Origin of the sequence: Catenuloplanes sp. NPDC051500 (assembly GCF_044454585.1) — a bacterium.
Taxonomy (GTDB): Bacteria; Actinomycetota; Actinomycetes; order Mycobacteriales; family Micromonosporaceae; genus Catenuloplanes.
In genome coordinates, this window is sequence record NZ_JBITDX010000019.1 from 112,742 (window position 1) to 170,412 (window position 57,671).

Here is a 57,671-nt window from a genome sequence, read left to right on the forward strand (position 1 = left end):
CGGTAAGCCTGATACGCCGGGTGGTGCGGGTGGAGAACCTCGTCCACCGCGACCTCGTCGATCCGCAGGCCGGGCTCTACCGCACCCGTCTCAACAGCGTGGAGATCACGGTCCGGGCGGAGGTGAACGCGCAAGGCGATCCGGTACGCGTCCTGAAGCCGCTGCCGCTCGACACGTACCTGCACGACGAAGGCCTCGACTGGCTCGCGACGGACCTGATGAGCACGGGCTGGCGGGTGACGCACGATACCTCCGATGAGATCCGGGCCGGCACCCGGCAGATCCGGACGGACACGCTGAGGCCGGCCAGGCGCACCGAGCGCACGTTCCGAGAGGCGTACGCGGCGCAGCTCGGCCTGGAACGTCGCGACGACCATCTCATCTACCAGGTCGCCCGCCCGCATCTGCACGAACAGGCGCGGCAGCTTGTGGCGCGGCACGACCGGGACCTGCGCGGCCCGGACCCGGCGCGCCGCCGGCGGGCGTGGAGCGTGGTGGCCGACACGCTTGCCGACGAGGCGGGCATCCCGCGTTTCACCCGGGTCGTCCTGGACGACTCGGGCGCCCCGGCGGCCGGCTTCGACCTCCGCACCTGGTCCCTGACGCTTGACGGACGTCACAGCGTCGACCAGCTGATGACCGCCCTGCTCCGCGGGCTCCTGCACAACGAGCGGTCCTCGGTGGCGATCCGGGACATGCTTGTGGCGAACGCTCTGACCGGTCAGGCGCAGAACGTCCCGGCCGCCGTGCTGGACCTGCTGTCGCGGTACCCGCACGTGCCGGACACGGCCAGGGTGGCGGCCCATGAGTGGACGGCCGGATCCGACGGCGCGCGGCAGGGCAGGCGGAGCCTCGACGAGCTTGGCCGGCACCTGATGTCGCCGCGGTGGGCCGCCCCGGGCAGCCGGCTGCACCGACGCCTCCTCCGGGAGAGTTCCACCTGGCGGCGACTGACCTCAGAACTCGGCCTGCGATACGCGCGTATGCCGCGCCTGGTCTCGGATCTGGCGGTGGAGCGCGGCTTCCAGACGGCCGGCTCCGTCCTCGACTGGAGCGGTGTCGCGCCGCCCGTGCCGGACGGTTTCGCCGCGCACCCGCTTGCGGAGGCCGGGTTCCTGCTCCACGACGTCGACTACGCGCCGGTCGCGATCACGCGGCGGCCCCCGGCGACCGGGCCGCTTGTGGTCATCCAGCACCACGCGCTCGCGGACATCGGCCACACGCTGCGTGCGCTGCGGTCGACGCTGCCCGTGGGCGCGGTGGTGGAGCTGCTTCCCAGCGCCCGGCTGCAACCGGAGACCCTGATCGGCCTGGCCGCCGACCTCGGCCCGGACCACATGCTCACCATCGGAAAGGATCTGGTCGAACTTCCCTGGGGGTACGACGAGATCCGTCACTTCGCGTCGTACGGCGTCAACCATCGGCCCGCGCTCGGCCCGTTCGCCTCGTACTACCGGGTCGGCGCCGCCCCCTTCGACCCTAACGTCGTACCCACCGCACCTGCCGACGTCAAGACCGGGCAGTACACGCTCGGCGACGGCGTCCGAGCTGCCATGATCAACGGACGCCTGTGGCTCGGTGAGGCCGGTACGGTCCCGGTCATCCAGCCCGGCGACCCGCAGGTGGTGGTCGGCACGCCGGTGGCAGGCACGCCATGGCACGTCTGGCAGATCGCGGTCGACCGGGTCGCCCTCTGGTCGGCCGCTGCCGGTAAGCCGTTCGAGCTGGAGAAGGTGCGGGTCCACCGGCCGCAGCCGCAGCCGGCCACGCTTCCGGACGTCTCGGAGGGCGTGGTCCTCGGGGCGTCCGAGCAGGACCAGCAGCTGTTCCGGTGGATGTTCGGCGGTCCCGAGTCCGTCGACCCGGCGCGCCTGCGGATCGTCGGCCGCACCGGTGTGATCACCGCGTACCACCTGGTCGACAGGTTGGCCGACATCGCCGGTGTGCCCCCGGGGGAGACGGATCAGCGACGGATCACGTGGCCCATCTCCCAGACGACGCAGCTGATCACCGGCGGCGACGACATGGACTCGCTGCGCCGCGTGCTTGCGCTGTCGTACGTCGCGGCCAGGACCGGCGGCGTCGGCGCGATCGACTTCGACCGGCTCGCGACGCTTCACCTCGAGCTGTCCGCGCGGCGGTGGGACGAGCTGATAGGCAACGCCCCGGCGCCGGCCGTCACATCGGAACCCCGCGACACCCTCAGCCCGGCCCACGTGGACAGCCTCACCCAGCTCGGCCTCGGCTGGCTTGCGGACGATCTGCGCAGCGCCGGCTGGCGGCCACCGCCCGGGACCGTCGACGAGCGCGCGGTCCTCGCCGTCCGGGACGGCATGCTCGGCCTGGACCGCCGGCACGACAGTCAGCAGTACCGGGTGGGCGACCCCGGCCTGCACCAACGCGCGCGGGACCGGGCGGCCGCAGACAATCACCGGCTGTCCGGCGTGGACCCCGGGGCGGCCCAGGAGGCCTGGACCGCGCTTGCCGGCGAGCTGGCCCATGCGGCAGGCCTTCCGCTGCTGGAGCCGGTGCTGCTTGGCGCGAACGGCGGGTTCGACAGCGGGTCCTGGACTGTCACCCTGGACCCGAACGACGGTGTCGACGGCATGCTCGACACGCTGCTGCGCGGACTGTTGCAGGCCGAGCAGCACATCGTCCGCGGCTGGGACCGCCTGCGGCACGGCGAGATAGAGGCTGCGGACGTCGCCGAGCAGAACATCCCGCGGGTACAGGCCGTCATCCTGCGCCACCCGGACGTCGACGACGCCCGGACGCAGCTGCTCCGCCAGGCGTGGAGTCCGGAGAGCCGCAATCGGGCCCGGGAACTCCGGCAGGCCGGCCGGAGCCTCGACGGGCTGCGGCCGGCGCCCGTGCCGTCCGGGGCCGGTGAGCGGGTCCGTCACCGGCTGGCGGCCGCGCACGACGCCTGGCGGTCGGAACGGGCCCGGCTCGACGTCCTCGCGCAGCTCGGCCCGCGCACCGCGGCAGAGCTGTGGGTGACACGCTCGCTGCGCACCGCCGGCTCCGCCCGGGACTGGAGCGGCGCCAGCCTGGTGGCGCCGCTCGGCTTCCGGGTCACCGGGCTGGGGAACGCCGGCCTCCACGTCCATCGCGACGGCGCCCGCTCCTCGATCGAGCGGCGTCCGGCGGAGAGCGGGCCGCTCGTGGTCATCGACGTCCGGCCCGGCATGGACCTGCGCCCGCTCTCCCGGTCGCTTGACGGACTCCCCCCGGGGACGCTCGTCGAACTCAACCCGGACACCCGGCTGACGGCGGGCCAGGCGGTCGAGCTGGCCCGCGAGCTCGGCACCGCACACGTGGTCACGATCCGCAAGGAGCGGGTGGCGCCCCCGGACGCGGACCTGGCCGGTCACTTCGCCTCCTACGGCCGCAACCACAGGCCCGCGCTCGGCCCGTTCGCCGCCTACCACCGGGTCGGCGCGGCGCCGTTCGATCCGGCGGACGAGCTGACCACGCCGCGGGACGGCGCCTACCGGCTCGGTGCCGGGACGATCGCGTACCAGGTCGGGAAGCACCTGTGGATCGGCGAGCAGGGAGCCGAGCCGGTGATCGCGCCGGGCGACCCGGAGGTGGTGGTCGGCTCGCCGGGCCGGACCACCCCGTGGATCGTCTGGCAGACCGCGCTGAGCCGGATCGCCGAGTTCTCGGCCGCGGCGGGCCTCGCGCTGCGTACCCGCCGGATCCGGGTGCACGAGCCGGAGCTGGCACCGGACCCGGTGCCGGAGGTGGCGGACGGCGTGATCCACCGGATCAGCGGCGCGGACCGGTGGCTGTTCGAGACGCTGTTCGGCACGGACACCGACCCGGGACAGCTCGCGATGCCGGGACCGGGCGGGCAGGTGACCGCGTACCTCCTGGCCGACACGCTGCTCGACCTGGCCGGTGTGCCGCTGTCGGTCGTGGACGGGGCGACGATCACCGCGGCCGTGGACGCGCTTGCGCTCCGGGTCACCGGCGGGGAGGGGGTCGGCGCACGGCTCACGCTGCTGACGCTTGCCGCCGACGCCGCACGGGACGGCGGCCTCGAGGGGCTCACGACGATGTGGGCCCCGGCCGCCCTGCAGACCCCGGTGGTCACAGGGCCCACGGACGTTCCGGGCCCGGATGTCCAGGAGCGGCTGTTCGCGTGGATGTCCGGCACTCCGGACCTCGACACGGTCGAGGAGACGGCACCGGGGCGGGAGTTCACCGCGAGCCACCTGATGGATGCGCTTGCCGTCGCCGCGGGCGTGCCGTCGGGCACCACGGACGAAGCCACAGTCCAGGCGGCGCTGAGCGCGCTTACCGAACGGGTGGCCGGCAGCCGCGGACCCCGGGCGCACGCGCGGGTACTGGCCGTGGCCTACCTCGCCGCGCTCGCGGACGGCCCCACCGCGGTCACCGAGGACCGGCTGCGCGCGCTGTACACACCACTGGCGGCGGCCCGTCCGGAGGACCTCTTCCTCATCGGCGGTCGCGAATGGGCGGCCGCGCAGCTCGACCAGCGCTCGGCCGGGGACACGCTCGTCCCCCCGGACCAGGCGGAGCTCGGGCAGTGGCTGCTGCAGTCGTACGGCATCGTCCCGCCCGGCCAGCTGACGGCCGGCCTCGCCGATCTGCGGATCTACCGGGCGGAGGTGGACGTACCGATCACACCGGCGGAGGCGCTCGCCCGCCCCGGCCTGCCGTCCGTCCTGGACGACGCGCGTTTCGCGATGCGGATGGCCCAGCCCGGCGTGGACGAGCTCACCCGGGCGGACGAACCGGTACGCCAGGCCTGGGCATCTGTGGCGGCGGCGCTTGATGAGCTGGGCACACTCCCCGAGCAGGACGGGTGGGCGCGGCTCGGCGGCCTGGGCGCCGGCGACGTGATCCGCCAGGTCGCCCGGCTGGTGCCGGACGGCGGGCACCCGGTGGCCCGGCCGCTGCTGGCGCTTGACGCGGTGCTGCGTACCGGGGTGTTCCCGGACAACGAATGGCCCGCGCCGATGCCGGTGCTGAAGCTCGGCACGTGGACCGCGCAGCCGCCGGCGATCCTCCGGTCCGTCGACGCGTACGCCACGCACGCCGGCCGCCCGGTGATCGCCGTCGACCTGTCAGGTGCGCCGGAGGTGGTGACGCCCGTGATCGCAGCTCTGCGGGACGCGATCGGCTGGTACCGGCGGATCGGGCCGGCGCCGTTGGTGATCGGGTCCCGGGCCACCGCGTTCGGGGCGGCGCGCTTCGAGGAGGTACGCACGGAGCAGCGACCGGTCGCGCTGACGATCGAGACGGCCGGGTTCGAGGACGTCTGGCGGCTGCGCGACACGGACGGCCGCACCGTGGGTGACCTGGAGAAGTCGCTCACCCCGGCCGTGCTGCGTGCGGCCGCGGCGCTGTCCCCAGCGCCGGGCACGATGCCTGTGGCGCTGGCCGAGTGGCTGCGGGCCCGGGATCCGCAACCTGCCGAGGCGTACCACCGCAGGAACCGGGAACGGTTGCACGACCCACGGGTGGCCGAGGCGCTGACCCGGCTGGCCGCGTCCGCACCTGACGACGCCCGGCTGGCCGCGTTCCGGACCGCGCTCGAGGTGGCGATGCGCGCCGGCCTCGTCGGCGACGCGCGGCCGCGGCCTGTGGTGTCCGGCCCGCTCGGCGTGGAGCCCGCCTGGACCGCCGAACGCGGTCCGGTGCCTGTCACGTTCGTCTACGACTACGTGAGCGTGGGCGGGAGCCGGGCGGAGCGGTACAAGTGGGACGGCCTGCTGGTCCAGCTGCTGCTCGCCGGGGAACTCACCGGCGAGCAGGCGCTGTCGCTGGCCCGGGCCACGGCCGTGACCAGCTCGGATCTGGCGAACGTGGCGGTGCTCGAGGCGCTTGCCGAACTCCGTGACCTCCCGGCGGACCGGCTGGACGGCGACCCGTACACGACCCCGCACCTGCTGGCGATCGTGAACAAGGTCGGCAAGGTCTCCCGCGGCGACCACGGCTCCTATGCGGACTGCCTCGACCCGATCGACCGGACCGCCTGGGTCGGGCGGCTCGACGGCTACCGCGCGGGCCTGCTCGCGGCCGGCGACGAGGCCTCGGCCCTGCGCGCCCGGCTGATCGAGGTCGTCACCTACGTGCTGTCCAACTGCTGAGCGGGCCGGGTGCGGCGATCTGCCGCGCCCGGCCGGCGACGCTACTGCCAGGCGCGGAGCGTGTGCAGCGCCCGCAGCGTGATGCCGGGGCGGGCCTCCATCGCGGTGTTCGGCGCCCACTGCACGTAGGTGATCGGCCAGCCGCCGTCGTCGGCCTGCTGTGCGGCGAGGAAGTCCAGGCTGCGGGCCAGTTCGCCGTCAGTGAACCAGCGCGCGGCGAGGCTGTCCGGCGTGCGCGCGTAGTCGTGGGCGTAGTGCCACTCGCCAGGTGCGTACCCGTCCTGGATCGTCGCGTCCGCTTCCGGCCGGGCCGGGTCGGTGGCGACCAGGCCCTGCTCGCGGACCAGCCGGCCGAGCCGCTCCGCCTCCTTGGCAGCGCGGTCCCGGTCCGGCGCGTGGTCGAGGAAGTCGAGCGCCGCGTGCACCTCGTAGGGGTGGGTCCGTTCGACAGCCTCGATCGCCCGCCAGCAGAACGCGACGGCGCCGTCCCGCCACGGGTGGGTGATGCCGTGCGCGAGCAGCGGCCCGGTGATCTGGCCGGTGGCGAGCAGATCGGACGGGACGTCCGCACCGGCCGCCGGGACGGGCAGGAACGGCGGGTGCGGGTGGCCGGCGAGCGTGGGAAGCACGGACGGCACGCCACCGTCCGGTCCGGACACCCGCGCCAGCCAGTCGCAGAGCGCGCCGCCGGTCTCCTGGTCCAGTCGCCCGATCCCGGCGAGGATGTGAAGCGCGGACGGCACCGCGAGCGGCTGGCTTGCGGGCCCGCGCACGTCCGGTTCCAGGCCGAACGCGAAACCGCCGTCCGGGGCGCGATAGGCCGCGAGCGCCGCCCGTACACCGTCCGCGTCCCCGCCTTCGAAGTGGTGGGCGAAGAGACGCTGCTCCAGCACCCGTCCGGTGAGCCGGACGAACCGGCCGGCCCGGGCGATCATCTCCGCGTCGAGTCGTGGTGTCATGCCCTCGACGGTAGAGCCCGCGTCCGCGTGTCGCGCTCACCCCAGCGGGACGGCCGGCTCCGCGGTGGCGGGCGCAGCGCGCGGATCATCCGCCCACCGGCAGCCGTCCGCTGGGTACTGTTCCTCTCCATGCGAGTGGATGACGTTTTTCTGGACGCCTTCGGGCGCCTGCCGGAGCTGGTCGAGGGCGCGATCGACGGCCTGACCGCAGAGCAGCTGCGCTGGGCCCCCGCCGACGGCGCGAACACGATCGGGTGGCTGACCTGGCACCTGACCCGGATCTACGACTACCTGGCCGACTCGATGGACGCGCAGCCCCTCTGGGTCACCGGCGACTTCGCCGGCGCGTTCGGCCTCACCCCCGACCCGGACAATCTGGGCTACGGCCACACCGCCGCCGACATCGGCACGGTCCGCCCCCGGGACACGAAGGCCGTGCTCGACTACTTCACCGCCGTCCACGAGCGGAACCTCGGCTGGATCCGCGGCCTCACCGACTCCGACCTGGACCGCATCGTCGACACCGGCTGGGACCCGCCGGTCACGCTCGGCGTCCGCCTGGTCAGCATCCTCAACGACTGCACCCAGCACGTCGGCCAGGCCGCCTACCTCCACGGCCTGATCACCCGCGCCTCCTGACGCCCGCCGCGTGCGGGCCACGACCATGACATTCGATTTACCCACTCTGTGGGTGGTCGCGGCCCGCACGCTCCCGCGGGCTCCCGTCTCGCCGTGGCCGGGCAGAAACCCACCCGCCCCTTAACCTGTAAGCACAGCGGAACCGGCTCCGGAGCGACGTGCGGAGCCCGGCGCTCCGGTTTTGCCCGCGGGAGCGACTCTGTTGCCCATTCGCGTGCAGCGTTCTGGGGCTGACGATCGAAAGGGCTGACATCGAGGCCAGGAGCCTGACGGGCCGTTCCGGCTGGTCGGCGGTCTCGCGGCCCGCGGGGGCCGCAGGGTCATCGTCTAAGCGGCTGCGGTCTAAGCGGCTGCGGTCTGGGCGGTCGCAAGGGCTGGCACCGAGAGAGCGGGCGTGACCTGGGAGAGCCGGTTGAGCTTGCCCTGGGTGGTCGCAAGGGCTAGCACCGAAGCCGCAGGGGTGACGGAAAGGCCAGTCGACCTCGGCCTGGGCGGTCGCAAGGGCCAGCACCGAAGCCGCAGGGGTGACGGAAAGGCCAGTCGACCTCGGCCTGGGCGGTCGCAAGGGCCAGCACCGAAGCCGCGGGGCTGGCGGAAAGGCCAGTCGACCTCGGCCTGGGCGGTCGCAAGGGCTAGCACCGAAGCCGTGAGCTGCCGAAGGGCCAGTCGATCTTGGCTCTCGCGTCTCGTCGCGCCAGGTCCACGGCAGGTCTGGCGCTCCGCGCCGAGATGGGTTCGTTGTGTGGGATCTCGCGTCCATCTGACGGGATGCAAGATCCTTGCGGCTCTGGTGGCCCTTATCGCGCTCGAATAAGGGCCACCAGAGCCGCAAGGATCTTGACGTGGGCCATCCTGACCCTTCGGCGTCAGGATGAACGCACAAGGCGGCGCTCATATACCGAAATGTCGGGCGCGTAGCGCTCGCACCTGGACACTGACCGCCGATCTCCGCATGACGCGGGTCGTGAGCGCGGGCGGTGTCCTGATATATGCGGACCCGGGGTGACTCCGCGTTCATGCCCGGCCCTGAAACCTGCCGAGGTGCCACGACCGGCCCGCACACCTGCGGAACCCACGGCCTCGATGCCGGCCTTGCGCCCACCCAAGCCGCAACCGCCTCAACTCAAAGCCGCTGAGACGACGGCCGTGCTGCTCTCGCGCTCCGCACGCACGACGACACGCGGAAACGACTCACCGCGCCCCAGCCCTCTTCGATCGCGGGTCCCCAGACCGCCGCACGCGAATGGACATCAGAGTCGGAGCATGCGGGCCGGACCACCGCGGAGGTTGGAACGGCGGTTTGTCGTTGATCTGCCAGGTCTTCCGGGGGATCCGTGAGCCGGGACGATGCGGGCCGGACGCCCTAGAATCCTCGGTATGCGGGAGGCGGACGCGCTGCGGGCTGCGTATGACGGGGTGAGCGCGGCGATCGCGCCGCTGAGCCCGATGGAGTTGCTGGCGCCGACACGGTGTCACGGCTGGACCGTCGCGGACCTGGTGCACCACCTGACCGAGGATGCGCGGCGCGCGCTCGTCGCGCTGGCGACTCCGGCCGAGGCGCCCGCCACAAGCACGTTCGTGACCTACTGGTCATCGCGCCCGGAGCCGGCGCCGGACTGGGAGGGCGCCGAGCGGGCCGCCGCCGCCTCCGCCTGGGCGGGCCGACGCGCCGCCTCCGTGGCCCGCGAGCCCGGGCTGCTTGTGGAGTTGTGGCTCTCCACCTCCGTTGCCGCCGTGCACGCCGCGCTCGCCGCATCACCATCCGCGCTGGCCGGGACGCAGGGCCAGGTGCTGACCGTGCCCGATCTGCTGACCACGCTCGCCACCGAGGCCGTGATCCACCACCTGGACCTGCTGCTCGGCCTGCCGCCCGCCCCCGAGCCCGCCGTGTCCACCCTGGACGGCCTGCTCACGCTGCACGGCCTCGCCGCCCGCCCCGCCGACTGGGACATCGAGGACTACCTGCTCAAGGGCACCGGCCGTCTCGCCCTCTCCACCGCGGACCGCACCGCCCTGGGTCCGGCCGCCGGCTTCTTCCCACTCCTCGGCTAGCCGGGCCGGCTTCCGCAACCGGCAGCGGCGTGGAGTACGCGGCCTGCCGCAGATCGCCTCCCCGGGGGCACCGAGCCACCCCCGGGGTAGTGATCACCACCTACGCGCGGCCGTCGCCGAGGGAATCGGCTTTCAGCCCACCGACGAAGGCGGACCAGCCGGCGCTGGTGAATGCCAGCACAGGCCCTCGCGATTCCTGCGCGGAATCGCGAACCCCGACCCCGGACAATCCCAGGGCCCGCACTTCCACACATTGTTCCATTTGGCAGCGGGAAGCCTTGATCCAACGAGAATCGGTCAAAGTCATCACAGATCAGCTTTCTCTTGTCACATGACTCACCTAACGCGCCTCCCCAGGCTTGCATAGCACCGAATTGAGCGATCCGTGGATATTCGCTCGATTCACGGCCAGATTATCCGATTCCGGAGTATCCTAAGGGAAAGACTTCCCGGCACTGCCACCGGCGCCACACTTTCCGCCGAAAGCGTCAAATCATGGACGACAATTAATCGCGCCTTCCAATACGTTGAGTAATACATTGCCGCATTTGGGCGCTGATCCAAGCCACGGCATATTCGACCAACGCGACCAGGACATCTCCGACGCCCATTCCCGCCTGCTCACCCCTCTTCTCACGGATCCGCAGACCTTCGGCCCGGCCCTCAGCGACAAGGTGCAGCGGATGAGCCCGACCGAATACAAACGGGTGTTTTTGTCACGCTCGTGCTGCGCCTTGCGTTGTCCGGCTACGAAACAGGGCACACCAACGAGTATTCCTTACGCAACGAGACGTTCCACGGTCTCTTTCTGCGATCCGTGGGCCGCGATCACTGGCGTGAGTCGCGCACATTCTGGCTTTCCGCGTCACTCCCCCGGCATCGCCGCTTCGCCGAGATCGCGGACGAAAAGTATCGAGCCGCCATCAGCCGCGGCCCGGCGCTGCCCATGCCCCGGAGAAGCCGACCCCCGCGCGTCAGCCTGCGGCTTCCCGCCGGGCACCAGCGACCCTTGGCGCAACGGTGCGTCGCGACAAGGGTCGTTCAGGCGGAAACGCTGGAAAGGGAACCCCGCCCGGAGGCGCGGCAGGAAACTGCACGGGGCTCACGGGGCCGCGGGCAGCACCACCTGCTGGATCGGGGAGGTGTTGCCGGCGCGGTCGGTGGCGGTGAACTCAAGGAGTTGGGGGGTCGAGTGCAGCGCGCGGGTGAAGGGCTCCTGGTAGATGCCCCAGAAGGTCTCCGTGGTGCGCCACTGGATGCGGTCCACGCCTGATACGTCGTCGTCCGCGTGGAGCGTCACCTCGACGGTGTGGGCGCCGAGGTGGCGGACCGCCGCCCGCACCGACGGCGCTGCGGTGTCGACAGCGACCTCGCGGGCGGCGTGCACGACGCGGCCGCTGGGATCGGTGGCGGTGGCCCGGAGCGCGTGCCGCCCGTCGCCGAGCGACGCACCCGGGGTCACCCCGTCGAGCGAGACCGAGGCGACAGCGCCGTGTGTGACGGCGGAGACGGTCGGCGCGGTGGTGTACCAACCGGACGCGGCACGCTCGCCCACGACCTCGATCCGCACGACGGGTATCGGCTCGCCGGCGCCGACCGACTCGGACAGCGGCCAGGTCACGTCCTCGTCAGTGATCGTGACGGAACCGGTCGCCACGACCGTGCTGCGGCGCGGCGGCGCGCCGTCGATTGTGCTCGCGGCCGCGGCGGTCAGTACGGTCAGCACCTCGTGGCGGCTGAGCAGGCCGGCGAACGCGGCGCGTTTGGCGTTGCGGTGGGCGGCGCCGAGGAAGGCCTCGTGGGACGGGAAGCCGCCGGAGGCCCACAGGCCGGTCAGGAAGGACCAGTCGTTCGCGTCGTGGCGGTCGGGCACGCCGGTGGGGGCGCCGGGGAACGCGATGAGCGGGTCCGCGACGCGCAGGTACATGTGGTAGCGCCGGTCGCCGCCGGACCAGGCCGGCTCGAATTCGAGGCCGAGCGCGGAGACGACGTCGCCTGCGGCGGGCACCCCGAGGATCGTGCCATCGAGCCGCCGGTGGGCGGCGGGGGCCACCTCGAGCGTGGTGGTCGCGTCCGCGCGGGCCAGCAGCACTGTCGGGCCGTGTTCCAGGGAGACCAGCGCGGGGTCGTCCGGGGTGGGGACCAGGCGCAGCGGAAGCGGGAATTTGAGCGTGAGCGTGTCGCCGGGGCGCACCTCGCGCCGTACCCGCAGGAAGCCGTCGATCGCGTCGTGTGGTGCGCCGTCGAGGAGCACGCGGCGGCCGGGCACCCAGGACGGCACGCGAAGGCGCAGATCGACCGGGCCGGAGAGATCGAAATCAACTGCGACAAGGCCGTTTCGGGGGTACGCCGTGCGCAGCGTGACGGTCCCGCCGAGCGCCTCCCAGCGCAGCCGGGACGGCAGGTACTGCAGCACCCACAGCTCGCCCGGCTCCGGCGAGAACCATACCGACTCCTGGTGCTTGAGGTGGCTCTCCAGCCCGGTCCCGCCGCAGCAGGTGCCGACGTTGTCGTACTCGCGGACCGCGCCCGCGTCGACCGGGAACATGTAGAGCACCTCGGGGCTGACGTCCGAGGTCACGTCCGCCCGGGAGCCGACGATGTGGTTGAGCGAGGCCCGCTCGATGTAGTCCGCGTAGCGCGCGTCGTGGGTCTGCCCGAACAACCCCCGCGCGATCTTGAGCAGGTTGTAGGTCGCGCACGTCTCCGCGTTGCGCCGCCCGATGCCGCGGGCCACGTGCCCGGCCGGGCCCCACAGCTCGCCCTCGCCGGTTCCGCCGTGTGCGAACGTGCGCCCCGGCACGACCTGGCCGAACAGTGCGGTGACCGCGTCCAGGTAGCGCCGGTCGCCGGTGGCGTCGTACTGGCCGAGGTGCCCGGCCAGCATGGGAAGGTGCTGGTTCGCGTGCATGCCGTCAAGCACGTCGTGCCCGGCGGCGGCCGCGTCGAGCAGCTCGTCCATCTCGAACGCGGCGGCGGCCGCCAGGAAGCGCGGCTCGCCGGTGATCAGGTGCAGCGTGGTCAGGCTGTCGTTCATGCCGCCGAACTCGCCGGCGATGTAGAGCGACCACATCCGCTGCCGCTGTGCCGGCTCGACGGCGAGGATCCGGTTCGCGACCCAGTGTCCCATCGCGGTGACCACGTCGCAGGCGAGCGCGGAGCCGGTGAGCAGGTGCGCGTCGAGCAACCCCGCCATGATCTTGTGGCAGGTGTAGTAGGGCGCCCAGATCTCCCCGTACGGTGCCAGCTCCTCAAGCCGGGAGAACTGCCACTCGCCGTACGCGGCGAGGAATCCGGGGTGGCTGTACCGCCCGGTCGCGGCGAGCGCGGCCTGCACCTCGGCGAGTCCGGCCACCATCTCGTGCGCCTTGTCCCGGAAGACGTCGTCGCCTGTGGACGCGTACGCCAGCGACAGCATCGACAGGAAGTGACCGGCGTAGTGCCCGCGCAGCAGGCTCGCGGTCGGCGCCAGCCCGGCGCCCGGGTAGTCGGCCGCCGACCAGGGCCGTTCGTCCGGGTGACCGAAGTCCTCCCAGGTGCCGGGCGGCAGCGCGCCCCTGGTGTCGAGCCCGGCGTTCGCCCGGAAGACGGCGAGCGCCCGGTCGGCCGGGAAGACCCGGGCGAGGTGTAGCAGCTGGTCCCGGGTACGGGCGTGGACGCCGTCGTGCAGGTCCACATCAGACAGGGGGAAGAACACCGAACTCCTCTGTAAGGCGCGACAACGCTTCTCAGGACGCTTGGGCGGCAGACCAGCGCTCCAGGCCGGCCGCGTCGATGGGCAGCGCGCCGGAGAGCACGTCGTGGCCGGTGTCCGTGACGAGCAGGTCGTCCTCGATCCGGACGCCGATGCCGCGCAGCTCGGGCGGGAGGGTCTCGTCGTGGGCGTGGAAGTACAGGCCGGGCTCGACGGTGAGCACCATGCCGGGTGCCAGCGCCGCGCCGAGGTACTGCTCGTAGGGGGAGGCGGCGCAGTCGTGCACGTCGAGCCCGAGGTGGTGCCCGATGCCGCAGACGATGTAGCGGCGGTGCTGCTGCCCGGCCGGGGCGAGCGCCTCGTCGACCGAGACCGGCAGCAGTCCCCAGTCGTGCAGCCCGCGGGCAAGCACCTCGAGGCTGGCGAAGTGGAAGTCGGAGTAGAGCGCGCCGGGCTGCACGGCCGCGAGTCCCGCCCGGTGGGACGCCTCGACCAGGTCGTGGACCTGCCGCTGGGCGGGCGTGAATCCGCCGCCGACCGGGATCGTCCTGGTCACGTCCGCGGTGTAGAGCGAGCGCGCCTCCACGCCCATGTCGAGCAGCAGCGTCTCGCCCGGCTGGACCGGCCCGTCGCAGCGCACCCAGTGCAGGATCGGCGCGTGTTCGCCGGACCCGACGATGGTGCTGTACCCGGGCCCGTTGCCGAACGTGCGCGCGTGCCTGTCGAAGGTGCCCTGCAGCCAGCGTTCGCCGAGGCCCTCCCGGACCGCGCGCGGCACCTCGGCCGCGACCGCGGCGAAGCCGGTGACCGTGTGGTCGATCGCCTCGCGGAGCTGCGCGATCTCCCACTCGTCCTTGATCATGCGCAGCGCGGAGAGCGCCCGGTTCAGTTCCTCGGACGCGCCCGCGACGTGCGCGGTGGCAGGCGTGCCGAAGCCTGCGGCGTTCAGCACGGGCAGGCCGAGCGCGGCCGACCAGGCGTCCAGGCCCGCGGACGGGCCGATCCACAGTTCGCCGTGCGCGGCGCTTGCGAAGAAGTCACGCTCGCCGGGCCGGGCGGGCGGCGGCAGGTACAGCACCGCGTCGTGGCCGCCGGGGCGCGGCGTCATCACCAGGTAGCCCCCCTCGGCCTGGCAGGACGTGGCCCAGACGAAGTCGCTGCCGGCCCGGAAGCCGTAGTCCGCGTCGCCGTTGCGCCGGGCCGCCTGCCCGGCGCCGATGACAAGGGTCTTTCCGGGGAGCGCCGCGCTGAGCCGGTCCCGGTGCGCGGCGGCGGCGTGGGCGGCCGCCGGGTCGGCCGGGGCCGGGACCGTGCGCTCGCCCCAGCCCCGCGCGATGCCGGCCAGGAATCCCGGGCTGTCCTCAGTGAGCCTCGGCGGCCTGGTACCGGCGTAGAGCGGCCTGGACCCTTCGGAACGGGGCGGCTGGGTCATCGGCGTTCTCCTCCTCGGTCGCGGACCATCTCGCGCAGGCGGCTGAACGTCCGCCCGCTGCCGATGCCGTCGTGCTCGAACTCGTTGGTGATCCACGCGCTGGAGTTGCCGAGTCTGGACAGCGTCGACCGCTGCAGCCCTTCGTCGACGAACAGGTCGTCGTGGTAGACGACAGCGGCCAGCGGGACCTCGTTCGCCGCCAGCCGGTCCGGGTCGTAGAGCGGCGTCCATTCCTTCACTGCCGCGAGCTGCTCCATCGCGGGTGCGAACGCGCGCAGTGCCCGTACCTCCTCGAACAGCCACGGGAATGCCATCTCGGACGTGAACAGCAGCGGCCGCCGGTCCTCGGCGAACTCCGGGCGCAGGTCCCGTTCGCGCTGCGCGGACCAGCGGAACGGCCCGTTCGCACCGTCGCCGTAGATCGTCTCCTGAAGCGCCCAGAACAGCGGGTTCGTCGCGTTCGACGTCTTGACGAGCACGCTCTCCAGGAAGCCGTTCGTGAACCGGCCGTCCCGGGTGAACGCCTCCGAGACGAGCCAGTGCAGCCGCAGGTGGCCGGGGCCGAAGCCGAGGTCGCCGCCGAGCGTCTGGAACCGGCGGACGGACAGCGGTGACCCGTCGGGGAGCACGACGCCGCCGCCGGCCAGCCGGTCCGCGATCGCGCCGGCGGTGGCCACGTCCTGCGGGTAGCGGGCGTAGAAGTCCGCGGTCTTCGCGGCCGCCCGGTCGAACGTGCGCCGGTAGACCTCGTCCGGGTCGGCGGGCAGCCCGGGGATGCCGCCGCAGACGTAGCAGGCGGTGAGCGACTCGGGCGCGGTGGACAGGTAGCTGAGCGTGATCCACCCGCCGAAGCTCTGCGCGAGCGTGGCCCAGCTCCGGTCGTCGTAGCGGGTGCGCCGCACGTGCTCCAGGTCCCGGACGATCGAGTCGGCCCGGAAGCGAAGCAGGTACTCGCCCGGGTTCGGGACGCCGTCGATGACCGCGCCGTCGATCGGGGAGCTGCGCCCGGTGCCGCGCTGGTCGACAAGGACCACGCGGTAGTAGGGCAGCGCCTCGGCCAGCCAGCCGTCGATGCCGGTGGGGCGCGGGTTCGCGCCGCCGGGACCGCCCTGGAGGTACGTGAGCAGCGGCATCGGGTGGTGGCGGCGCTCCGGGTCGACCAGGTCGCGGACGAACAGCTCGATCGTGCCCGCGGCCGGGTCGTCCCAGTCCAGCGGCACGTCGACGGTGAACTCGCGGACCCAGGCGCCGGGAATCGCGTACTCGATCATGCCGGACTCCCCGCCGTGTTCACGGGCTCGTTCATCGGACCGCCTCCTCAGCACGGGCCGCCGCGTTCCGCAGGCGTGCGGCCTCCCACTCAGGATTGATCCTGGGTACGGCCGCCAGCAGGCGCTTGGTGTACTCGTGTCGCGGTTCGCCGAAGACGCTGTCCCGGTCGCCCGTCTCCACTATCGTGCCGTCGGTCATCACCGCGACGCTCGTGGCGATCTGCCGGACCACGGCCAGGTCGTGCGCGATGAACAGGCAGCCGAAGCCCTCCTCGCGCTGCAGCTCGCGCAGCAGGTTGATGATCTGCGCCTGCACGGAGACGTCGAGCGCGGAGACCGCCTCGTCGCAGACGAGCACGCGCGGGCCGACAGCGAGCGCGCGGGCTATCCCGATCCGCTGCGCCTGCCCGCCGGAGAACTGCGCCGGGTAACGGTCGACATGCGCGGGGTCGAGCCCGACGCGCTCCAGCAGCTGTTGCGCGACCTTACGCGTACCCCCGGGAAGGTCTCGTTTCTGATAGCGCAGCGGCGCGGTGACGATCCGCTCGACTGTGTGCCGCGGGTTGAGCGACGAGAACGGGTCCTGGAACACGACCTGGATCTGCCGGCGGACGTCACGCAGCGCACTGCCGTGACGTGCGGTGATGTCCTCGCCGTCCAGGTACACCGTGCCGGACGTGACGTCGATCAGTCGCGCGGCCAGCCGGGCGGCTGTGGATTTGCCGGATCCGGATTCGCCGACGAGCGCGAGCGTCTCGCCCGCGTGCAGGTCGAACGAGACCCGGTCGACAGCGGTGAAGCGCTTGGCCGGTGTGAAGAGGCCCTGGGTGCCCGCGACCGCGAACTCCTTGACCAGGTCGCGCGCGCTAAGCAGAGGGATCATGGAGCGCCCCGATCTCGTCGTCGATGCGCGGGACCGCGTCGAGAAGCGCGCGGGTGTAGGCGTGCCGTGGGTCGGAGAAGACCTGCGCGGCCGTGCCGGACTCGACGACCTCGCCGTGCCGCATGACAAGCAGGTGGTCCGCGACCTCGCTGACCACCGCGAGGTCGTGGGTGATCAGGATCAGCGCGGCCCCGGTGTCCCGGCGCACCTCGGCGAGCAGTTCCAGGATCTGCGCCTGCACCGTGACGTCGAGCGCGGTGGTCGGCTCGTCCGCGATGATCAGTTCGGGCTCGGTGCTGAGCGCCATCGCGATCATGACGCGCTGCCGCATGCCGCCGGAGAACTGGTGCGGGTAGTCGTCGACCCGCCGCGCCGCGTCCCTGATGTGCACGCGTTCCATCGCCTCGATCGCGACGGCTCGCGCGGCCTTGCGGCTCACGCCGGTGCGGTGCGCGCGGTAGGCCTCGGCGATCTGCGTGCCGACCGTGTAGTACGGGTTCAGCGAGGAGAGCGGGTCCTGGAAGATCATCGCGATCTTGTCGCCGCGCATCGCCCGCATGCGGCGTTCCGGCAGCCCGGTGAGTTCGGTGCCGTCGAAGACGATGCTGCCGGTGCGGGTGGCACCGGCCGGGAGCAGCCCCATGATCGCCAGGCTGGTCATCGACTTACCGGAGCCGCTCTCCCCCACGATGCCGAGCGCACCGCCGCGCGGAAGATCAAAGTCAAGGCCGTCCACCACGGGTACGTCCCGATTTATCGCCTTAAAGGAGACGCTGAGCTGGCGTACCGTCAGAAGGCTCATGAGGCTCTCACCCGTGGGTCGATCGCGGAGTAGAGCAGGTCGACGACCATGTTGCCGACCACCACGAAGAACGCGGCGAGCAACGTGACCGCCATGATCACCGGCTGGTCGTTCTTGGTGATCGAGTCCGCCGCCAGCTTGCCGACCCCGTTGATGCCGAACACGGTCTCGGTGATCAGCGCGCCGCCCAGCAGCCCGGCGAAGTCCATCCCGGCGATGGTGACCACGGGCGTGAGCGCGGGCCGCAACGCATGCCGCCGCCAGACGAGCGAGGGCTGGAGGCCCTTCGCCTTCGCGGTCCGGACAAAGTTCTCGCCGAGCGTGTCGATGACGTTCGCCCTGGTCAGCCGGGTGTAGGACGAGGCGTAGCCGATGGCGAGCACGGCCCACGGCAGGATGAAGTTCGCGAACCACTGCCCGGGGTCGTCCGCGAACGGCACGGCCTGCGGAAACGGCAGCCACTGCAGCTGCACCACGAACACGTACTGCAGCGCCAGCGCGAGCACGTAGTTCGGGATCGACATGCCGCCGAGCGTGAGCGCCGCGATGAAGTGGTCAGCAAATTTTCCCTCCCGGACCGCGCTGACCAGGCCGCCGATCACGCCGGCGGTCAGCCAGAGCACTGCCGCGCCGATCGCGACGACGGCGGTGACCGGCAGCCGCTGCACGATCATGTCGGTGACGATCTGCGAGGACTGGAACGAGTAGCCGAGGCACGGCGCCGGGCACTCGATGATCGAGGTGCCGCCGCCGTACTGCCGCCCGGTGAACAGCCCGCCAAGGAAGCCGAGGAACTGGGTGAGGAACGGCGCGTCGAGCCCCAGGTTCGCCCGGATCTGGTCGATCCGCTCCGGCGTGCAGTTCTTGCCGCAGATCTGCACCGCGGGGTCGGGCGAGAGCGCGAAGAACACGACGTAGGTGAACAGGCACACCAGGAACAGGACCAGGATCATCCCACCCAGCCGGTGTACGACGTAGCGCGTCACAGCAGGCCTCCCGGGTCCACCGCCGCGCGGACACGGTCGCCGAGCACCATGAACGCGAGCACAAGCAGGGCCAGGAACGTGCCCGGCACGAGGAAGTAGGTGGGGACGACCGAGTACCAGCTCACCGAGGCGGCGATCATCTGTCCCCAGGACGGGTTCGGCGGGACCAGGCCGACGCCGAGGAAGGAGAGCCCGGCCTCGGTGCCGATGTAGCCCGGAACCGCCATGGTCACCATGACCAGGATCGTGGAGCGCAGGTTCGGCAGGATCTCCACGAAGACGATCTGCGCGCGGGACGCCCCCGAAGCGCGGGCGGCCTCGACGAACTCACGCTGCTTGAGCGACATGGTCTGCGCCCGGACCAGCCTGGCGAGATAGGGCCAGCCGAACACCGAGATCACCACGACAAGCAGATACTGCCGGTTGTCCGCCGGGAGCGCGGAGAGCACCGCGATCATGAAGATCAGCGCGGGGAACGCCATCAGGAACTCCATCACCCGCGAGACCACCATGTCGGTACGGCCGCCGAAGTAGCCGGCCAGCAGCCCGAACACCACGCCGAGCACAGTGGTGAGAAGCGTGGCCGCGAACGCGATGAGCATCGACGACCGGGCGCCGTAGACGATGCGGGCGAAGATGTCCCGCCCGCTGCCCGGCTCCACGCCGAGCCAGTGCTCGCCGGAGATGCCGCCCCAGCCGCGTCCCCCGCCGGTCAGCGGAATGCCGCCCAGGTCGGGGTCGATCGCGCTCTGGTCGAACTCGTAGGGGCTCCAGCCGCTGACCTTCACGATGAGCGGCGCGCACACCGCCATCAGGATGATCAGGCCGATGTAGGCCAGGCAGGCCACGGCCGCCGGGTCACGCGCGATCATGCGCGCCGGATGTCTGCGCGGGTCCGGCGGGGTGACGGCGGCGCCCTGCTCGGACGCCGCCGCCGACACCTGCAACCCGGTGGGTGCGATGGTCACCGTCAGCCCTTCGACGGGTCCTCGAGGCCCAGGATGGCGTAGTCGATCTCGCCCTGCGGAGCGACGATGCCTGCCACGTTCTCACCCGGGAGGAAGATGCGGTTCTCCACATTGAGCGGCACGATCGGCGCCAGCTCCATGATCTTCTTGTCCAGCGCGCCCCACTCGGTGTTCGCCGCGTCCAGGTCGGTGAGCGCGCGGATCCGGTCGATGTCCGCGTTCACCGCCGGGTCGTTGATCTGGGCGAGGTTCTGGTTGCCCTTCTCGGTGATCACCCGGCCGTCGAAGAGCGGCGGCAGGAACGTGGAGGCGCTGGAGGACCAGTCCGGGCACCAGCCGGTGATCGCGGCGTCGTGCTGCTGGGACGGCGTGCCGATCGTCTCGTAGTAGGTGGAGACGTCGATGACGTTCAGCTTGACGTCGATCTTGACGCGCTGGAGCGCCTGCTGGATCGCCTCGGCCTGCCGCTGCGCCACCGCGTTCGACCTGACGTCGAGCGTCAGCGTGAAGCCGCCGGCCTGGCCCGCCTCGGTGAGCAGCGCCGTCGCCTTGGCCACGTCGCCGGTGTTGTCCGGGCTCGGGTAGAGGTTGTACTCCGCGTACCCGGCCACGCTTGTCGGGATGATCGTGGTGGCGACCGTGGCGAACTGGTTGCCACCCGTCGCGTTCAGCACCGAGCTCTTGTCCACCGCGTAGTTGATCGCCTGCCGCACCCGTACGTCGCCAAGCGGGCCCTTCGTGCTGTTCAGCGACATGTAGGTGGTGCAGGTGGACGGCGCCTTCAGCACCCGGTCCTTGAACCGCGGGTCCTGCAGGCGCGCGATCGTCGCGGTCTGCACCGTCCCGGCGATCGCGTTCACGTCGGCGCCCTGGCCGGCGATCAGGCGCTCGTCGATTGTGGCGCCCTCGACGCCGATGGTGAACGTCCAGCCGTCCGGCAGCGCGGTGCGCACGGGGTCGGTGGACGCGTCCCAGTTCGGGTTGCGCTTCAGCGCGATGGTGCTGCCCGGCGTGAACGAGGCCAGGTCGTACGGCCCGGAGGCGACGATGTCGTTGATGAACTCGGACCCGCCGCCGGTGCCGACCGGGAACGGCACCGCGCTCGGCATCGACAGCACCGCGTCGAACTCCGGGAACGGCGCCTTCAGCGTGAAGACGATGGTCTGGTCGTCAGGCGTGGCGATCGTGGGCAGCTCACCGGAGCGGTACGGCCCCTGGTAGCCCTCCGGCGCGGCCACGAACTGCTTCAGGTAGGGCGCGCCGATGCCGATCTCCGGGTCCCACCCGCGGCTGATGCCGAACTTGACGTCCTTCGACGTGATCGGCGCGCCGTTGTCGAACTTCACCCCGGGCTTCAGCTTGTACGTCCAGGTCAGCCCGTCCGCGGACACCTCGCCGAGGCCCTGCGCCAGGTCCGGGACCATCGCGTTCGGGTCGGCGGCGTTTGACGGCGCCTTGGTGATCAGCGTGCGGTAGACCAGCCGGTAGAACGCGTTGACGCCACCGTCGAAGCCGCGGGCCGGGTCTAGGTACGAGAAGTCGGCGGCCTGCAGCACCTGCACCGTGCCGCCCTTCCGCGGCGTGCCGTCGCCGTTTCCGCTCGAGTCGGACGAGCCGCCGCCACCGCTGCACGCCTGCACGGCGAGCATCGTGGCCATCAGCCCGGCGAGAACCGCCGGGGTGCGAGGTTGTGGCATGTGAGGGGTCCTGCCTTCCGGGTACGCGCGGGCCGCACACGGTTCGATCCGTGGATGGGAAGGCGGGCCCTGCGCTGAACGACTCCGTGAGGGGGCAACGCTGATGTATGCGGGGCTTCGAAGGCCCGGTCACGATCTGTCAGCCGCGTCGGGGTGACCCCGGTCGCTAGGGAGGACAGTAGTATGTCACACAGCGCAGGTGAAGAGCTGGCGAGCAACTATTTACACCCCGGAGACACAGAAGCGCCCGCCTGACCTCAGGCGGGCGCGGTGCGTGACGAAGGGGTGCCGGTCAGTCCTCGGCGCGGCCGTTCCACCAGCCCAGCACATGCCCGATGTGCGCCCTGAGCAGCGTCTCCGCGCCCCGGCCGTCGCGCGCCTCGAGCAGGTCCACGAGGCTGTGGTGCTCGGCCGCGGACCGGGCCAGCTCGGCCGTGCCGACCATGTCGGCAAGCCCCACCATCCGGGTCTGCTGCCGCAGATCCTTCACGATCTCGATGAGCCGGCGGTTGCCGTGCAGTTCAAGCAGCCGCAGGTGAAATGCCATGTCGGTGGCCAGGTACTCGGCCAGATCGCCGCCGGCGGCCGCGTCCACGATGGTCTGGGCCAGCACCCGCAGCTCGGCCGCGGTCCCCGGCTGCAGCGTGCGCGCGATGTCCCGCATCGGCGGGCCCTCCAGGTCCTGCCGGATCCGGACGATCTCCCACAGGTCCTGCTCACTGACGTCGGTGATCCGGAAACCCTTGTTCCGCACCGCATCGACGAAGCCGCGTTTCTGCAGGTTGAGCATTGCCTCGCGGACCGGCGTGGCGGAGACGCCGAACCGGAGGGCGAGCGTGGGCGCGGTGACGAGCGTGCCGGGCGCCAACTCGCCGGAGACGATCGCGGCCGCGACCGCGTCCTCGACGGTGCCGCGCAGGCTCGCCCCGACGGCCACCGGGCCGATGACCGATGAGCTCACCTGGGTACCTCCCGCGTCTGATGTGGGTCCGACAATACAATGTCACATCGTGCCGGCCGAAGCGCCTTCGACGCGACGCGGCGCCTTCGACGCGACCCGGCGCCTTCCAACGCGGCCCGGCGCCTTCCGGCGTCTTCACCGCCCGGCGTCACCCGGCGTCGTGAGCGTCACCCGGCATCGTGAGCGTCACCCGGCATCGTGAGCGCCGCCCAGCATCGTGAGCGCCGCCCAGCATCGTGAGCGTCACCCAGCATCGTGAGCGTCACCCAGCATCGTGGGCGTCACCCAGCATCGTGGGCGCCGCCCGGCGTCGTGGGCGCCGCCCAGCGTTGTCCGGCCGGCACGAGTATGACAAGGCGTCAGCGGAGTTCCGGCGGCAGGACTGATGCGGGCGCGCCCTGGAACGTCACCGGCCGCTGCCACCTGGTGATCGCGGCCAGGCCGACCGAGGTCGAGGTCGGCGCCGTGGTGGACGGCCACGGACCGCCGTGATGCTGCGCGCCGGACACTGTCACGCCGGTCGGCCACGCGTTGTAGACCACCCGCCCGACCCGGTCCGCCAGCTCCGGCACCACGCGCGCGGCCACCGGGTCCGGGTCCGTGCTGTGCGCCTGCACCGTGCCGGTGAGCTGCCCGGGAACCAGCCGGACCACCTCCTCCAGCTCGTCCTCGGAGCCGTAGCCGACCACCAGGCCGGCCGGCCCGAACATCTCGATGTCGAGCGCCTCCGGATCGGCCACGATGTCGCGCGCCGTGGAACGAAGCACTGTCGCCCGTACCCCCTGGTCATTGGGGTCGCCTGTGACGGCTTCTCGCACGCCGTCGCGCGCACCGACCTCGGCGACCTTGCCCGCGAACCCCTTCTCCATCGACTCGGAGAGCATGCGGCCCGGGACCGGCAGCGCGACCGCGGCCACGAACGCGTCGGCGTCCGGGACCAGGATGACGCCCGGATTCGTGCAGAACTGGCCCGCGCCGAGCGTCAGCGACTCCACCCACTCGCGCGCGATCGCGTCACCCCGCTCGGCCCAGCCCGCGGGCGTGACTACGACCGGGTTCGTGCTGCCCAGCTCGCCGTAGAACGGGATCGGGTCGGGCCGCCCGGCCGCGATGTCGAAGAGCACGCGCCCGCCGGCCGTCGACCCGGTGAACCCGGCCGCCCTGATCCGCGGATCCCGGAGCGCGGTGAGCGACTCCTCCACCCCCTCCAGCAGGCCGAACGTGCCGTCGGGGGCGCCTGCGGCGCTCAAGGCGGCCACCACGACCTCGGCGGTACGACGGGAGAGGCGCGGATGCCCGGGGTGCGCCTTAAGCACGACCGGACAGCCGGCGGCCAGCGCGGACACCGTGTCACCGCCGAACACGCTGAACGCGAACGGGAAGTTGCTTGCCGCGAAGACGAGCACCGGCCCGATCGGCAGCACGGTGCGGCGCAGCTCGGGACGCGGGCCCATGCCCCACGCCGGGTCGGCCGGGTCGATCCGGGTCGGGATCAGCTCGCCGCTGCGCAGCCCCTCGGCGAACAGCCGCGCCTGGAACGTGGTCCGGCCGAGTTCGCCGGTCAGGCGCGCGTTCGGCAGGTGCGTCTCCTCCTGCGCCAGTGCGACCAGGTCGTCCTTTGCCGTGTCGAGCGCGTCCGCGACCGCGTCGAGCCACTCCGCGCGTACCCCCGGCGTGGTGTTCCTGATCTTGGGCCTTGCCGCGTCGGCGGCGGCGAGCAGCTGCTCCACGTCAGTCACCTGCATCTCCTAAAACTCGAATCCGGCCGGGTACGGGTCCGTCGGGTCCAGCACGTACTGGCCGAAACCGGTGATCCAGGCCCGCCCGGTGATCGTCGGCAGCACCGCCCGCACGCCGCCGACCTCTGTCTCCCCGATAAGTCTGCCGGTGAACCGGCTGCCGATGAACGACTCGTTGACGAAGTCCTGGTGCAGCGGCAGCTCACCGCGCGCATGCAGCTCCGCCATCCGGGCCGACGTGCCGGTGCCGCACGGCGACCTGTCGAACCAGCCGGGGTGGATCGCCATCGCATGCCGGGAGAGCCGCGCGTCCGAGCCGGGCGCGATGAACTCCACGTGGTGGCAGTGGTCGACGCCGTCGATTGTCGGGTGCTTCGGCGGGTTCTGCGTGTTGATCGCGTCCATGATCTTCAGGCCGTCATTCAAAATCTCCTGCTGGTACGCCCGGTCGAAGGGTCTGGTGAGGTCGACCATGGCATAGAAGTTGCCGCCGAACGCGAGGCTGTAGGACACCGGGCCGAGGCCCGGCACCTCAATGACCTCGTCCAGACGCTCGCAATAGGACGGCACGTTCTCGAGCGTGACGTGCTCGGCGCGGCCGTCCTTCACCGCGACGAGCGCCGTGACCAGGCCGGCCGGGGTGTCGAGCCGGATCGTGGTGACCGGCTCGACCACCTCGACCATGCCGGTCTCGACGAGCACAGTGGCCACGCCGATCGTGCCGTGCCCGCACATCGGCAGGCAGCCGGAGACCTCGATGTAGAGCACGCCGAAGTCGGCATCAGGCCTGGTCGGCGGCTGCAGGATCGCACCGCTCATCGCGGCGTGCCCACGCGGCTCGTTGACCAGGAGCTTCCTGATGTGGTCCAGGTGCGCGACGAAGTGCAGGCGGCGCTCGTTCATCGTCGCGCCCGGGATCACGCCGATGCCGCCGGTGATCACCCGGGTCGGCATGCCCTCGGTGTGCGAGTCGACCGCCTGGAACATCCGCGATGCCCTCATCTACCTACCTCGGTACTCTTCGAGGCCCTTGATCGCGCGGGCCATGTCCGCGCGCACCTGGGCTTCGTGCGCCGGGGTGAGCGGGCCGCGCGGCGGGCGGCACGGGCCACCGTACCGGCCGACCTGCTCCATGCTCAGCTTGATCGCCTGGACGAACTCGACACGCGAGTCCCAGCGGAACACGGCCACCAGGTGCTTGTACAGCTCACGGGCCTCGGGGACCTTCCCGGCGATCATCAGGTCGTAGATCTCGACCGACTCGGCCGGGAACGCGTTCGGGAAGCCCGCGAACCAGCCGACCGCGCCGTCCACCATCAGCTCGAACAGCACGTCGTCCGCGCCCGCGACCACGTCGATGTCACACAGTTCCTTGATCTCGAAGAGCCTGCGGACGTCGCCGCTGAACTCCTTGATCGCGGAGACGTTCGGCAGCTGGGCGATCTCGGCGACAAGGCTCGGCACCAGGTCGACCTTGGTGTCGATCGGGTTGTTGTAGATCATGATCGGCAGGCCGACCTCGTTGATCTTGCTAAAGTGCTCGACGACCTGGGAGTCACTCGCCCGGTACATGGTCGGCGGCAGCGCCAGCACGCCGTCCGCGCCGTCCTCCGCCGCCAGTTCCGCCCAGTGCTTCGCCTGGTGCCAGCCCGGCCCGTGCACGCCCGCGACGACCACACCCCGCCCGGCCACCGCCTCCACCGCGACCTGCACCACCTTCCGGCGCTCGTCGTCGGTGAGCGCCGAGTACTCGCCGAGCGAGCCGTTCGGCCCGACGCCCCGGCAGCCGTTGCTGACCAGCCAGTCACAGTGCGCGGCGAACCTGTCGTAGTCCACCTCGAGCCCGGCCGGCGCGGCCGGATTCTCCTTGAAGGGCAGCGCGGTCGCGACGATGACCCCGCGAAGGTCGATCGGTGCGGAACTCATGAAAGGTCCTCCTGGGTGCTTGTGGCATTTCCGGCGACGCTGCCGTCGATGTCGATGAGCCCGGCCAGTTCTCCGAGCCGGATGGGAACGGCGATGGGACGGTGGGCGGTGCGGCCGGGGTCGAGCAGCCCGGCGCTGGTCAAGTCCACCTGGCGCGGCCCTGACCGGCCCGCCTCGGCCTGGCCGGGCGCGGCCTGACCCGGCTCGCCCTGACTCGGTGCGATCTTGCCCGGCGCGGTCTGGCCGGTCGCGATCTGACCCGACGCGGCTAGATCCGAGGCGGCCTGAGCCGGCCCGATCTGACCCGGCCCGATCTGACCCGACGCGGTCTGGCCAGGCGCGGTCTGGCTTGGCTCGGCGTGGCTGGGGAAGCTCGGTCCGGCGGGTGCCCGGCTCGCCTGGGCGGAGAGCCGGGTGTGCGCAGCGGCCGAGAGGATCTCCTCGACCGCGCGGCCACAGGTGCGGCCCTGGCAGATGCCGAGCCCGGCGCGGGTGGTGAGCTTCAGGGAGCGCAGGCCGCGCGACTCGGTCAGACCGCCGACCCGGCGCAGGTCACCAGCGGTGACATCCTCACAGCGGCAGACGGTCGTCGTGTCGTCCAGCCAGTCCTGCCAGCCGGGACCGATGCCGTGCGCCGACGCCAGCCGCCCGGCGAACTCCCGGAACACCCGCCGCGCCTTCGCCGCCCCCGGTGGTGGGTTGCCGCCCGCCGCGACCGCACCCGCGATCTCGCCCTCGGCCAGCGCCAGGTCGACACCGCCGATGCCGGTCAGCTCGCCCGCGGTGAGCACTCCGCGCACCGAGCTGCGCTGACAGTCGTCGACGACAACCACGCCGTCCGGGCCGGTGACGCAGCCGGCGGCCACGGCCAGTTCGCTGCGGGGCACGAAGCCGTGGCTGACACAGACCGCGTCCACCTCGATCCGGCGTCCGGTGCCGGGTTTCGGAGTCCAGTCCGGGTCGAGGCCGGCGACGGTGACGGACTCGACCCGGCCGGCGCCGTGCGCGGCGACAACTGCCGCGCCGGTCCGATAGGGAATGCGGTTGACAGCCAGATCACGGGCATATCCGCCCAGCTCGGCGGCCTTGGCACGCGCGGACAGCAGTCGCCAGGGCTTCGCACCCCAGCCGGCGCCGAGCTGCCGCACGCCGGAGGCCTCGACCACACCGACAACCGTCGCGCCGGTACGGATCAGGCTGCTGACCACAGGCAACAGGAACGGGCCCGCGCCGGCCACGAGCACGCGACGGCCGACCGCGACCCGCTCCCCCTTCGCCAAGGCCTGCGCGGCGCCCGCGGTGAAGACGCCGGGCAGGTCCCAGCCGGGGAACGGCAGCGTGCGCTCGTGCGCGCCGGTCGCCAGCACCAACACCTTCGGGTCAAACGTGCGCGCCGGGCGCCCGGCACCGTCCGCCTCGCCGACGACCACGTGGACGAGCGGTGGCGCGTCGTCACGTCGGTCGGCCGACCAGACGTGCCCGTTGAGCAGGATCTCGCAGCCGTCGTCGTTGCGCAGCGCGGCGCGCATGCCGAGGAACGTCTGCCAGCCGTGGTGCAGCAGCTCCTCACGCTCGCCGGCGCGCTCCGCGGGCAGGTGCCGCCAGTACTGACCGCCGAGATCGTCCGAGGCCTCGACCAGCACCACGCGGACACCCCGGCGGCGTGCGGCAAGCGCGGCTGCCATCCCGGCCGGTCCGCCACCGACCACCAGAACCGGAACGCTCTCCGTCATCGCCCATCCCCCGCACTGGCCCGCTCGCCACGCTCGCCACGCCCGTCACGATCGCCACGGCTGTCGAGAGCGGCGCGGCGGTCACGACCGTCCCCGTCGCGAGCAGCGTGGCCCTCGCGAGCGGCGGAGTCGTCCTGGAGGTCGATCACGTCGCCGTCCGTTGCGCGCCGCTGGCAGGCGCGCACGTCGGGGAGGCCGTTCACCACAAGCAGGCAGTCGAAACACACTCCGATGCCGCAGAAGACGCCGCGTGGACGCCCACTGCGTGGGCTCACACGCCAGGAGACGCGACCGGAGGCCAGCAGCATGCCGGCGATCGTCTGGCCCGCCCGGCCGGTCACTGCCTCGCCGTCCACGGTCACCGTGATCGTGCCGCTGTCCGCGGGCGCGGCCGGGTCGTGGGCGGCGGTGAGCCCGTACGGTCCGGTCATGCGGTGGCCCCTTCCAGGTGCGGCAGCAGCGTCGGACGGTCGGGCCGGAACTCGCCGGCCGCGCCCCCCTCAAGCAATTGATCATGCAGAAGGTCCGCCGTGGCCAGGCTCAACCCGATGCCCGCGCCCTCATGGCCGGTCGCGTGCCACAGCCCTGGCTGGCGCGGGTCCTCGCCGATCACCGGCAGGTGGTCCGGGACGAACGGGCGGAAGCCGCCGTAGGCGCGCATCACCTGCACGTCCGCGAGGAACGGGAAGAGGAGCAGCGCCTTGGCGGCGAGCGCGGCAAGCACCCGGGCCTCGATCCGGTCGTCGAAGCCGCGGCGTTCGCGGGAGGAGCCGATCAGCACGGTGCCGGCCGCGGTGGACTCGACCACGCTCGAGACCATCAGGTCTGCCGCGCCGGAGCCGACCGCGCCGACGTAGTCCGCGTCGTAGACCTTGTGGAACACGCGCTGCCGCATCCGGGATGTGACAAGCACGGTGCCGCGCCGCGGCCGGACCGGCAGTGTCACGCCGAAGCGCGCGGCCACCTCACCTGACCACGGCCCGGCCGCGATCACCACCGCGTCGGCCGGGAGTGTGCCCGCGCTGGTGCGTACCCCCGTGATCGTCTGGTGTGCGAGAACCGGGCCGAGGATCTCGACGCCCTGCCGCACGCGCGCGCCGTGCCGGCGGGCGGCCGCGAGCAGCGCCTCCGTCGCGATCACGGGCTGCACCTGCGCGTCCTGCGGGTAGAAGACGGCGGCGGTCAGGTCTCGGGTGAGGTCCGGCTCCAGCTCGTGCGCGCGGCGGTCGTCGACCACCTCGGCGGTCACGCCGGCCGTGCGCTGCGTGGCGGCGAAGTCAAGCAGCGCGGCCGCGCCCGCGTCAGTTGTCGCGGCGACCAGGCCGCCCTTCTGCTCGAACTCGAGATCCGGGAATCCGGAGGGCAGTTCGTCCCGCAGTTCCTCGCGCACCCGGGCCCAGGCGGCAAGCGAGCGCTGGGTGAGCCGCAGCTCCGCGCCGGGCCCCTTGTCCGAGACCAGGATGTTGCCCTCGCCGGCGGAGGACGTGCCGCCCGCGCTCGCCCCGCGGTCGACGACGACCACGTCGCAGCCGGAGCGGGCCAGCACGCGCGCGGTCGCGGCGCCGACGATGCCGGCTCCGACGATGACGACCTTCAGACGATGGGACACGACAGTAATATGTCACATGCTTCAGCCAAGCTGAACAGCTTTCCCAGAGAGAAAGTGCCACGACCAAGACCTTGACACCACGAGGGTACGCCACCTAGGCATGATCGGACTTGTAACATTCTACTGAGTGCAGGAGCCATGGACGCCGATTGGCCACTCTCCCCCACGCCGCTCCACCTCAACCACGGCTCGTTCGGCGCGGTCCCGCGCTTCGCCCTGACGGCACAGGCCGCGCTGCGCGACGAGATGGAGGCCGCGCCGGTCCGCTGGTTCGCCGGCCTCCCGGACCGGATCGCCGCCGCGCGTGCCGAGATCGCCCGATTCCTGCGCGTGGCCCCGGAGACACTCGCGCTGGTCCCGAACGCGAGCGGCGGCGCAAGCGTCGCGTTCGCGGGCCTCCCGTTCCCGCACGGCGGCGAGATCATCGTGACCGACCACGGCTACGGCGCGGTCACCATGGGCGCGGAACGCCTGGCCCGGCGCCGCCACGGCACTGTCCGCACGGTCCACGTGCCGCTCGACGCCGGCGCCGAGGAGGCGGCGTCAGCAGTGATCGGCGCGATCACCGGCCGGACCGCGCTGATCATCGCGGATCACCTCACCTCCCCCACCGCGCGCTTCCTGCCGGTGGACCTGATCGGCCGGGTGGCGCGCGAACGCGGCATCCCGTTCCTGGTGGACGGCGCGCACGTGCCCGCGCTGCTGGAGACGCCGCTGGCCGGCGTGGACTGCGACGTGTGGGTGGGCAATCTGCACAAGTTCGGCTGTGCGCCGCGGAGCACAGGCGTGCTTGTCGCCCGCGGGCCGCACGTGCAGGAGCTGTGGCCGTTGATCGACTCGTGGGGCGCGCCGCTGCCGTACCCGCGGAGGTTCGATGTGCAGGGCACGCTTGACGTGACCGCACAGCTGGCCGCGCCCGGGACGCTTACCGGCATCGACGCGCGGTGGGGCTGGGCGGCGGTCCGCGCGCGAGCGTCCGAGCTGGCCGGCAGCGGTGCATCGGTGATCGCGGCGGCCTTCACGGCGCTGACCGGCGAGGACCACACGGTACGGGTCGGCATGCCCGCCGGCCCGATGCGCCTGGTACGGCTGCCCGGCACGCTCGGGACCGGCCCGGGCGCACCGGACGCGCTGCGGGCCCGGGTGCTTGCGGAGTTGTCGGCCGAGTGCGCGTTCGGCCAGTTCGGCGGCGTGGGTTATCTCCGGCTGTCCGCGCACGTCTACAACTCCACGGCCGACTACGAGGAGTTCGCGGAGCGCTGCGTGCCGGTCCTCACCCGCTGGGCCGGCCCGGTCAGTACCCGATCGACACCGTGGCCCGCACCGTCGCCGGATCGGTGAGGCCGCGCAGGATCAGGTCGGCCAGGTCGGCGCGGGAGATCCGGTTGCCGCCGCGGACGTTACGCCCGATCTCGGTGCGGTAGCGGCCGGTGTGCTTCCCGTCGGTGAGCATCGGCGGGCGGAGGATCGTCCAGTCCAGGTCGGTCGCGCTGACCAGGTCCTCCATCCGCTGCATGTCCGCGTAGGCGTGGGCGAACACGCGGACCAGGATCGGCTTGGCGACGTATCGGGTGACCGGGCCGTCCCGGCCGTCCGTGTGCATGCCGCTGTTGCTGACCACGATCAGCCGCCGGACGCCGTGCCGCCGCATCGCGGTCACGGCCGCACCGGCACTGTCCGCGCAGACAGCTGTCGGCCCTCGCCCGCGCGGCCCGATCGCGGAGATGACCGCATCGCGCCCGGTCACGGCCTCGCCGAGCGCGTCCGGATCCGTCACGTCCGCGGTGACGACAGTGAGCCCGGGCAGCTCGGGTGGAAGGCGTGACGGGTCCCGGACGACAGCGACGACGTCGTGGCCGGCCGCGGACGCCTGGCGGATCAGCTGGAGACCGGTGCCGCCGGTCGCGCCGAGAACTGTCAGTTTCACAACGACTCCCTGGTTAGTGAGTGCTCACTAACCATTATGGTTAGTGAGCACTCACCCCGCCGTCAAGAGGAAACCGGATTGAGTACCCGCGACCGCATCGTCAGCGCCGCCGCCGGCGTCATCCGGGACCGTGGCCTGGCCCGCGCCACGACCAGGGAGATCGCGCTTGCGGCCGGCCTCTCCGAAGCCGCGCTCTACAAGCACTTCCGCGACAAGACCGACATCTTCCTGGCCGTGCTCGGCGAACGCGGGCCCGCCACGCTTGTCACAGTGCTCGGCGGACTGCCGGGCAGGGTGGGCGCGGAACCGGTTGCGGGCGTGCTGCGCGAGGTGGCGCTGGCCGCCGTCGACTTCTACGAGCACGGGTTCCCGATGGCGGCGTCGCTCTTCTCCGAGCCGACGCTGTTCGCCGCGCACCGGGAAAAGTTGCGCGAGCGGAACGCGGGACCGCAGGTGCCGCTCGAGGCGCTGACCGGCTACCTCGCCGCGGAGCAGCGACTCGGGCGGCTGCGCCCGGAAGCAGACCCGGCCGCCGGCGCGGCGATGCTGCTCGGCGCCTGTTTCCAGCGCGCGTTCCTTGGCAACTTCACCGACACCGGAGACGCGGAGGCGTTCGTGGACACGCTGATCGGCACGCTGCTGACCGGGCTGGAGTGACCCAACGCGTCCGTCAGGGGCCGGATCAGACCGCGGCCGGCCAGTCCTCGGTGGACTGCGCGCCGGCCTGGATCTCGAAGTGGGACGCACCCGGGCCAGCCAGGTACTGCGCGACCGACGTCGGCGTGACGTCGGGGTAGTCGGCGTTGCGGACGTCGGTCAGGGAGGCGGTACCGCTGTACATCCCGATCTGGTACTGGAGGGCGACGTACTGGAACGGGCTGGTGGCGGCGAACTGACGACGGACGATCTCCGCCTGCAGATCATCCAGGGTGCCCCGGCGGACCAGCTTCCAGCGGTGGCCGGAGGCGGCCTCGACCTCGTTGCGCAGCTCCAGCACGGTCAGCTGCTGGCCGACCACGTGGATGTCACGGCCGGCGGTCGCCGGGTCGAGCGCGACGGCGGCGGTGAAGGCGGCCGTGTCCGGGATGGTGGTGATGTCGATCTTCCGGGTGCCGTCCCCCCAGACGGCGAACGTACCGGCCGCCGGGTCGAGGACCTCGTGGAACGGCCCGAGGAAGAACTCCGGAAAGGCACCGACCGCCACTGAGGTACGGGCCACGGCGCTGTTCCGGAACGCGGCGGCGAAGACGCGGCGCAGGTCGGAGAGGATGTTGACGCCGTAGTCGTACCCCCAGAGGTTGATGGAGAAGTCGGACGGGATCATCCGGTGCACGCCTGCGGCCTCGGCGGCCCGGAGCAGCTCCAGCTGGCCGTCGATGATCACCTCTGGCCCGCCCTGGACGGCGGAGACCACCACGTCCACGCCGGCCAGGTGCGGGACCAGTGCGCCAGCCCCGTCGGTGAGGTCGCCGACCACGAGCGACAGATTCGGATGTGCGGCGACCTCGCGCAGCCGGGCGCCGCCGTCCGCGTTGGACGGGCGGACAAGCGCGCGGACTGTGGCACCGCGCTCCAGCAGGCGCGCCACGATCAGGCTGCCGAGGCTGCCGGTCGCACCCGCCACCAGAACTGTTGTCATCTCAAACTCACTCTCTGTCCTATTAACTGCCTGCGCAGGCAACTATATGAGCGGAGAGTCTGGACACCAAGGCGACCTGGGTCACAGGTGGTGGGCCGTTACAGTGCAGCCATGACGGACGAGCGGCTCTCCGACCTCGAAGAGGCGGCCTGGGGCGGCTTCCTCAACACACACACGCGGCTGTGGCGCGAGATGGAATCACGGCTGGCCAGGACCGGCGTCACCATGTCCGAGTACGACGTGCTCGCCGCGCTTGAGGCGGCGGGCGCGGACGGCGTGCGGATGTCCGACCTCGCGGCCCGGCGGCTGATGTCCACCGGCGGCTTCACCCGGATGGCAGACCGGCTGGAGAGGCAGGGCCTGATCACCCGGCAGCGGTCGGTCACTGACGGTCGCGGCTTCCACGCGGTCCTCACGCCGGCCGGGCAGGAACGCCTCAGCCACGCACGCCGGACCCATCTCGACGACGTCCGGGCGATATTCCTCGGGCGCCTGACGCCCGGCGAGCAGGAGCAGCTGCGCGCGATCTGGGAGCGCCTGGCGGAGTGACGACTCACACCTGACGCGGCCGTCCCGGTCCGGGCGCCCGGAACACCGAAAGGCGCGCGGCGGTACGTACCCCCGCGCGCCTTTCGAGGTTTGTCACATCTGTGCGGGTGCGGTGATGCCGAGCAGGTCGAGGCCCTGGTGGAGCACGCGGGCGGTCAGGTCGCAGAGCGCGAGCCGGTTCTCCCGCACCTCCCCCTCGGACCGCAGGACCGGGCACTGCTCATAGAACGTGGTGAACGCGGACGCCAGCCCGAACAGGTAGTGCGCGAGCCTGTGGAACTCGAGCGTCTCCGCCACCACCGAAACCGTGCCGGCGAACGCGAGCAGCTCAAGCGCGAGCGCGCGCTCGGCCGCCTCCGGCACCGCGATAGACTCCAGGCCGGCCGGCGGGGACACCTCGCCGCGCCGGAAGATCGACCGGATCCGCGCGTGCGCGTACTGCAGGTACGGCGCCGTGTTCCCGTCGAAGGACAGCATCCGCTGCCAGTCGAAGACGTAGTCCTTGACCCTGTCGTTCGACAGGTCGGCCAGCTTGATCGCGCCGATGCCGACCAGCCGGGCCACCTCGTCGCGCTCCGCCTCGGACAGCGCCGGGTTCTTCTCCGCGACAGCTGCGGCCGCACGGGCGATCGCCTCGTCGACCAGGTCGGCCAGCTTGATCGTGTCGCCGGCCCGGCTGCGCAGGATCTTGCCGTCCGTGCCGAGCACCGAGCCGAACGCCACGTGGTCCGCACGCGTCGCCGGGGTCAGCCAGCCCGCGGCCCGCGCCGCCGAGAAGATCATTTCGAAGTGCTGCTTCTGCGGAAGGCCTACCACGTAAGCGATCCGGTCCGCCTTCAGCTCCTGCGTGCGGTAACGGATCGCGGCCAGATCTGTGGTGCCGTAGCCGAAGCCGCCGTCCCGCTTCTGCACGATGATCGGCAGCGGCTCGCCGTCCCGGTTGACGAACCCGTCCGGGAACACCACCCGCGCGCCGTCACTGGTCTTCAGCAGGCCCAGCTCGTCGAGCGAGGCCACGACCGGGTGCAGCATGTCGTTGTAGAAGCTCTCGCCGCAGAAGTCCTTGTCGGTGAGCCGCACGCCGAGCCGGTCGTAGACGGCCAGGAAGTACCGCTCCGACTCGTCGACAAGCATGCGCCACAGCCGAAGCGTCTGCGGATTGCCGCCCTGCAAGGCCACCACCCGCTGCCGGGACCGCTCCTTGAACTCGTCGTCCGCGTCGAACTTCGCCCGCGCGGTCCGGTAGAAGCCGTTCAGGTCGCCGACGGACAGCTCCTCGGCCGCGTTCGCCTCACCGATGTCAAGGAGGTGCTCGATCAGCATGCCGAACGGCGTACCCCAGTCGCCCAGGTGGTTGGCCTTGATCACGTGGTGGCCCTGCCACTCGAGCGTGCGCACCGCGGCGTCACCGATCACCGTCGACCGCAGGTGCCCGACGTGCATCTCCTTCGCCACGTTCGGCGCGGAGTAGTCGACCACCACCGTCTCCCGCACCGCTGCCGCGTCCACACCGAGCCGATCATGCCCGGCCATCTCGCCGAGCAGCCGGCCGAGCGCGTCCGCGGACACGGTCAGGTTGATGAAGCCCGGTCCGGAGATCTCCACTGTCGCGCAGAGATCGTCAAGCCGCGCCGCCTCGACCACGAGCGCGGCCAGCTCACGCGGGTGCCGCTTGGCCCGTCGCGCGGCCGCGAGCACCCCGTCCGCCTGGAAGTCCGCGTGCTGCGAACGTCGCAGCACCGGATCCGCTCCCCCGTCGACGACGGCGGCGAATGCGGCGGTGAGACGGTCGTTAAGCAGCTCTTCCAGCGTTCCCATAACCAGATAATTTAGTCGAAGCCCCCCGCCACCCACGAATCGATAAACCACAGCCACGGTCACGAGCAGGTGCGTCTTCCCACGTCCGCGGTGGTGGCGGCCCGCACGCTCCCGACTCTGTTGCCCATTCGCGCGCTTGGGTCGTCTGGGATCTGACGATCGAAGGTCCGGCACCGAAGCGGGGGGTACGGGTTGATCCGGCCGACGGGCTCGGGGAACGCGGGAACAATACGTCCGTCGTCTCAGCGGCGGCCGGGCGGGACGACAGCGATCCGGGCGGTCGCAAGGACCGGCACCGAGGCCAGGAGCACCGCGGGAAGGCCAGTTGATCCCGGCTCTCGCGCGTTCCCACGTCAGAGCCAGGGCACATCGGCGCTTCACGCCCGAAATTTCGGCATTTCTTACCTCTCCTAACCGAGGGCATGTCGGCAGAAAGCGCGACTACCGCATTTTCGCCCTCGCCTGACCGAGGGCGGGCCGACAGAAGGCGCAACTACCGCATTTCACCCTCGCCTGACCGAGGGCGTGTCGGCAGAAAGCGCGACCACCGCATTTTCGCCCCCGCCTGACCGAGGGCGGCCGGTAGAGGGCGAGACCACCGCACGCTCCGGCGCCGACGTCACCCATAGTGCTCGACGCCGCACTCTGCGCACGCACGGCGGGACGGCCTGCCGCGACGGACCGGGCTCCCGTCCGCTATGCGGCTTTCGCCCTTCCTTCGGTAGCTGGATCGCGGAGAGTGCCGCACCCGGGGGTGGGGTGCAGGATCCTTGCGGTCCTGGTGGCCCTTACCAGGCCCTAATAAGGGCCACCAGGACCGCAAGGATCTTGATGTGGCCTTACTGATCTTTCGGGGGGGCGGAGCGCGGACCGACCCCGGTCAATAAATGCTGAAATTTCGGGCGCGTAGCGCCCGGCGGTAGACCGTGGCTTCGAAAGCTCAGTAAGGGCGGGCGGTGAGCGTACGCCGCGACGGGACATGTCGGATATGGAGGTTTTCCGCCTTGATGCCGACCCGGCTCCTGCCGAAGTGCCGCGACCGGCCCGCCCCCTACGGAACTCCCGGCGTCGGTGCTGGTTCTTGCGGCTACCCGGCCCGCAGCCGCCCCGGAGCCCGCCCCCTACGGAACTCCCGGCGTCGATGCCAGTTCTTGCGGCCACCCAGCCCGCAGCCACCCCGAAGCCCGCACCCCCGCGGAACTCCCGGCTTCGACGCCGCTCCTTGCGACCGCCTGAACCACAGCCGCCCCGAAGTCCGCCCCCTACGGAACTCCGGGCTTCGATGCCGGTCCTTGTAACCACCCGACCCGCAACCGCCCCGACCAGCCGCCACTGACGATGACCCACGCCGCTCCCGCAGTCCGCAAGGCCGCCGACCAGGCGGAACAACCCGCCACACTCCCGACTTCGGCAACAGCCCATTCGACCATCAGGCAAAGACGGCCAGACGAGAATGGGCAACGGAGTCGCTCCCGCGGGCAAACCGGAGCGTTGGGCTCCGCTGGCGCTCCGTACGTCGCTCCGGACCAGCCTTTCCGTGGCAAGGTCGAAAACCCGCGTGGGGTTTTCCCGGCCACCCACGGATCCGACGGCCGCGGGAGCTCACGGGGCGGGACCACCGCGGAAGCGGGAGAACAGTTGATCTTGGGTTTAGATCGGGGTCGTGATGGGCTAGCGGCGGTTCAGGTGGCGCACGACGGCCTCGGCGGCGTCCGCGAGCAGTGCGTTGTCGTAGACGGCGTCCGGCGTGTCCTTGGTGGACATGACGGCGAGCACGATCGGGGCGCCGGACGGCGGCCAGAGGATCGCGATGTCGTTGCGGGTGCCGTAGCCGCCGGCGCCGGTCTTGTCGCCGACCGTCCAGGTCGCCGGGACGCCCGCGCGGATCGTCTCCGCGCCTGTGGTGTTCGCGCGCAGCCAGGTGATGAGCTGGCTGCGGTCGGTGGCGCACAGTTCGCCGCCGAGCGCGTAGGCACGCAGGTCGGTGGCGAGCGCGCGGGGCGTGCTGGTGTCGCGGCGGTCGCCCGGGATCGCGGTGTTCAGCTCGGTCTCGATTCGGTCGGCGAGGGTGGTGCGGTCGCCGATCGCGCGGAGTGACCGCTCCAGGCCGTCCGGGCCGCCGAGCTCGCGGAAGAGCAGGTTGCCCGCGGTGTTGTCGCTTACCGTGATCGCGGCCTCGGCGATCGCGCCCAGGGTCATGCCCTCGTCCACGTGCAGCGACGTGACAGGCGAGTAGTCGACCAGGTCCGCGGCCGTGTAGTGGACCACGCGGCCCAGCTCCGCGTCGGAGATGCGGTCGAGCAGCGCGGCGGCGGCGAGCGCCTTGAACGTGGACGTGTAGGCGAACCGTTCGTTGTCACGGAACGTCACTGTCCTGCCGGTGCCGGTGTCGACCGCGTAGACGCCGAGGCGGGCGTCGTACTGCCGCTCCAGCTGCTGGTACACGCCGGTGGCGGAAGCGGCGGTGGGTGTCAGCGTGATCGTCGCGAGCATCGCGGCGGTCGCCGTCACAATTGTGAACACGAAAAACCCCCTTCGTGGGTACGAATCGACCCTCGCAGAGCCCGCCCATGCTGTCGAAGACGAAAACGGCGGGTGTCATGCCGATCTGGCATAGTCACAGCTCATGGATCTCGTCGCGGCCGGCCGTGCGTTCGTGTCGGTCACCCGGCACGGCAGCTTCACCGTCGGCGCCGCCGCGCTGCGCATACCGCAGTCCGTCGCGTCCCGCCGCGTCTCCGCGCTTGAGGCGCACCTCGGCGGCGCGCTGCTCGACAGGTCCGCGCGCGCGATCGTGCTCACCCCGTTCGGCGCCGCGCTGCTGCCGGCCGCCCAGCGCCTGATCCGCCTCGCGGACGCGCTCGAACACGACGCGGAACGCGCCCGCCGCCGCCCGTTCCGGCTCACCGTGCCCGCGACCTGCCCGACGCCCGCGCTGGCCAGGCTGGTCGCGGCCGCCCGCGCGCACGACCTGCACCTGGAGCTGACCGAGGAGCCGGGCGGGGCGGCGCTCACCGGCGTACCCCCGGATGTGGGTGTGTGGGTGGTGCCGTTGGGGTTGGCGGCGACACGTGAGCCGGTGACGCATATCGATATGCTGCGACCGTCGAAATCGGACGCCGCGGGGACGGCGCGGCGGATCTGGATCCAGCCGGAGGATGACGTGCCGCATGTCAGGGACCGGCTGAGCCGGCTCGGTGCCGCCGCGGGACTGCGGCCGGCGCAGATCGTGGTCGCCGGGTCGCCCGTGGAGGCCGCTGCCGAGGCGTTGACCGGGCCTGACCTGCTGCTCTGCTCGGCCGCGCAGGCCGGGGCGCACGGCTTGCGGTGGGCGGCCGGGGATCTCGGTGTGGCCCGCGGATACGACGTGGTGGCCGGGCCGCGGGCGGAGCTGGAAAAGGTGCGGACGGTGCTGCACGCGGCGGTCGGCGAGTGTCTGGGAGTGCCGGCGTGAGTACCGCACGGGTGTTCCGGGAGGCGCGGGGCGTGCTGGAGGACGCCGGACTGCGCGGCGGCTTCCTGGTGCGGGACCTGCTCACCGGCGAGGAGCTGGGCATCGAGCCGGACGCGGTGTTCCCGGCCGCGTCGCTGATCAAGGTGCCCCTCGCGGTCGCGGTGCTTGAGGCCGCACACCGGGGCGAGCTGGACCTGACCGCGGTCGTGACCGTGCCGCCGGACCGGGTGGAGACGCCGGGCCCGCCGGGGTTGATGCGGTTCCGGCATCCGGCCACGATCGCTGTCGAGGACCTGCTCTACCTGGCCGTGGCGATCAGCGACGGCGCCGCCGCGGACGCGCTCTTCGCGCTCGTACCGCCGGCCGCGGTGATGGACGAGCTGCGCCGGCTCCGCCTGGACGGGATCGCGGTCCGGCACCGCATCCGCACGCTCAACGACACGCCCGCGGACCGGCTGGCGCCGGAGGACGTGCACCTCGCGCACGCCCTGGCGATCGGCGCGGTCACCACCGGGCACGGCCACCCGATCCCGCAGTTGGACGTGAGCCGCGCGAACGCGGGCTCGGCACGCGCGTTCGCGGACCTGCTGGCCGCGCTGTGGACGCCGTCCGCGATCGCGCCGCCGGTCGCTGCCCGGGTCCGTGAGCTGATGGGCGACTCCGTGCACCGGCAGCGGCTCGCGCCCGACCTCGCCTCGGACGCGTCCCACTGGTCGTCGAAGACCGGCACGGTACTGACCATGCGACACGAGATGGGCGTGGTCGCCCACGCGGACGGCGGCCGGTACGCGATCGTCGCGCTCACCGAGTCGCGCGTCCCGGCCACTGTGCAACCCGCGGCCGAGGCGGCGATGGGCCGGGTCGCGCGCATGCTGCGGGACCTGCTCCGCACCGAGAACTCTCAGACCATCACGGACATCGGCTCCCCCGCGCCGGTCAGGACACCGCCAAGATCGTCCTCGGCCAGGTAGGGGTTGAACTGCGGGTGACGGGAGCCGACCTCGACGTCCCGCCAGAGCCGCTGCAACGGCTGGTCCAGCGCGAAACCGCTGGTACCGCCGAGGTCGAGCAGCTTCTCCGTGGCCTGGCGGCACTCGCGCGCGGCGGTGGTGAGGTCGGCGCGCAGGCGTACCCGGGTCGGCAACGTCAGCGGATCACCGGCGTCGACCAGGCCGGCCGTACGCAGCAGCCGTTGCTCGGCCGAGGCGGCGAGCCGCTCCGCGTCGGTGAACCAGGTGCGGGCCGACGGGGAGTCCGCGATGCGCGCGTAGCGGGAACCGTAGGGCGCCTTGTCGCCGGCCAGCAGCGCGGCCACGATGTCGCGCATCGCCAGCGTGGCCCCGGCCAGCGGCGCCAGCATGCCGACCACGCCGGCCAGGTTCGCGCCCGGGGAGAGGGCCGGACGGGGGATGACCCGGTCCGCGGGCACGTGCAGGCCGTCCGCGACAAGCGTGTGACTGCCGGTCCCGGCCATCCCGGCCACGTGCCAGGTGCGCTCGACGGTGAGGTGTGTGGTCTCGACCATCAGGGCGCCGACGCCGGGCGCCATCAGCATCGCCCAGTCCGCGTCCTCACAGCCGGAGGCCATCGTCCACCGGCCGGAAACGATCACACCGTCAGCCGCGTCGGCGGCGGTGGCGGGGTGGGTGGAGACGCCGCGGGTGGCGCCGGAGCCGCAGACGATCGCGTGCGGGTCGGCCAGCAGGGCGGCGCGGGCCGAGTCGGACGTCGAGGCCAGCAGGATCGCCTTCGCACCGGCGCTGAGCGCGGTCACCCAGGCCGTGGAGGGACAGCCCCGGCCGAGCGCGATCACCGCCTCGCACTGCTCCCGCGCGCTCGCACCCAGCCCGCCCGCCTCCGCCGGGACGGTCAGGGCGAAGAGACCGGCGTCGCGTACCGCCGCGATGCTCTCCGGCGCGGGACGCCGCCGCTCCTCGGTCACGGCCGCGTGAGCAGCCAGGACGCGGGCCGCCTCGGATGCTGGTCGCCGCCGGTGTGCTGTCTCGCTCACGCCACATCCCCCTTCACGCTGCGGCGACGCTCCGCCGGCTTCCTCTCGCACTGCGACGCCATCGCGGCCGCCGCACGACCGCTCTCCCGCCGATTCCTCGCCGCGCTGCGGCCGGCGCGGTCTCGTACGCCGATGTCCTGTCGTGCGGCAGCCCGCGGGGCCTCGCGCGCCGGATTTCCTGTCGTGCGGCCGCTTCGCCTGTCACTCTTCTTCAGGTCGCGGTCACTACCGCCGCTCACGCGGCCACCCGCTCGCGTCGCAGGCGGGCGAACCGCTCGGCCGTGCCGGTGTCCGGCTCCGGGCGCAGCACGATCAGGCGGTCCTCGCCGGACGAGCCGAGCATCTGGTCGCAGTTCACGACCAGCGGGCCGGTCGCCGGGTGAAGCATCACCTTGCGGGTCATGCCGAGCCCCGCGACCTCCATCCGCGTCCAGTAACCGGCGAACTCGGCGCTGGCCGTCAGCAGCTCGTCGACAAGACGGCGGGCGGCCGGATCGTGGCCGCGCCGCGCCACGGTCGCGCGCAGCTCCGCCACCCAGCCCCGGCCGATGTCCTCATGGTCGTCCGGCACCGCGAACCCGCGCACGGACGGATCTGTGAACCACCGCCAGGCCAGGTTCCGGTCCCGCCCGCGGGCCCGCGTGTAGTCGCCGATCAACGCGATGCTCAGCGCGTTCTGCGCGACGACCCCGGTCAGCCCGTCCACCACATGCGCCGGGACCGCCTCCAGCTGCGAGAGCAGGAACAACATCTCCGGCCCGGCGGTACGGTCCCGGTCGTGCTCCGGCGCCGGGTGCCCGGCCAGCCGGTGCAGATAGTCGCGCTCGTCCCGGCTCAGCCCGAGCGCCCGTACCAGCCCGGTCAGCAGCTCGGGCGACGGATGCGGCGCCCGCCCCCGCTCCAGCCGCTCGTAGTAGTCCGGCGAGATCCCCGCCAGCACCGCCACCTCATCCCGGCGAAGCCCTGGCGTGCGCCGCACCCCACCGGGCACCAGACCGACGTCCCCGGGCCGCAACGCCTCCCGGCGCACCCGGAGAAACCGCCCCAACTCGACTATGTCCATGATCTAGACATACACCGCCCCGGCCTTGCCTCCCTCGTCCTCCGAGGGCGACCAGGGATGCCGCGTGCGGCCTGCCGCTACGTATGCCGGCTGCTCGGGTGGATCTGGCGGAGTGACGTGGCTATCCGATCATCTATCTCCGTAGTGGTACCGGCAGGACAGAATTTCCAGTTCGCCGTGGGCATCGATGATGCGGTACACGAGCCGGTGTTCCTCGTTGATGCGCCGCGAGGCCCAGCCGGACAGGTCGCCATGAAGCAGCTCAGGCTTGCCGATGCCTCCGTCGTCTCCGCGCCGGATGTCTTTGATCAACGCGTTGATCCGTTTGAGAAGCTTACGATCGCTCGTCTGCCAGTCGACGTACTCTTCCCAGGCCTCCGGATGCCAGACGAGCTTCACTCAGTGGCCTCGGGATCGATGACGTCGCGCACGATTCGTTCTCCCGACTCCATCTCCGCTGCCCGGCGACGAAGTTCACGGCCGTTGGCGCCACGGGACAGGTACTCCGTCTCGCGCCACGCGTCGTAATCCCTCTTGAGCATGACGACCAGCGGCTCGTGGCCGCTTCGAGTGACGATGAGGTCCTCCGCGTCGTCCTCGATGGCGTCGAACACGTTCGCAAGGTTCGCGCGTAGGTCAGATGCGGCGATAACCTTCATGACCCCTCCTTAGTTGTACGGTATAAAGTACAACGAGTCACACGGCTTTGACCAGCGGCACCGACGGTAGGTCACCGGAACCGCCACGCTTGACCCCGTGCCGTTGCCCGGCCCGTTGAACGGGCCGGGCAACGGTCGATGTCAGGCCGTACGGCGGAGGACGGCGAGGAACATGGCGTCGGTGCCGTGGCGGTGGGGCCAGAGCTGGACGGTAGGCCCGGCGCCGAGACCGGGCATACCGGCCGGGAGCAGCGGGCGAGCGTCGACGAAATCGACCGCGAGCTTGGAACGGCGCGCTGCCTCGGTGACAGTGACCTGGGTTTCGACCACGTGCGGGGAGCAGACCACGTAGGCGACCACGCCGCCGGGCCGGACGGCCTTGAGCGCGGCGACAAGCAGTTCGCGCTGAAGGCTGGTCAGCGGCGGCAGGTCCGTGGGCTGACGGCGCCAGCGGGCCTCGGGACGGCGGCGCAGCGAGCCCAGACCGGTGCAGGGCGCGTCGACCAGGATGCGGTCGAAGGAGGCGGCGGGCAGGTCGCCGGTGCCGGCGGTACGGCCGTCGGCGACGATCGTGGTGACCGGGAGGCCGCGGGTGGCGTTGGAGACCAGGCGGGCCCGGTGTTCGGCCACCTCGACCGCGGTGACCCGGGCTCCGCGACCGGCGGCGAGCGCGCCGAGCAGGCCGGCCTTGCCGCCGGGGCCGGCGCACAGGTCGAGCCAGTTCTCGTCGGTGCCCTCGACCTCGGCCTGGGTGAGCGCGGTCGCGACCAGCTGGGAGCCCTCGTCCTGGACGTGGACGCGGCCCTCGGCGAGCGCGGACAGGTCGCCGGGGGAGCCGCCGGCCAGGTAGACGGCGTAGGGCGAGAACGCGCCGGGTGCGCCGCCCAGTTCGTCGGCGAGCGTGATCGCGTCGGCGCGGCCGGGGCGGGCGCACAGGTGGACCGGCGGGCGCTCGTTGTCCTCGGCGAGCGCGCGGGCGGTGTCGGCCAGGTCGCCGCCGAGCGCGTCGGAGAACGCGCGGACGATCCACGGCGGGTGGGCGTGGGTGACCGACAGGTTCGCGATCGGGTCGTCGGCGAACTTCGGGGCGACCTCGGCGATCCACTCGTCCCAGTTCTTGGTGGTGATCTGGCGCAGCACCGCGTTGGCGAAGCCGGCCGCGCCGGGCGCGACGGACCGGACCAGGTCGACGGTGCTGGAGACCGCGGCGTGCGCGGGCACCCGGGTGTGCAGGATCTGGTAGGCGCCGAGCCGCATCGCGTCCCGGGCGGGCGGGTCGATCCGCTCGACCTCACGGCCCGCGGCCGCCTTGATGATCTCGTCGAGCGTGCCGACCAGGCGCAGTGTGCCGTAGGTCAGTTCGGTCGCGAACGCGGCGTCCCGGCCGAAGAGCCGCATCTCCTGGAGGATCTGCGGGAGGACCAGGTTGGCGTAGGCGTCGTCGCGGTGCGTGGCGGCGATCGCCTCGTAGGCCGCGGAACGGGCCGGGTCGGACGGCGGGCGGCCGCCGCGCGGGGCACGACCGCCGCCGTGCGAGTCCCGGTCCTGGCCGCGGCCGTCGCCGGGGGCGGTGGAGCGACGCGGCCGGCCCGCGTTGTGCGGCCGGTCGGCACGGTGCTCGGAGGCCCCCCGGTCCCCCGAGGAAGCGGCGGAACCCGAGGACCCGGAGGCGGGACGCTGGCGGTCGGCGTCGAGGCCCGACCGGATTTCAGAGGAACCGGCTTGAGGCCGCTCAGGGCTGGTCACGCGAACTTCTCCCCCGTCTCGACCCGGACGCCGCGCGCCCAGTCGGTCGCCTGCATCGGCTTCTTGCCCGCGGCGCGGACCTCGCCGAGTGATACCGGTGTGGTCGCGGTCCCGACCAGCACCTGCTTGCGCTCGACCAGGAGGTCGCCGGGCTCCAGCCGGGGCGCGTCCACCGCCGGCCGGACCGGGCCGAGCTTCACGCGTTCCTCGCGGAACGTCGTCCATGCGCCGGGTGCGGGCGTGCACGCCCGGATGCGCCGGTCCACCGCGAACGCGGGCTCGGTCCAGCGGACCTGCGCGTCCTCGACGCTGATCTTCGGGGCGAGCGAGACGCCGTCGGCCGGTTGCGGTTCGGCGCGCGCGGTGCCGGCCTCGATCGCGTCGAGCACGGCGACGAGCAGGCCGGAGCCGGAGTCGGCGAGCCGGTCGAGCAGGTCGCCTGAGGTGTCGGTGGCGCGGATCTCGTCGGTGAGCGTGCCGTAGACCGGGCCGGTGTCCAGGCCGGCCTCGAGCTGGAACACGCTTGCGCCGGTGACCTGGTCGCCGTGCAGCACCGCGTGCTGGACGGGCGCGGCGCCGCGCCAGGCGGGAAGCAGCGAGAAGTGCAGGTTGAGCCAGCCGTGCTTCGGGATCTCGAGCGCGACCAGCGGGACCAGCGCGCCGTACGCGACGACCGGCACGCAGTCCGGTGCCAGCTCCCGCAGTCGCTCCAGGAACTCGGGCTCGCGCGGCTTGGCCGGGGTGAGCACCTCGATGCCGCGCTCGTCGGCCCAGGCGGCGGCGGGCGAGCGGACCATGCGGCGGCCACGGCCGGAGGGCGCGTCGGGCCGGGTGACGACCGCGATCACCTCGTGGGACGACGCGGCCAGGGCGTCGAGGGCGGGCAGGGCGACGGCGGGTGTTCCCGCGAAGACGAGTCTCATCGGCCCAGGCCGAAGGGGCTGGCGTGCGGGCTGAGCTTCACGGTCGGCGGCTTCTCCTGGTCGTACCAGTCGGCCTGGCGGATTTCCTTCATCGCGGCCTTGCGCGCGTCGGAGTCGAGCTTGTCGAGGAAGAGCACGCCGTCGAGGTGGTCGGTCTCGTGCTGCATGCAGCGTGCCATCAGTCCGGTGCCGACGATCTGCACCGGGTCGCCGGACTCGTTGAAGCCCTTGGCGACAACGTTGAGCCGGCGTTTGGTGTCGAAGTACAGCCCGGGGATGGACAGGCAGCCCTCGGGGCCGTCCTGCTCCTCCTCGTCGGGAAAGGAGAGCACCGGGTTGACCAGGTGGCCGACCACGTCGTCGACGTCGAACGCGAAGACCCGCAGACCCACGCCGAGCTGCGGGGCGGCCAGCCCGGCGCCGCCCGCCTCCTGCATCGTCTCGGTGAGGTCCGCGACGAGCTTGCGCAGCTCTTTGTCGAAGTCGACGACGGCCTCGGCCGGCGAGCGCAGCACCGGATCCCCGAAGAGTCGGATGGGCTGGACGGTCACGCTGCGCACTCCTTGCTGATGGCAATACGGGTCAACACACCAGTCTACGGACTCACCCGATCGTGACCGGCAGCGCGGAGTAGCCGCGCAGCGTGAGCCGGTCCCGCCGGGTCGCCGGGCCGTCCTGGGCGAGCCGGGGCAGCATGGTGACGAGCATCGGGAACGCGACCTGAGCCTCCAGCCGGGCGAGCGGCGCACCGAGGCAGTAGTGGGCGCCGCCGCCGAACGAGACCGGCTGCACGTTCTGGCGGTCCGGGTCGAAGCGGCCCGGGTCGGTGTAGCGGGCCGGGTCGCGGTTGGCGGCGCCGAGCAGCAGGTTGATCGAGTCGCCGGGCCGGAGGGCGGCGCCGTCGATCTCGACGGCCTCGGTGGCGAGGCGGCCGGTCATCTGCACAGGCGAGTCGTACCTGAGGATCTCCTCGACGTACGCGGGCGCGAGCGTGGGGTCGGCCCGCAGCCGCGCGGCGTGCGACGGGTCGTCGAGCAGCAGTGTGAGGCCGGTGCCGAGCAGGTTCGTGGTGGTCTCGAAGCCGGCGATGAGCAGCAGCACCAGGTTCGCCAGTAGCTCCTCCCCGCTCAGGTCCGGGCTGGCCGCGAGCGCGCTCGTCAGGTCCTCCTGCGGCGCGCGGCGGCGTTCCGCGATCAGCCCGACGAAGTAGTCCTGCAGTTCGCGCCCGGCCACGTCCGCGAGCCGCATCTCCGCCTCGGTGCTGATCGGCTCCAGCACCACTGTCAGGTCCGCGACCCGGGGCCGGAACCAGGGCAGATCCGCATCCGGTACGCCGAGCAGCGCGCAGATCACGCCGATCGGGAGCGGGTAGGCGAACGCGTCAACGAAGTCCGCCCGCGCGGGCATCGCCTCGATCAGGTCCTTGGCCTGGGCCGCGATGACGTCCCGCATGGCGTTGACCCGGCGTGCGGTGAACGTGGCCGCGGCCGCACGGCGTACCCGCGAGTGGTCAGGTGGGTTGGTCTGCAGCATGGACAGCACGAACGAGGAGACGCCGCGGTTCTGCCGCCAGTCCGGCCAGAACTGGTCATAGTCGTTCGCGTCAGCGATCCGCATGGACGAGTCGCGGAGCAGGCGGTTGACGAGTGCGTGCGTGGTCACCCACCACCGGCCGTCCGCCTGGAACACCGGAGCGTGCTCCCGGAGCACGTCGAAAGCCGGGTATGGGTCGTTACGTCCCTCGGGCAGGAAGAGTGACGCCACTGCGCTCTGATAATCCATTGCCCCGATCCCCCTCTGTCGAACATGGACACCCACCTATCATGCCTGGTGAAGGCCACCACAATGACGCGCGCCATTAACCGCGGAGCCTTACTCTCTGCGACCATGACAAAGATCAACCTCTGCGGGTACGCCGCCCGTGCGCTCCTTGCCGCCGGCGCCGTCGCTGTGACTCTCGCCTTCGCGGGCGCGCCCGCCCAGGCGTACGACGGCGATGTGACCACGCCCACACTTACCGGCTGGGCAGCGCTCGCGCCGGAGACGTTCGTGCCCGGGAGTAAAGCGTCAGGCGCCGCGCTCGGCAGGACGCCGATCCACGGCATCCCGGCGCCCTGGAAACGGCAACCGGTGCAGGGCTTCTCCGGCCTGCTGCACAACAAGGACGGCACGTTCGACGCGTTGTCCGACAACGGTTTCGGCAGCCGGGCCAACAGCGCTGACTTCCTGTTGCGCATCCACCGGGTCGCGCCGGACTTCGCGGCCGGCACGGTGGACGTGCTCGGCGGCGTGGACCTGACCGACCCGGACCGGCACGTGCCCTGGCGGCTGACCCGCACGGACCGCACGCTCACCGGCGCGGACTTCGACCCGGAGTCGTTCGCGCGGGACGGGAGCGGCGGCTACTGGATCGGCGACGAGTTCGGGCCGTACCTGCTGCATGTGGACGGTAAGGGCCGGTTGCTTGCCGCACCGGTGCCGATGCCCGGCGTGGTCGCCCCGGAGACCGCGGACCGTACCGGCGAGACCGCGAACCTGACGTCGAGCAAGGGCATCGAGGGCCTGGCCGCGTCCCCGGACGGCCGCTTCCTCTACCCGCTGCTGGAGGGCACTGTCGACGGCGACGGCGCCCGTGACCTGCGGCTCACCGAGTTCGACACGCGCAGCGGGCGGTACACCGGTGCGCGCTGGACCTACCGGCTCGACCACGAGGGCACGATGGCCGCCGACGTGGTCGCGGTCGACGCGAACCGGTTCCTGGTCATCGAGCACGACGGCGGCCTCGGCGCGAACGCGGAGACCAAACGCGTCTACCTGGCCGACCGCCGGGCCCCCGGCGTGATGAGCAAGTCGATGGTCACCGACCTGATGCAGGTCGCGAATCCGCAGCGGCTCGGCGGCTTCCGCAAGACGTTCACCTTCCCGGTCCAGCCGGAAGGGCTTGTCGTGCTCGACGATTTCACGATCGCGGTGGTGAACGACAACAACTTCCCGGGCTCGGCCGGCCGCTTCCCCGGCGTCGCGGACAGCAGCGAGTTCCTCCTCATCACGCTGCCGAAGGCGTTGAGCGGCAACGGTTACTGAGTGAGGCCGGCACGCCCGGCCAGTACCGGCCGGGCAATGCAAAGTTTGTGGCCATCGCGATGTCGGCGGTCATTCACCGGCCTCTCCTACGGTGAGTGACCATGCGGAAGATCACCAACCATGCGGCCGCCGGTCTCGGCGTGCTCGCTCTGACTCTCGCGCTCACCGGCGGGCCGACCGAGGCCCACGGCGACCGGGTGAAGACGCCCACGCTCACCGGCTGGGCGTCGCTCCCGGCGCTCACCTTCGTGCCCGGCAGCGAGCCGTCCGGCGCCGCGCTCGGCACCGCGCCGGTCAACGGCATCGCCGCCCCCTGGGCCGACCAGCCCGTGCAGGGCTTCTCCGGCGTGCTGCGCAACGCGGACGGCACCTTCGACGTGCTCTCCGACAACGGTTTCGGCACCCAGGCGAACAGTGCGGACTTCCTGCTCCGCATCCAGCGGATCGCGCCGGTCTTCGGCACCTCGACTGTCGACGTACTGGGCGGCGTCAACCTCACCGACCCGAACGGGCACGTCCCGTGGGCGCTGGTCCGCGCGGACCGCGTGCTGACCGGCGCGGACTTCGACGTCGAGTCGATCGTCCGGGACGCGGACGGCGGCTACTGGATCGGCGAGGAGTTCGGCCCGTACCTGCTGCACGCGGACCGCTCCGGCCGGCTGCTCGCGCCGCCGGTCCCGCTGCCGGGCGTGATCGCGCCGGAGACCGCGGCCCGCACCGGCGGCACCGCGAACCTCGGGTCGAGCAAGGGCTTCGAGGGGATGGCGAAGTCGCCCGACGGCCGCTACCTGTACTCGCTACTGGAGGGCACCGTCGCCGGTGACACCGCGGGTGACCTGCGGTTCAACGAGTTCGACACGCGTGCGGGGGCGTACACAGGCACGCGTCTCACCTACCGGCTGGACGCGCCGAACCTGGCGATCGGCGACGCGATCTCGGTGGACGCGAACCGTTTCCTGGTGATCGAGCGCGACGGCGGCCAGGGCGCCACCGCAGTGATCAAGAAGATCTACCTGGCCGACAAGCGTGACCGCAACCGCGACGGCGTGATGGACAAGACGCTTGTCGTCGACCTGATGAACATCGCGAACCCGAAGCGGATCGGCGGGTTCGGCACCACGTTCACGTTCCCGTTCACCACGATCGAGGACGTCATCATCCTTGACGACGACACGCTCGGCGTGCTCAACGACAACAACTTCCCCGGCTCTGCCGGCCGCGCGCCGGGCGTCGCCGACAACAACGAGTTCATCACCATCCGCCTGCCGAAGTCCCTGGACGCGGACAAGCGGATCCTGCAGCAGCGCTGATGCGTAGGTCCCGGCGGTGCCTGCCGCGCCGCCGGGGCTGACCGCTCCCATCGCGTGGACTCCGGCATGATCGGCGCATGGCGGAGCGGGTGGTCTACGGGCGGAAGTGGAACTTCCGGCGGCACGAACCGGTCTACCCGATCTCCCCCGCCGCCGCGGCCGCGCGGGACGCCCGCGGCGACAGGTACGCGGTGGCGCTCGCCGAGCCGGACGGGCCGCCCGAGGCGGTCATCGAGGTCTCCTGGCGGCAGGACCACGCCGGCGTGTGGTTCCTGGACGGTGCGGGCCGGCAGACGCTGCTCTACGAGTTCCGCCGGGCCGGGGACCGGCTGTTCCTGCACTCGGTCACGCACTGGGACTATCCCGACGGCGGCGACGGCGCCACCAGGATCGACGAGCGCCGCTACCGCGAGGACGGTTCGGTGCGCCGGATCGTCACCGACGACGACGTGGAGGACCAGGTCACCGAGGACGACCAGGACGTGGACGTCAGCGCGCACTGGGAGGCGGTCCCGCGCTTCGGCGACTGGGCGTCGCTGGCCCGCCGGGACCGCGGCTGATCCACCGTCCGGGCGGAATTCCCGCATTCCGGGCAATCCGCCCCGGCGCCGGTGCGAGTCTGACGCTCATGGAACGCAGACTGCTTCTGGCCGGGGTGGCCGCGGCCGGTGTCGCGATCGGCACGCCGGGCATCGCCACCGCCGCACCCCGACAGGCGAAACCCCTGCTTGAGTACGGGCAGGACGGCGGTTTCGTACCGGCCGGGTGGAACGAGCTGCGCGCGCCGCTGCTGGTGATCTACCCGGACCACACCGCGATCGCGGACGCCCGGCTGCGACTTCGGCTCGGCTCGGTCGACCGGCTGCTGCGCCAGGCCGTCGCGGTCACCGCCGACCGGCGCAACGGCACGCTCACGCTCGGCCCGGACGATCCGCAGATCGCCGACGCCCCGGACACCTACTTCACGACCCGGGTCAAGGGCATCGAGCAACACCTCAGCGTGTACGCGCTGGAGACCTACCGCGAGTACCACGGCTATCCCGCGGCGACCTACGCGCTCTACGACGCGCTGACCGCGCTTGCCGCACGGGTGCGCATGCGGGGCGAGCGCTACCGCCCGGACGCGATCAAGCTGGTCGCGAGCGCGTCCGAGGATGGCGACTCGGCCGCCGACATCCGCCCCTGGCCGGCCGGCGTGCGGGTCCCGGTGATCGAGGCCGGCCGCTGGCAGGTCGTGGAGAAACGGCACGGCGCCGAGGCACGCCAGATCACCCGCGTTTTGCCTGATCACGAGCCGTCCGACTGGCAGCGCTTCCGCGTACCCTCGGGAAAGATCTTGATTGTTTCCTATCGCCGTCTCCTTCCGCACGAGCGCGGGGCGTGAAGCGCAGCTGCGGCCCGGCTTAAGAAATCCTCGATGGACCGGGACGGGTGCAATGCCGCATATTGCTGACGAATCCACCCGTTCCCGGATGAGGAGCCGCTCCCGTTGAAGGCGCTTGTCAAAGAGAGGGCGGAGCCCGGTCTGTGGCTCGCCGACGTGCCCGAACCGGTCATCGGCCCGGACGATGTGCTCGTCAAGGTGCTGCGGACCGGCATCTGCGGCACCGACCTGCACATCCGCTCCTGGGACGGCTGGGCACAGCAGACGATCACCACGCCGCTGATCATCGGGCACGAGTTCGTCGGCGAGGTCGTCGAGACCGGCCGGAACGTGACTGACATCGCGCGCGGCGACCGGGTCAGCGGCGAGGGCCACCTGGTCTGCGGAAAGTGCCGGAACTGCCTGGCCGGGCGGCGGCACATGTGCCGGGCCACGATCGGGCTCGGCGTCGGGCGGGACGGCGCGTTCGCCGAATACGTCGCGCTGCCCGCGGCGAACATCTGGGTGCACCGCGTCCCGGTCGACCTCGACGTCGCCGCGATCTTCGACCCGTTCGGCAACGCCGTGCACACCGCGCTGTCGTTCCCGCTTGTCGGCGAGGACGTGCTGATCACCGGCGCCGGCCCGATCGGCCTGATGGCCGCGGCCGTGGCCACCCACGCGGGCGCGCGGCACGTCATGATCACCGACGTCAGCGAGGAGCGGCTGGAGCTGGCCCGCAAGATCGGTGTCAGCCTCGCGCTCAACGTGGCGACAAGCACGATCGCGGACGGGCAACGCCTGCTCGGCCTGCGCGAGGGCTTCGACGTGGGCCTGGAGATGTCCGGCCGCCCCGAGGCGATGCGCGACATGATCGCGAACATGACGCACGGCGGCCGGATCGCCATGCTCGGCCTGCCCACCGCGGAGTTCCCGATCGACTGGTCCCGGCTGGTCACCTCGATGCTCACCATCAAGGGCGTCTACGGCCGCGAGATCTTCGAGACCTGGTACTCGATGTCCGTGCTGCTCGAGGGCGGCCTGGACCTCTCCCCCGTGATCACCGGCCGGTACGGTTTCCGCGACTTCGAGGCCGCGTTCGCCGACGCCGCGAGCGGCCGCAGTGGCAAGATCATCCTCGACTGGAGTCTGTAACAGTGTTCTCTTCCGTGCGCGACGACCTCCGCACCACCCTCGACGAGATCAAGGCCGCCGGTCTGCACAAGGCCGAGCGGGTGATCAGCACGCCGCAGTCCTCGTCGGTCACCGTCTCGGACACGCCGCTGCTGAACTTCTGCGCCAACAACTACCTCGGCCTGGCCGACCACCCGGAGGTCGTCGCGTCCGCGCACGCGGCGCTTGACCGGTGGGGCTACGGCATGGCCTCGGTGCGCTTCATCTGCGGCACGCAGGAGGTGCACAAGGAGCTGGAGGCGCGGCTGTCCGCGTTCCTCGGCCAGGAGGACACGATCCTCTACTCCTCCTGCTTCGACGCGAACGGCGGCGTGTTCGAGACGCTGCTCGGCGCGGAGGACGCGGTCATCTCCGACGCGCTGAACCACGCGTCGATCATCGACGGGATCCGGCTGTCCAAGGCGAAGCGCTTCAGGTACGCCAACCGGGACATGGCCGACCTGGAGAAGCAGCTGACCGCCGCCGTCGAGGGCGGCGCCCGCCGGATCCTGATCGTCACCGACGGCGTCTTCTCGATGGACGGCTACGTGGCGCCGCTTCGCGAGATCTGCGACCTCGCCGACAGGTTCGGCGCGATGGTCATGGTCGACGACTCGCACGCGGTCGGCTTCGTCGGTGACGGCGGCCGCGGCACAGCCGAACTGCACGGCGTCATGGACCGGGTGGACATCATCACCGGGACGCTCGGCAAGGCGCTGGGCGGGGCGTCCGGCGGCTATGTGGCGGCCCGGGCGGAGATCGTGGCGCTGCTGCGTCAGCGGTCCCGGCCGTACCTGTTCTCCAACACGCTCGCGCCGGTGATCGCGGCGGCGTCGCTCACGGTCCTGGACCTGATCGAGGGCGCGGGCTCGCTTCGCGCGCAGCTGACCGCGAACACAGCGCTGTTCCGCTCGCGGATGGTCGAGGAGGGCTTCGACATCCTGCCCGGCGACCACCCGATCTCCCCCGTCATGATCGGCGACGCGGCGCGAGCGGACCAGCTCGCGCAGCGGCTGCTCCAGCACGGCGTGTATGTGATCGCCTTCTCCTACCCGGTGGTGCCGCAGGGCAAGGCGCGCATCCGCGTGCAGCTCTCGGCCTCGCACTCCGCGGAGGACGTGGAGCGCGCGGTGAGCGCGTTCGTGGCGGCGCGGGCGGAGATCAGCGAGGCTGAGGCCGGCCAGGGCTGAGGCCGGCAACACTCCGGCCTCCGCGTCGTAACCGGCGCTGCGCGACAATGGGCTGGACATGATCGACGTCCGGCGTCTGCACATTCTCAGGGCGGTGGCCGATCACCGGACGGTGACGGCCGCCGCCGCCGCGCTCTTCCTCACCCCCTCGGCGGTCTCCCAGCAGCTCACCGCGCTGGAGCAGGAGACCGGCCACCGGCTGGTCGACCGCGGCGCGAAGGGCGTGCGGCTGACCCCGGCCGGCGAGATCCTGCTCGCCCACACCAACACGGTCCTGGCCCAGCTGGAACGCGCCGAGGCGGAGCTGTCCGCGTTCAGCTCCGGCGCGGCCGGGACGGTCACGATCGCCGCGTTCGCCACAGCGATCGGGCAGGTCGTCGCGCCCGCGATGACCCGGCTGGCCGGTACCGCGCCCGGCATCCGGATCCGGGTGCAAGACGCGGAGGGTGACGCCAGCATGCCGATGGTGCTTGACCGGCAGGTCGACGTGGCGATCGCCGTCGAATACCGGGGTGCGCCACCGGCGGACGACCCACGCCTGACGCACGTACCGCTCTACGCGGAGCCGTTCGACGCGGTGCTGCCGGTCGGGCACCGGCTGGCCGGGGCCGCCGAGGTGCCGCTGGCCGACCTGGCGAAGGACCCGTGGATCGGCCAGCACCCCGGCAACCCGTGCCACGACGTCGTGGTGATGGCCTGCGAGAACGCGGGCTTCCAGCCGCTGCTGGCGCACTCGTCGGACGATTTCCGGGCGGTGGTGGCGCTCGCCGGGGCGGACGCCGGGGTGGCGCTTGTGCCCCGGTCGGCGCTGCGCGGCACCGATCTCAGCGGCGTGGTCGTGCGCCCGGTCGAGGGGGTGGCGGCCACCCGCCGGGTCTTCGCGGCGGTCCGCCGGGGTGCGGAGGAGCATCCGCTGATCGCACCGGTCCTCGCCGCGCTACGCGAGGAAGCCCGGGAGTTGTGATTCGCCTGGTCTTCGGTTCGGCCCGCGGCACCGGCCGTGTTACCCGGCTGCCGCACCCGCTCAGGAATGCCGGGCCCGCGCCGATCAGGAGGACGTGGAGACTCGGTCGCGGGCGTGGCTCTGGTGGCCGGGTGGTGGGGGCCTGGCCCTGGTGCTCTACGTGCTGCTGCCCGGTGGAGCGGCCACGACGCTCGCCGCCGTCGTCGGGGTGGCCGCGGTCGTCCTGACCGTGGCCGGGGTACGACGACGGCCGCCGTCCAGCCGGACCGCGTGGTGGACGTTCACGGCCGGGCTGGTGCTGTGGGTGGCCGGGGACGCCCTGTACGCGTTCGACGCGGTCGTCACCGGCGCGCACGAGTATCCCTCCCTGGTCGATGCGGCCTATCTCAGCGCGTACCCCCTCTTCGTCATTGCCCTGTTCCGTTTGTCCCGGTATCGGCGGCGGCGGGAGCTGGCCGGGATCATCGACACCGCGATGATCGCGACCGGGCTGGGGCTCGTCTACTGGGTGTTCGTGGTCGGGCCGATCGTGCGGGACACGTCGATGCCGCCGCTGATGCGGCTGGTGACGGCCGCGTACCCGACCGCCGGGGTGTTGTTGTTCGCTGTGGTCGGGCCGATGTTGATCCAGCCGGGGCGGCGGAGTCCGAGCACCTGGCTGCTGACCGCGGGCAGCGCGGCGACGCTTGCCGGGAACGTCGGGTTCACGCTTGTGACGGCCGGCGGCGAGTTGAAGGATCGGCTGGTGTTCGCCGGCTTCGTGTTCGCCTACTGCTGTTTCGCGGGGGCGGCGTTGCACCCGTCCGGGAACGGGCCGGACCCGAAGCGGTCGAACGCGCACGGCTGGCGGCGGATCGTGATGCTTACCGGCACGTCGCTGCTGGTGCCGGCCGTGCTGCTCGTCGAGGCGCGGCGGGAGGCCGAGGACGTCGACATCCGGGCGATCGCGGTGGGCTCGGTCATCCTGTTCCTGCTGATGCTGCTGCGGCTGTCCGGCATCTTCGCGACCGTGCAGCGGCAGTCGGAGCAGCTGGAACGACTTGCGATGCGCGACGACCTGACCGGGCTGGCGAACCGGCGACTGTTCGAGCAGTACCTGTCGCAGGCGTTGCGGGACGGCCTGGTGCAGGTCGCGGTGCTTGACCTCAACGGGTTCAAGGAGGTCAACGACACGTTCGGGCACGCGACCGGTGATCAACTGCTGATCGTGGTCGCGGAGCGGCTGCGCGAGGCGATGCGCGGCGACGACGTGGTGGCCAGGATGGGCGGCGACGAGTTCGCGCTGCTGGTGCGGGAGGTGTCGCCGACCGCGATGTCAGCGATCGCGGAGCGGATCACCGCGTCGCTGCGCCGCCCGGTCGAGGCGAACGGGCAGCACCTTGTGGTCAGCGCAAGCATCGGCACGGCCGGCAACGAGGGCGGCGAGGTCAGCTCGGACGAGGTGCTCCGCCGGGCCGACTGGGCGATGTACGCCGCCAAGCGGGCCGGTGGCGGCCGGCATCTGCGCTACACCGCGGAGCTTGACGCGCAGGCCACCGTACGGGCGCGGGCCGGCGCGGATCTGCGGACCGCACTCGAGGAGGGCCAGTTCCACCTGGTCTACCAGCCGATCGTGGAGCTGCCCGGCGGCCGGATCGTGTCGGTGGAGGCGCTGGTCCGCTGGACGCACCCGGAGCGCGGCTTCGTCAGCCCGGCCGAGTTCGTCCCGATCGCCGAGGAGACCGGCCTGATCATCGAGCTGGGCGAGTGGATCCTGCGCCAGGCGTGCGCGCGGGCCGTGTCCTGGTTCGCCGAGTACGGCCCGTCCGCGCCGCAGCGGATCAGCGTCAACGTCTCGGCCCGCCAGCTGGCCGAACCCGGTTTCGCCGGCCTGGTCGGAGCGGTGCTGACCGAGACCGGGCTGCGGCCGGAGCAACTCGTGGTGGAGCTGACCGAGACCGCGGTCTTCGACGGCGGCCAGGCGCTGCGGACCGTGGAACTGCTGCACAAGCGCGGCGTACGGATCGCGCTCGACGACTTCGGCACCGGCCACTCGTCGCTGACGCTTCTGCACACCGTCCCGGTCGACATTCTGAAGGTCGACAAGTCGTTCGTCGACAAGGTAACGATGGCCGGCCGGCACGCGGTGATCGCGACCGCGCTGATCCAGGTAAGCGACGGCCTCGGCCTGCAGGCGGTCGCGGAGGGCGTGGAGACCGCGGAGCAGGCGGAGGAGCTGTACCGGCTGGGCTACCGGCTCGCCCAGGGCTATCACTTCGGCAAACCGGTGGCCCAGCCCGACTTCACCCGCGAGTTCGCGGCGTGAGCCCTACCTGCAGAGCGCCGTGTCCAGCACGCTCTCCATGTGCGCGACCTGCTCCAACGCGGTCGGCAGCGCGGTGACCACGATGGTGGCCGCCTTGCCGCTCGTGGTGACCGCGTTGACTGTGCTGAAGCCTGGCGCGTTGCCGCCGTGCGTCCAGCCCGCGCCGCCGCAGGTCAGCTTGAATGTGGCCAGGCCGAGGCCGTAGCCGTTCTGCCCGCTGGCGTCGAAGTCCGGCGCCGGGACCGTGGTCTGCATCTCGGCCATCTGGGCGGGCTTGAGCAGCTTCCCGGAGATCAGCGCGACCATGAACCGGTTGAGGTCGCCAGGCGTGCCGATCAGCGCGCCCGCGGCCCAGGATGGCGACGGATCCAGCTCGGTGACGTCCGTGTACGCCTCGTCCGGCGTGGTCCGGTGGTAGCCCTGCGGGTGCACGCCACGAATCTGCTGGTCACCCACGCCCGGCCAGTACGTGTCCCGCATGCCGGCCGGCGTCAGGATGCGGTTGGTGATCTCCTCGCTGATCGGCCGCCCGGTCACCTTCTGCACGATCAACCCGGCGAGCACGTAGTTGGTGTTGCTGTAGGAGAACGTGCCCTGCGCCGTGTCGCCGGTGGTGGAGAACGCGGCGTCAAGCAGCTCCTGCACCTCGAAGTGCCGGTGCAGGACCGGGACGATCCCGTCCGCGAAGATCACCGTGTCGTAGTCGGGCAGGCCGCTGGTGTGCTGCAGCAGCTGACGTACCGTGATGTTCCGGCTCTCCCGGCCATTGCCCTTGATCTTCCCCGGCAGGTAGCGCTCGACCGGCTCGTCCAGGCCGATCTTCCCCTCGCCGACCAGCTGCAGCACCACCACCGCGGTGAACATCTTGGTGTTGCTCGCGATCCGCACCCGCCCGTCGACAGGCACCTTCGCCCTCGTCTTCAGGTCCGCGACACCGCTTGTGTAGTTGCGCACCCGGCCGTCCGGCTGGCGCACGGACGCGAGCCCGGCCGGGAACCCATCGTCCCGGACCAGCCCGTC

At 71.7% G+C, this 57,671-nt stretch carries 46 protein-coding genes and 1 pseudogene (2 of these 47 running past the window's edge); 17 read left to right on the plus strand and 30 right to left on the minus strand.

Annotated features, from left to right (window positions below; all coding sequences use genetic code 11):
* A protein-coding gene (locus tag ACIA8K_RS31025) for a hypothetical protein (protein ID WP_396065631.1) crosses the window boundary here: on the plus strand, positions 1–6,122 show its 3' portion. The gene continues 3,532 nt to the left of window position 1, outside the view; 6,122 of the gene's 9,654 nt are visible here — the last part of the coding sequence; the start codon falls outside the window, past its left edge; its stop codon occupies positions 6,120–6,122.
* 41 nt (positions 6,123–6,163) lie between these two features.
* Here ACIA8K_RS31025 and ACIA8K_RS31030 read toward each other — a convergent pair whose 3' ends face one another.
* The gene (locus tag ACIA8K_RS31030) at positions 6,164–7,081 is read right to left on the minus strand and encodes a hypothetical protein (protein ID WP_396065633.1); all 918 of its coding nucleotides are present in this window, start codon (positions 7,079–7,081) and stop codon (positions 6,164–6,166) included.
* Positions 7,082–7,210: 129 nt separating this feature from the next.
* Between ACIA8K_RS31030 and ACIA8K_RS31035 the strand changes: the two genes are divergently transcribed.
* Both ACIA8K_RS31035 and ACIA8K_RS31040 read left to right on the plus strand, forming a co-directional pair.
* Complete coding sequence (locus tag ACIA8K_RS31035; protein WP_396065635.1) at positions 7,211–7,720, plus strand: DinB family protein; 510 nt, start codon at positions 7,211–7,213, stop codon at positions 7,718–7,720.
* A 1,377-nt stretch (positions 7,721–9,097) separates the two neighbouring features.
* A complete protein-coding gene (locus ACIA8K_RS31040; protein ID WP_396065637.1) occupies positions 9,098–9,772 on the plus strand; it encodes a maleylpyruvate isomerase N-terminal domain-containing protein in 675 nt (224 codons plus the stop codon).
* 100 nt (positions 9,773–9,872) lie between these two features.
* Here the strand turns inward: ACIA8K_RS31040 and ACIA8K_RS31045 are convergent, their stop codons facing one another.
* Positions 9,873–10,079 (minus strand): DUF397 domain-containing protein, encoded by a 207-nt coding sequence (locus ACIA8K_RS31045; RefSeq protein ID WP_396065639.1) that lies wholly within the window; start codon positions 10,077–10,079, stop codon positions 9,873–9,875.
* Between the two features lie 390 nt (positions 10,080–10,469).
* Here ACIA8K_RS31045 and ACIA8K_RS31050 point away from each other — a divergent pair.
* Positions 10,470–10,706 (plus strand): annotated as a pseudogene (locus tag ACIA8K_RS31050) (DUF6082 family protein); the annotation flags it as partial.
* 168 nt (positions 10,707–10,874) lie between these two features.
* On the opposite strand, the gene ACIA8K_RS31055 reads toward ACIA8K_RS31050, so the two are convergent.
* The 15 genes from ACIA8K_RS31055 to ACIA8K_RS31125 all read right to left on the minus strand — a co-directional run bounded on the left by ACIA8K_RS31055 (position 10,875) and on the right by ACIA8K_RS31125 (position 29,473).
* Positions 10,875–13,469 carry a beta-L-arabinofuranosidase domain-containing protein gene (locus ACIA8K_RS31055; RefSeq protein ID WP_396065641.1) on the minus strand — a complete coding sequence of 865 codons (2,595 nt, stop codon included), beginning with the start codon at positions 13,467–13,469 and terminating at the stop codon, positions 10,875–10,877.
* A gap of 31 nt (positions 13,470–13,500) precedes the next feature.
* Complete coding sequence (locus ACIA8K_RS31060; RefSeq protein WP_396065643.1) at positions 13,501–14,898, minus strand: aminopeptidase P family protein; 1,398 nt, start codon at positions 14,896–14,898, stop codon at positions 13,501–13,503.
* Positions 14,895–16,169 carry an alpha/beta fold hydrolase gene (locus tag ACIA8K_RS31065; protein ID WP_396065645.1) on the minus strand — a complete coding sequence of 425 codons (1,275 nt, stop codon included), beginning with the start codon at positions 16,167–16,169 and terminating at the stop codon, positions 14,895–14,897. Before ACIA8K_RS31065 ends, ACIA8K_RS31060 begins: the two co-directional genes overlap by 4 nt.
* 31 nt (positions 16,170–16,200) lie before the next feature.
* Positions 16,201–17,052: an ATP-binding cassette domain-containing protein gene (locus ACIA8K_RS31070; RefSeq protein ID WP_396065647.1), complete on the minus strand. Its 852-nt coding sequence runs from the start codon at positions 17,050–17,052 to the stop codon at positions 16,201–16,203.
* The gene (locus ACIA8K_RS31075) at positions 17,036–17,854 is read right to left on the minus strand and encodes an ABC transporter ATP-binding protein (RefSeq protein WP_396065649.1); all 819 of its coding nucleotides are present in this window, start codon (positions 17,852–17,854) and stop codon (positions 17,036–17,038) included. Before ACIA8K_RS31075 ends, ACIA8K_RS31070 begins: the two co-directional genes overlap by 17 nt.
* Entirely contained in the window at positions 17,851–18,840 is a 990-nt protein-coding gene (locus ACIA8K_RS31080; protein ID WP_396065651.1) for an ABC transporter permease, read from the minus strand. The genes ACIA8K_RS31075 and ACIA8K_RS31080 overlap by 4 nt, the downstream gene beginning before the upstream one ends.
* Complete coding sequence (locus ACIA8K_RS31085; protein ID WP_396065653.1) at positions 18,837–19,808, minus strand: ABC transporter permease; 972 nt, start codon at positions 19,806–19,808, stop codon at positions 18,837–18,839. Before ACIA8K_RS31085 ends, ACIA8K_RS31080 begins: the two co-directional genes overlap by 4 nt.
* Before the next feature lie 2 nt (positions 19,809–19,810).
* A complete protein-coding gene (locus ACIA8K_RS31090) occupies positions 19,811–21,505 on the minus strand; it encodes an ABC transporter substrate-binding protein (protein ID WP_396065655.1) in 1,695 nt (564 codons plus the stop codon).
* A 292-nt stretch (positions 21,506–21,797) separates the two neighbouring features.
* Complete coding sequence (locus ACIA8K_RS31095; protein WP_396065657.1) at positions 21,798–22,466, minus strand: GntR family transcriptional regulator; 669 nt, start codon at positions 22,464–22,466, stop codon at positions 21,798–21,800.
* A gap of 359 nt (positions 22,467–22,825) precedes the next feature.
* Complete coding sequence (locus tag ACIA8K_RS31100; protein WP_396065659.1) at positions 22,826–24,211, minus strand: aldehyde dehydrogenase (NADP(+)); 1,386 nt, start codon at positions 24,209–24,211, stop codon at positions 22,826–22,828.
* 3 nt (positions 24,212–24,214) lie between these two features.
* On the minus strand, positions 24,215–25,207 hold the full coding sequence (locus ACIA8K_RS31105) for a proline racemase family protein (RefSeq protein ID WP_396065661.1): 993 nt from the start codon (positions 25,205–25,207) through the stop codon (positions 24,215–24,217).
* Positions 25,208–26,131: a dihydrodipicolinate synthase family protein gene (locus tag ACIA8K_RS31110; protein WP_396065663.1), complete on the minus strand. Its 924-nt coding sequence runs from the start codon at positions 26,129–26,131 to the stop codon at positions 25,208–25,210. It lies immediately after the preceding gene.
* Positions 26,128–27,864 (minus strand): FAD-dependent oxidoreductase, encoded by a 1,737-nt coding sequence (locus tag ACIA8K_RS31115; protein WP_396065665.1) that lies wholly within the window; start codon positions 27,862–27,864, stop codon positions 26,128–26,130. Before ACIA8K_RS31115 ends, ACIA8K_RS31110 begins: the two co-directional genes overlap by 4 nt.
* On the minus strand, positions 27,861–28,295 hold the full coding sequence (locus tag ACIA8K_RS31120) for a (2Fe-2S)-binding protein (protein WP_396065667.1): 435 nt from the start codon (positions 28,293–28,295) through the stop codon (positions 27,861–27,863). The genes ACIA8K_RS31115 and ACIA8K_RS31120 overlap by 4 nt, the downstream gene beginning before the upstream one ends.
* Positions 28,292–29,473 (minus strand): NAD(P)/FAD-dependent oxidoreductase, encoded by a 1,182-nt coding sequence (locus ACIA8K_RS31125; protein ID WP_396065669.1) that lies wholly within the window; start codon positions 29,471–29,473, stop codon positions 28,292–28,294. The genes ACIA8K_RS31120 and ACIA8K_RS31125 overlap by 4 nt, the downstream gene beginning before the upstream one ends.
* 138 nt (positions 29,474–29,611) lie before the next feature.
* On the opposite strand from ACIA8K_RS31125, the gene ACIA8K_RS31130 reads away from it, so the two are divergent.
* Positions 29,612–30,814, plus strand: coding sequence for an aminotransferase class V-fold PLP-dependent enzyme (locus tag ACIA8K_RS31130; protein ID WP_396065671.1), 1,203 nt, complete (start codon positions 29,612–29,614; stop codon positions 30,812–30,814).
* On the opposite strand, the gene ACIA8K_RS31135 is transcribed toward ACIA8K_RS31130, so the two are convergent.
* The gene (locus tag ACIA8K_RS31135; protein ID WP_396065673.1) at positions 30,768–31,400 is read right to left on the minus strand and encodes an NAD(P)-dependent oxidoreductase; all 633 of its coding nucleotides are present in this window, start codon (positions 31,398–31,400) and stop codon (positions 30,768–30,770) included. The genes ACIA8K_RS31130 and ACIA8K_RS31135 overlap by 47 nt on opposite strands.
* 78 nt (positions 31,401–31,478) lie before the next feature.
* Here ACIA8K_RS31135 and ACIA8K_RS31140 point away from each other — a divergent pair, with 78 nt between their 5' ends.
* Positions 31,479–32,057, plus strand: coding sequence for a TetR/AcrR family transcriptional regulator (locus ACIA8K_RS31140; RefSeq protein WP_396065675.1), 579 nt, complete (start codon positions 31,479–31,481; stop codon positions 32,055–32,057).
* A 25-nt stretch (positions 32,058–32,082) separates the two neighbouring features.
* Here the strand turns inward: ACIA8K_RS31140 and ACIA8K_RS31145 are convergent, their stop codons facing one another.
* On the minus strand, positions 32,083–33,039 hold the full coding sequence (locus tag ACIA8K_RS31145; RefSeq protein ID WP_396065677.1) for an NmrA family NAD(P)-binding protein: 957 nt from the start codon (positions 33,037–33,039) through the stop codon (positions 32,083–32,085).
* A gap of 111 nt (positions 33,040–33,150) precedes the next feature.
* Between ACIA8K_RS31145 and ACIA8K_RS31150 the strand changes: the two genes are divergently transcribed.
* On the plus strand, positions 33,151–33,588 hold the full coding sequence (locus ACIA8K_RS31150; RefSeq protein WP_396065679.1) for a MarR family winged helix-turn-helix transcriptional regulator: 438 nt from the start codon (positions 33,151–33,153) through the stop codon (positions 33,586–33,588).
* Positions 33,589–33,681: 93 nt separating this feature from the next.
* Here ACIA8K_RS31150 and argS read toward each other — a convergent pair whose 3' ends face one another.
* Positions 33,682–35,406 carry an arginine--tRNA ligase gene (gene argS / locus ACIA8K_RS31155; RefSeq protein WP_396065681.1) on the minus strand — a complete coding sequence of 575 codons (1,725 nt, stop codon included), beginning with the start codon at positions 35,404–35,406 and terminating at the stop codon, positions 33,682–33,684.
* Between the two features lie 1,671 nt (positions 35,407–37,077).
* A complete protein-coding gene (gene bla / locus ACIA8K_RS31160) occupies positions 37,078–37,899 on the minus strand; it encodes a class A beta-lactamase (protein ID WP_396065739.1) in 822 nt (273 codons plus the stop codon).
* A 133-nt stretch (positions 37,900–38,032) separates the two neighbouring features.
* Between bla and ACIA8K_RS31165 the strand changes: the two genes are divergently transcribed.
* Both ACIA8K_RS31165 and ACIA8K_RS31170 read left to right on the plus strand, forming a co-directional pair.
* Positions 38,033–38,860 (plus strand): LysR family transcriptional regulator, encoded by an 828-nt coding sequence (locus tag ACIA8K_RS31165; RefSeq protein WP_396065683.1) that lies wholly within the window; start codon positions 38,033–38,035, stop codon positions 38,858–38,860.
* A complete protein-coding gene (locus ACIA8K_RS31170) occupies positions 38,857–39,831 on the plus strand; it encodes a serine hydrolase (protein WP_396065685.1) in 975 nt (324 codons plus the stop codon). Before ACIA8K_RS31165 ends, ACIA8K_RS31170 begins: the two co-directional genes overlap by 4 nt.
* On the opposite strand, the gene ACIA8K_RS31175 is transcribed toward ACIA8K_RS31170, so the two are convergent.
* The 8 genes from ACIA8K_RS31175 to ACIA8K_RS31210 form a co-directional block, all read right to left on the minus strand.
* Positions 39,762–40,871, minus strand: a complete 1,110-nt coding sequence (locus ACIA8K_RS31175; RefSeq protein WP_396065687.1) for an acyl-CoA dehydrogenase family protein — start codon at positions 40,869–40,871, stop codon at positions 39,762–39,764. The two genes, ACIA8K_RS31170 and ACIA8K_RS31175, sit on opposite strands and share 70 nt — an antisense overlap.
* 235 nt (positions 40,872–41,106) lie before the next feature.
* The gene (locus ACIA8K_RS31180) at positions 41,107–41,934 is read right to left on the minus strand and encodes a helix-turn-helix transcriptional regulator (protein WP_396065689.1); all 828 of its coding nucleotides are present in this window, start codon (positions 41,932–41,934) and stop codon (positions 41,107–41,109) included.
* A gap of 129 nt (positions 41,935–42,063) precedes the next feature.
* On the minus strand, positions 42,064–42,333 hold the full coding sequence (locus ACIA8K_RS31185) for a Txe/YoeB family addiction module toxin (RefSeq protein WP_396065691.1): 270 nt from the start codon (positions 42,331–42,333) through the stop codon (positions 42,064–42,066).
* Positions 42,330–42,593: a type II toxin-antitoxin system Phd/YefM family antitoxin gene (locus tag ACIA8K_RS31190; protein WP_396065693.1), complete on the minus strand. Its 264-nt coding sequence runs from the start codon at positions 42,591–42,593 to the stop codon at positions 42,330–42,332. Before ACIA8K_RS31190 ends, ACIA8K_RS31185 begins: the two co-directional genes overlap by 4 nt.
* Before the next feature lie 141 nt (positions 42,594–42,734).
* Positions 42,735–44,339 carry an RsmB/NOP family class I SAM-dependent RNA methyltransferase gene (locus ACIA8K_RS31195; RefSeq protein ID WP_396065695.1) on the minus strand — a complete coding sequence of 535 codons (1,605 nt, stop codon included), beginning with the start codon at positions 44,337–44,339 and terminating at the stop codon, positions 42,735–42,737.
* The gene (fmt, locus tag ACIA8K_RS31200; RefSeq protein ID WP_396065697.1) at positions 44,336–45,262 is read right to left on the minus strand and encodes a methionyl-tRNA formyltransferase; all 927 of its coding nucleotides are present in this window, start codon (positions 45,260–45,262) and stop codon (positions 44,336–44,338) included. The genes ACIA8K_RS31195 and fmt overlap by 4 nt, the downstream gene beginning before the upstream one ends.
* A complete protein-coding gene (def, locus tag ACIA8K_RS31205; RefSeq protein ID WP_396065699.1) occupies positions 45,259–45,813 on the minus strand; it encodes a peptide deformylase in 555 nt (184 codons plus the stop codon). The genes fmt and def overlap by 4 nt, the downstream gene beginning before the upstream one ends.
* Before the next feature lie 52 nt (positions 45,814–45,865).
* On the minus strand, positions 45,866–47,044 hold the full coding sequence (locus tag ACIA8K_RS31210; RefSeq protein WP_396065701.1) for a cytochrome P450: 1,179 nt from the start codon (positions 47,042–47,044) through the stop codon (positions 45,866–45,868).
* Between the two features lie 105 nt (positions 47,045–47,149).
* Here ACIA8K_RS31210 and ACIA8K_RS31215 point away from each other — a divergent pair, with 105 nt between their 5' ends.
* The 8 genes from ACIA8K_RS31215 (at position 47,150) to ACIA8K_RS31250 (ending at position 56,651) form a co-directional block, all read left to right on the plus strand.
* Positions 47,150–48,346, plus strand: coding sequence for an esterase-like activity of phytase family protein (locus ACIA8K_RS31215; RefSeq protein WP_396065703.1), 1,197 nt, complete (start codon positions 47,150–47,152; stop codon positions 48,344–48,346).
* A 101-nt stretch (positions 48,347–48,447) separates the two neighbouring features.
* Positions 48,448–49,656: an esterase-like activity of phytase family protein gene (locus ACIA8K_RS31220; RefSeq protein ID WP_396065705.1), complete on the plus strand. Its 1,209-nt coding sequence runs from the start codon at positions 48,448–48,450 to the stop codon at positions 49,654–49,656.
* A 77-nt stretch (positions 49,657–49,733) separates the two neighbouring features.
* Entirely contained in the window at positions 49,734–50,216 is a 483-nt protein-coding gene (locus ACIA8K_RS31225; RefSeq protein ID WP_396065707.1) for a hypothetical protein, read from the plus strand.
* A 68-nt stretch (positions 50,217–50,284) separates the two neighbouring features.
* A complete protein-coding gene (locus ACIA8K_RS31230) occupies positions 50,285–51,040 on the plus strand; it encodes a hypothetical protein (protein WP_396065709.1) in 756 nt (251 codons plus the stop codon).
* 105 nt (positions 51,041–51,145) lie between these two features.
* Positions 51,146–52,174: an L-threonine 3-dehydrogenase gene (gene tdh / locus ACIA8K_RS31235; RefSeq protein WP_396065711.1), complete on the plus strand. Its 1,029-nt coding sequence runs from the start codon at positions 51,146–51,148 to the stop codon at positions 52,172–52,174.
* A 14-nt stretch (positions 52,175–52,188) separates the two neighbouring features.
* Positions 52,189–53,382, plus strand: coding sequence for a glycine C-acetyltransferase (locus tag ACIA8K_RS31240; protein ID WP_396065713.1), 1,194 nt, complete (start codon positions 52,189–52,191; stop codon positions 53,380–53,382).
* Between the two features lie 58 nt (positions 53,383–53,440).
* Positions 53,441–54,346: a LysR family transcriptional regulator gene (locus tag ACIA8K_RS31245; RefSeq protein WP_396065715.1), complete on the plus strand. Its 906-nt coding sequence runs from the start codon at positions 53,441–53,443 to the stop codon at positions 54,344–54,346.
* A gap of 94 nt (positions 54,347–54,440) precedes the next feature.
* Positions 54,441–56,651 carry a putative bifunctional diguanylate cyclase/phosphodiesterase gene (locus ACIA8K_RS31250; protein WP_396065717.1) on the plus strand — a complete coding sequence of 737 codons (2,211 nt, stop codon included), beginning with the start codon at positions 54,441–54,443 and terminating at the stop codon, positions 56,649–56,651.
* A gap of 3 nt (positions 56,652–56,654) precedes the next feature.
* Here the strand turns inward: ACIA8K_RS31250 and ACIA8K_RS31255 are convergent, their stop codons facing one another.
* Positions 56,655–57,671: the 3' portion of a serine hydrolase domain-containing protein gene (locus tag ACIA8K_RS31255; RefSeq protein ID WP_396065719.1), read on the minus strand. Its footprint extends 123 nt past the window's final position; 1,017 of the gene's 1,140 nt are visible here — the last part of the coding sequence; its start codon lies off the right edge, out of view; its stop codon occupies positions 56,655–56,657.

Excerpts from the sequence above, each read along its gene's own strand:
- ACIA8K_RS31220 (WP_396065705.1), top strand. The coding sequence starts at position 48,448 with ATGCGGAAGATCACCAACCATGCGGCCGCCGGTCTCGGCGTGCTCGCT.
- ACIA8K_RS31045 (WP_396065639.1), bottom strand. The coding sequence starts at position 10,079 with ATGACTTTGACCGATTCTCGTTGGATCAAGGCTTCCCGCTGCCAAATG.
- ACIA8K_RS31120 (WP_396065667.1), bottom strand. The coding sequence starts at position 28,295 with ATGACCGGACCGTACGGGCTCACCGCCGCCCACGACCCGGCCGCGCCC.
- ACIA8K_RS31060 (WP_396065643.1), bottom strand. The coding sequence starts at position 14,898 with ATGACCCAGCCGCCCCGTTCCGAAGGGTCCAGGCCGCTCTACGCCGGT.
- ACIA8K_RS31105 (WP_396065661.1), bottom strand. The coding sequence starts at position 25,207 with ATGAGGGCATCGCGGATGTTCCAGGCGGTCGACTCGCACACCGAGGGC.
- ACIA8K_RS31165 (WP_396065683.1), top strand. The coding sequence starts at position 38,033 with ATGGATCTCGTCGCGGCCGGCCGTGCGTTCGTGTCGGTCACCCGGCAC.
- ACIA8K_RS31225 (WP_396065707.1), top strand. The coding sequence starts at position 49,734 with ATGGCGGAGCGGGTGGTCTACGGGCGGAAGTGGAACTTCCGGCGGCAC.
- ACIA8K_RS31180 (WP_396065689.1), bottom strand. The coding sequence starts at position 41,934 with ATGGACATAGTCGAGTTGGGGCGGTTTCTCCGGGTGCGCCGGGAGGCG.
- argS (WP_396065681.1), bottom strand. The coding sequence starts at position 35,406 with ATGGGAACGCTGGAAGAGCTGCTTAACGACCGTCTCACCGCCGCATTC.
- ACIA8K_RS31210 (WP_396065701.1), bottom strand. The coding sequence starts at position 47,044 with ATGGATTATCAGAGCGCAGTGGCGTCACTCTTCCTGCCCGAGGGACGT.
- ACIA8K_RS31100 (WP_396065659.1), bottom strand. The coding sequence starts at position 24,211 with ATGCAGGTGACTGACGTGGAGCAGCTGCTCGCCGCCGCCGACGCGGCA.
- ACIA8K_RS31110 (WP_396065663.1), bottom strand. The coding sequence starts at position 26,131 with ATGAGTTCCGCACCGATCGACCTTCGCGGGGTCATCGTCGCGACCGCG.
- ACIA8K_RS31190 (WP_396065693.1), bottom strand. The coding sequence starts at position 42,593 with ATGAAGGTTATCGCCGCATCTGACCTACGCGCGAACCTTGCGAACGTG.
- fmt (WP_396065697.1), bottom strand. The coding sequence starts at position 45,262 with ATGAGACTCGTCTTCGCGGGAACACCCGCCGTCGCCCTGCCCGCCCTC.
- ACIA8K_RS31150 (WP_396065679.1), top strand. The coding sequence starts at position 33,151 with ATGACGGACGAGCGGCTCTCCGACCTCGAAGAGGCGGCCTGGGGCGGC.
- ACIA8K_RS31130 (WP_396065671.1), top strand. The coding sequence starts at position 29,612 with ATGGACGCCGATTGGCCACTCTCCCCCACGCCGCTCCACCTCAACCAC.
- ACIA8K_RS31040 (WP_396065637.1), top strand. The coding sequence starts at position 9,098 with ATGCGGGAGGCGGACGCGCTGCGGGCTGCGTATGACGGGGTGAGCGCG.
- ACIA8K_RS31145 (WP_396065677.1), bottom strand. The coding sequence starts at position 33,039 with ATGACAACAGTTCTGGTGGCGGGTGCGACCGGCAGCCTCGGCAGCCTG.
- ACIA8K_RS31075 (WP_396065649.1), bottom strand. The coding sequence starts at position 17,854 with ATGAGCCTTCTGACGGTACGCCAGCTCAGCGTCTCCTTTAAGGCGATA.
- ACIA8K_RS31215 (WP_396065703.1), top strand. The coding sequence starts at position 47,150 with ATGACAAAGATCAACCTCTGCGGGTACGCCGCCCGTGCGCTCCTTGCC.
- ACIA8K_RS31070 (WP_396065647.1), bottom strand. The coding sequence starts at position 17,052 with ATGATCCCTCTGCTTAGCGCGCGCGACCTGGTCAAGGAGTTCGCGGTC.
- ACIA8K_RS31065 (WP_396065645.1), bottom strand. The coding sequence starts at position 16,169 with ATGATCGAGTACGCGATTCCCGGCGCCTGGGTCCGCGAGTTCACCGTC.
- ACIA8K_RS31230 (WP_396065709.1), top strand. The coding sequence starts at position 50,285 with ATGGAACGCAGACTGCTTCTGGCCGGGGTGGCCGCGGCCGGTGTCGCG.
- bla (WP_396065739.1), bottom strand. The coding sequence starts at position 37,899 with ATGCTCGCGACGATCACGCTGACACCCACCGCCGCTTCCGCCACCGGC.
- ACIA8K_RS31035 (WP_396065635.1), top strand. The coding sequence starts at position 7,211 with ATGCGAGTGGATGACGTTTTTCTGGACGCCTTCGGGCGCCTGCCGGAG.
- ACIA8K_RS31090 (WP_396065655.1), bottom strand. The coding sequence starts at position 21,505 with ATGCCACAACCTCGCACCCCGGCGGTTCTCGCCGGGCTGATGGCCACG.
- ACIA8K_RS31030 (WP_396065633.1), bottom strand. The coding sequence starts at position 7,081 with ATGACACCACGACTCGACGCGGAGATGATCGCCCGGGCCGGCCGGTTC.
- ACIA8K_RS31115 (WP_396065665.1), bottom strand. The coding sequence starts at position 27,864 with ATGACGGAGAGCGTTCCGGTTCTGGTGGTCGGTGGCGGACCGGCCGGG.
- ACIA8K_RS31245 (WP_396065715.1), top strand. The coding sequence starts at position 53,441 with ATGATCGACGTCCGGCGTCTGCACATTCTCAGGGCGGTGGCCGATCAC.